The 57,671-nt window shown below is 53.3% G+C and carries 37 protein-coding genes (2 of these 37 only partly in view); 13 read left to right on the top strand and 24 right to left on the bottom strand.

The window, feature by feature from the left end:
* The 7 genes from G0Q06_RS04055 to G0Q06_RS04025 all read right to left on the bottom strand — a co-directional run.
* Positions 1–377: the 5' portion of an FMN-binding protein gene (locus G0Q06_RS04055; RefSeq protein ID WP_163962701.1), read on the bottom strand. Its footprint begins 148 nt before the window's first position; 377 of the gene's 525 nt are visible here — the first part of the coding sequence; the start codon lies at positions 375–377; the stop codon falls past the left edge of the window.
* 6 nt (positions 378–383) lie between these two features.
* Entirely contained in the window at positions 384–1,646 is a 1,263-nt protein-coding gene (locus G0Q06_RS04050) for a porin (RefSeq protein WP_238710250.1), read from the bottom strand.
* A gap of 206 nt (positions 1,647–1,852) precedes the next feature.
* Positions 1,853–5,026: a glycoside hydrolase family 2 TIM barrel-domain containing protein gene (locus G0Q06_RS04045; protein ID WP_163962697.1), complete on the bottom strand. Its 3,174-nt coding sequence runs from the start codon at positions 5,024–5,026 to the stop codon at positions 1,853–1,855.
* A 30-nt stretch (positions 5,027–5,056) separates the two neighbouring features.
* On the bottom strand, positions 5,057–6,445 hold the full coding sequence (locus G0Q06_RS04040; protein ID WP_163962695.1) for a sulfatase family protein: 1,389 nt from the start codon (positions 6,443–6,445) through the stop codon (positions 5,057–5,059).
* A gap of 179 nt (positions 6,446–6,624) precedes the next feature.
* Positions 6,625–7,419, bottom strand: coding sequence for a type 2 periplasmic-binding domain-containing protein (locus tag G0Q06_RS04035; protein ID WP_238710247.1), 795 nt, complete (start codon positions 7,417–7,419; stop codon positions 6,625–6,627).
* A 108-nt stretch (positions 7,420–7,527) separates the two neighbouring features.
* Positions 7,528–10,170, bottom strand: a complete 2,643-nt coding sequence (locus G0Q06_RS04030) for a GEVED domain-containing protein (RefSeq protein ID WP_163962693.1) — start codon at positions 10,168–10,170, stop codon at positions 7,528–7,530.
* Between the two features lie 261 nt (positions 10,171–10,431).
* Entirely contained in the window at positions 10,432–12,309 is a 1,878-nt protein-coding gene (locus G0Q06_RS04025; RefSeq protein ID WP_163962691.1) for a hypothetical protein, read from the bottom strand.
* Between the two features lie 200 nt (positions 12,310–12,509).
* Between G0Q06_RS04025 and G0Q06_RS04020 the strand changes: the two genes are divergently transcribed.
* From G0Q06_RS04020 to G0Q06_RS04010, 3 genes are read left to right on the top strand one after another with little or no spacing between them, the layout of a single operon-like run.
* Positions 12,510–14,801, top strand: a complete 2,292-nt coding sequence (locus tag G0Q06_RS04020) for a polyamine aminopropyltransferase (protein WP_163962689.1) — start codon at positions 12,510–12,512, stop codon at positions 14,799–14,801.
* 52 nt (positions 14,802–14,853) lie between these two features.
* Entirely contained in the window at positions 14,854–15,453 is a 600-nt protein-coding gene (locus tag G0Q06_RS04015) for a type VI secretion system tube protein Hcp (protein ID WP_163962687.1), read from the top strand.
* A gap of 22 nt (positions 15,454–15,475) precedes the next feature.
* Positions 15,476–17,191 (top strand): type VI secretion system tube protein Hcp, encoded by a 1,716-nt coding sequence (locus tag G0Q06_RS04010; protein WP_163962686.1) that lies wholly within the window; start codon positions 15,476–15,478, stop codon positions 17,189–17,191.
* A gap of 23 nt (positions 17,192–17,214) precedes the next feature.
* Here the strand turns inward: G0Q06_RS04010 and G0Q06_RS04005 are convergent, their stop codons facing one another.
* Positions 17,215–17,970: a glucose 1-dehydrogenase gene (locus G0Q06_RS04005; protein ID WP_163962684.1), complete on the bottom strand. Its 756-nt coding sequence runs from the start codon at positions 17,968–17,970 to the stop codon at positions 17,215–17,217.
* Between the two features lie 351 nt (positions 17,971–18,321).
* Between G0Q06_RS04005 and G0Q06_RS04000 the strand changes: the two genes are divergently transcribed.
* Positions 18,322–18,969: a metalloprotease gene (locus G0Q06_RS04000; RefSeq protein ID WP_163962682.1), complete on the top strand. Its 648-nt coding sequence runs from the start codon at positions 18,322–18,324 to the stop codon at positions 18,967–18,969.
* A 179-nt stretch (positions 18,970–19,148) separates the two neighbouring features.
* Positions 19,149–20,216: a dipeptidase gene (locus tag G0Q06_RS03995; protein WP_163962680.1), complete on the top strand. Its 1,068-nt coding sequence runs from the start codon at positions 19,149–19,151 to the stop codon at positions 20,214–20,216.
* On the opposite strand, the gene G0Q06_RS03990 is transcribed toward G0Q06_RS03995, so the two are convergent.
* From G0Q06_RS03990 to G0Q06_RS03980, 3 genes are all read right to left on the bottom strand, one after another.
* Positions 20,170–21,285: an alanine/ornithine racemase family PLP-dependent enzyme gene (locus G0Q06_RS03990; RefSeq protein ID WP_163963325.1), complete on the bottom strand. Its 1,116-nt coding sequence runs from the start codon at positions 21,283–21,285 to the stop codon at positions 20,170–20,172. The genes G0Q06_RS03995 and G0Q06_RS03990 overlap by 47 nt on opposite strands.
* Positions 21,282–22,442, bottom strand: coding sequence for an N-acetyltransferase DgcN family protein (locus G0Q06_RS03985; protein ID WP_163962678.1), 1,161 nt, complete (start codon positions 22,440–22,442; stop codon positions 21,282–21,284). The genes G0Q06_RS03990 and G0Q06_RS03985 overlap by 4 nt, the downstream gene beginning before the upstream one ends.
* A gap of 165 nt (positions 22,443–22,607) precedes the next feature.
* Entirely contained in the window at positions 22,608–22,907 is a 300-nt protein-coding gene (locus G0Q06_RS03980) for a DUF2071 domain-containing protein (RefSeq protein ID WP_163963323.1), read from the bottom strand.
* 168 nt (positions 22,908–23,075) lie between these two features.
* Between G0Q06_RS03980 and G0Q06_RS03975 the strand changes: the two genes are divergently transcribed.
* Positions 23,076–23,786 (top strand): hypothetical protein, encoded by a 711-nt coding sequence (locus tag G0Q06_RS03975; RefSeq protein ID WP_163962676.1) that lies wholly within the window; start codon positions 23,076–23,078, stop codon positions 23,784–23,786.
* Positions 23,787–23,825: 39 nt separating this feature from the next.
* Here the strand turns inward: G0Q06_RS03975 and G0Q06_RS03970 are convergent, their stop codons facing one another.
* Positions 23,826–24,158 carry a TonB family protein gene (locus G0Q06_RS03970; RefSeq protein ID WP_163962675.1) on the bottom strand — a complete coding sequence of 111 codons (333 nt, stop codon included), beginning with the start codon at positions 24,156–24,158 and terminating at the stop codon, positions 23,826–23,828.
* Positions 24,159–24,599: 441 nt separating this feature from the next.
* Here G0Q06_RS03970 and G0Q06_RS03965 point away from each other — a divergent pair, with 441 nt between their 5' ends.
* Complete coding sequence (locus tag G0Q06_RS03965) at positions 24,600–25,199, top strand: ankyrin repeat domain-containing protein (RefSeq protein ID WP_163962674.1); 600 nt, start codon at positions 24,600–24,602, stop codon at positions 25,197–25,199.
* 219 nt (positions 25,200–25,418) lie between these two features.
* On the opposite strand, the gene G0Q06_RS03960 is transcribed toward G0Q06_RS03965, so the two are convergent.
* Positions 25,419–28,469, bottom strand: coding sequence for a sulfatase-like hydrolase/transferase (locus G0Q06_RS03960; protein ID WP_163962672.1), 3,051 nt, complete (start codon positions 28,467–28,469; stop codon positions 25,419–25,421).
* Positions 28,470–28,521: 52 nt separating this feature from the next.
* Positions 28,522–30,681, bottom strand: coding sequence for a metallophosphoesterase family protein (locus tag G0Q06_RS03955; RefSeq protein ID WP_163962671.1), 2,160 nt, complete (start codon positions 30,679–30,681; stop codon positions 28,522–28,524).
* 109 nt (positions 30,682–30,790) lie between these two features.
* Here G0Q06_RS03955 and G0Q06_RS03950 point away from each other — a divergent pair, with 109 nt between their 5' ends.
* A complete protein-coding gene (locus G0Q06_RS03950) occupies positions 30,791–32,161 on the top strand; it encodes a hypothetical protein (RefSeq protein WP_163962669.1) in 1,371 nt (456 codons plus the stop codon).
* A 90-nt stretch (positions 32,162–32,251) separates the two neighbouring features.
* Positions 32,252–33,874, top strand: coding sequence for a sulfatase family protein (locus G0Q06_RS03945; protein ID WP_163962668.1), 1,623 nt, complete (start codon positions 32,252–32,254; stop codon positions 33,872–33,874).
* 37 nt (positions 33,875–33,911) lie between these two features.
* Here the strand turns inward: G0Q06_RS03945 and G0Q06_RS03940 are convergent, their stop codons facing one another.
* From G0Q06_RS03940 to G0Q06_RS03905, 8 genes are all read right to left on the bottom strand, one after another.
* Entirely contained in the window at positions 33,912–34,412 is a 501-nt protein-coding gene (locus G0Q06_RS03940) for a glycoside hydrolase family 71/99 protein (protein WP_163962666.1), read from the bottom strand.
* 51 nt (positions 34,413–34,463) lie between these two features.
* Entirely contained in the window at positions 34,464–36,143 is a 1,680-nt protein-coding gene (locus G0Q06_RS03935; protein WP_163962664.1) for a sulfatase-like hydrolase/transferase, read from the bottom strand.
* 26 nt (positions 36,144–36,169) lie between these two features.
* Positions 36,170–39,403 (bottom strand): sulfatase family protein, encoded by a 3,234-nt coding sequence (locus tag G0Q06_RS03930; protein ID WP_163962662.1) that lies wholly within the window; start codon positions 39,401–39,403, stop codon positions 36,170–36,172.
* Positions 39,404–39,469: 66 nt separating this feature from the next.
* On the bottom strand, positions 39,470–42,514 hold the full coding sequence (locus tag G0Q06_RS03925; RefSeq protein ID WP_163962660.1) for a porin family protein: 3,045 nt from the start codon (positions 42,512–42,514) through the stop codon (positions 39,470–39,472).
* Between the two features lie 246 nt (positions 42,515–42,760).
* Entirely contained in the window at positions 42,761–44,509 is a 1,749-nt protein-coding gene (locus G0Q06_RS03920) for a hypothetical protein (RefSeq protein WP_163962658.1), read from the bottom strand.
* Between the two features lie 150 nt (positions 44,510–44,659).
* Positions 44,660–47,086 carry a glycoside hydrolase family 99 protein gene (locus G0Q06_RS03915; RefSeq protein WP_163962656.1) on the bottom strand — a complete coding sequence of 809 codons (2,427 nt, stop codon included), beginning with the start codon at positions 47,084–47,086 and terminating at the stop codon, positions 44,660–44,662.
* 23 nt (positions 47,087–47,109) lie between these two features.
* Positions 47,110–47,790 carry a hypothetical protein gene (locus G0Q06_RS03910; protein WP_163962654.1) on the bottom strand — a complete coding sequence of 227 codons (681 nt, stop codon included), beginning with the start codon at positions 47,788–47,790 and terminating at the stop codon, positions 47,110–47,112.
* A gap of 49 nt (positions 47,791–47,839) precedes the next feature.
* Positions 47,840–48,943 carry a hypothetical protein gene (locus G0Q06_RS03905; protein ID WP_163962652.1) on the bottom strand — a complete coding sequence of 368 codons (1,104 nt, stop codon included), beginning with the start codon at positions 48,941–48,943 and terminating at the stop codon, positions 47,840–47,842.
* 205 nt (positions 48,944–49,148) lie between these two features.
* Between G0Q06_RS03905 and G0Q06_RS03900 the strand changes: the two genes are divergently transcribed.
* The 3 genes from G0Q06_RS03900 (at position 49,149) to G0Q06_RS03890 (ending at position 52,832) form a co-directional block, all read left to right on the top strand.
* Complete coding sequence (locus G0Q06_RS03900) at positions 49,149–50,186, top strand: LacI family DNA-binding transcriptional regulator (protein ID WP_163962651.1); 1,038 nt, start codon at positions 49,149–49,151, stop codon at positions 50,184–50,186.
* An 80-nt stretch (positions 50,187–50,266) separates the two neighbouring features.
* Positions 50,267–51,532 (top strand): hypothetical protein, encoded by a 1,266-nt coding sequence (locus tag G0Q06_RS03895; RefSeq protein ID WP_163962649.1) that lies wholly within the window; start codon positions 50,267–50,269, stop codon positions 51,530–51,532.
* A 10-nt stretch (positions 51,533–51,542) separates the two neighbouring features.
* The gene (locus G0Q06_RS03890) at positions 51,543–52,832 is read left to right on the top strand and encodes a glycoside hydrolase family 99 protein (RefSeq protein WP_163962647.1); all 1,290 of its coding nucleotides are present in this window, start codon (positions 51,543–51,545) and stop codon (positions 52,830–52,832) included.
* A gap of 31 nt (positions 52,833–52,863) precedes the next feature.
* Here G0Q06_RS03890 and G0Q06_RS03885 read toward each other — a convergent pair whose 3' ends face one another.
* A complete protein-coding gene (locus tag G0Q06_RS03885; RefSeq protein WP_238710244.1) occupies positions 52,864–54,360 on the bottom strand; it encodes a sulfatase in 1,497 nt (498 codons plus the stop codon).
* A 38-nt stretch (positions 54,361–54,398) separates the two neighbouring features.
* Positions 54,399–55,397 carry an HAD family hydrolase gene (locus tag G0Q06_RS03880; RefSeq protein ID WP_163962645.1) on the bottom strand — a complete coding sequence of 333 codons (999 nt, stop codon included), beginning with the start codon at positions 55,395–55,397 and terminating at the stop codon, positions 54,399–54,401.
* 65 nt (positions 55,398–55,462) lie between these two features.
* Here G0Q06_RS03880 and G0Q06_RS03875 point away from each other — a divergent pair, with 65 nt between their 5' ends.
* Positions 55,463–57,671 carry the 5' portion of an alpha-mannosidase gene (locus G0Q06_RS03875; protein ID WP_163962643.1) on the top strand. Its footprint extends 605 nt past the window's final position, so only the first 2,209 of its 2,814 coding nucleotides appear in the window; it begins with the start codon at positions 55,463–55,465; its stop codon lies beyond the right edge, outside the window.

Raw genomic sequence — 57,671 nt, 5'->3', positions numbered from 1 at the left:
AAGAAGGGATACTTCACTTCCCAGCCGTGGCTCTCCCGGTAAATCAGGACATCCATTCCCTGCAGGACATTGTTCTCCACAACAAAACCAGCCGTGATGAGCTCAACTTTTCCAATCTCCTCAAGGATCCAAGCGGTCCTGTCCCCTTCCGCCCAATAACGAATGCGCAGCCCTTTGTAACGGTGACCAAGGATGTCTTTCATGGAGGCCTTGGTCTCGCGGTCCAACCAGAGGACCTTGGCCTCCGGTTCGGCCTCAAAGCTCTGCTCGATGAAGGCCTCCGGCTCAAGGTAGACGTCTTCAGCAAAGAGCTGGCCCCCGCCCACAAGGACGGAGACCAGCGTTATCAGGAAATAAATTTTCCGCTTGGCCGCCATTCAAGTCTAGAACTGGTACCCCACTCCGAGGTTGTAGGCGATGTCGCCTTTCGAATTGTACTGGTCCGATTCGGAAATGTCCTGGATGTCCGCCTTGAAGACGACATACTCCACCGGCCAGTAGTTGATCCCGATTTCGTAGATCTCGTTCTCCTTCAGGCTGCCACTGAAATACTCGTAGTCACTGATCCGGAAATACACCCCAAGGTCGCCATAAAAGTCATCCACGGTCCACCGGTAGGAGGGCTCAATGTAATACCCGTGCTGCTCCTCCGCCTCGGAACTGGTCGTCCCGTTCAGATCCCAGCGGGCATAGAGCGCGCGCAAGCGGAACCCGCCCTTGCGGTAGTCAACATGCGCGGTGCTCAGGAGGCCTTCAATCTCCTCGACATAGCTCTGGGCAAGATCGTCCTGATAGAAGAGCGAGGCCCCCAGTTCCAGTCCAGGAACACCCGTGTACTTGACTCGAGCAACGTAGCCCGCGCTCTCGTTGATTGCCTCGGATACCTTTTGCCGGCCGCTGCGAATCACCCCGCTTGGATCCACATCCAGACCGGAGGTAATGCCGGCCTCGATCGAAAGGCCGTTCTCAAAACGCCAGTTCCCCTTCACGCCGGCTTCCCACCAGGTCGTGGGAATCAACCGCGCCTCAATGTTGTTGCGCTCAACCCCGTAAAAGGTGTTTGGCTCGTGGATCTCATTCAAAAGACCGACGGGCATCAAGAACAGCCCCGCATCCAGGCTGAAGGTGTCCGTGAAGTCCATCCGCACAAAGGCCTGCTCCAGCTCCACTTCGCCGTTCTTCCCCTCGCCCGCCACCGAGTGCTCCACTTCCAGCTCGGTGTACAGCGTGATCCAATCATTGAATTCGTGATTCACGAACAGCACGAAGCGATGGAAATCAATCTCGTTGGAGGCATCCTCGAAAAAGTTCGCATGCAGCTCACCATAGCCACCAATCGAGGTCCGCTCCCACCAGCCTCCGCCACTTCCGCCACTGCTCTCCTCCGACAGCTCCTCAATCGCCAGCGCTGTCGCCTCCACTTGCGCACGCGTCTCGCGCGTCTCCGCACGCACCACTTGCGTCTCCCCACGGCTCTCCTCAACCAGTCCACGCAGTCGCTCAATCTCCGCCTGCTGCTCCTGGATGATCCGCCACATCTCCTCCGCACTCGGCGTCTCGCCCAGTACCGGCAGATAGAATCCCGCCGACAGCACCAGCCCGGCAAGGATGCGTTTGACCTGAATCCCACTCAGTCTCATTTTCATATTGGGACTGAGTCTCAATACCAGAAAGCGGGTGTCAACGCGAAAAAACGGGGGAAGGCGTCAAAATTTCGGGATTTATCAGGGAGGTGGCAGGAATGAGGACGGAGAAACGCTTTGGGAGCGGGCATCCATATGGGAGGGCCCGGCAGGACCCGAGTCGCACAGAAATGGAGATCACCTCCACTCCAGACCGTCAAAGCCACACACTACTTACCGACAGGCTCCACGTAGTAGGAATATTGATACACACGATCCTTCAGCTGGTATGGCGGGTGGCAGATGTGTCCCCAACTGGTATCGCCCCCCACGCCCAGCTGGGCATGATCGACGTTCAGGTAAGTGAACTCCGGTGAAGGCAGTTGCCAGCTGTAGTCCTTGCCATGGACATCGGCTTTGTCGAACGGCCAAGCGTTGGCGCTCAGGGGCTTTGTTCCGGTTACACGAAGGCCCATTCCGTCATTGTTGGTAAGTTCCAGCCAACGGACACCGGTCTTGTTGCCGTTTTCCTGTGGCACGCCGTAATCCACCCAATTATCCATGACGGTGGTTCCATAGATACCAATCCTTTCAAAGGCACGGTCGCTGTATGTCGGATCCGGACCACGACCATACCATTTTATCCGGTCGAACTCCTTCGGCAAAACCCAATCCGTCCCGACACGTGGAATCAGGGGCAGGTCCGTCTTCGCACGGTAGTCGTAGTCGACTTTCAATTTTCCGCCCGGAAGGACCGTGTAGGACAAGGTCACCACTGCCTGTTTCCCAAGGATATCGCCCGAGAAAACCAAACTCACAGAACCGTCTTCCTTCCTTTTAATTTCCGGGTCGGACGGTTTCCATTGGTCAGAGGCTTTCGCCCATCTGGTGCTTTCGGAGAGAATGTGTCCTTTCCATCCGGCACCGCGACCGTGGAGCGACAATGCGGCACCCCGGTCATTGTCTGTCGGGGCGCGCCAGAAATCTGGAAGCGGACCGCGTTCAATCAGCTCCTTCCCATCAACAACCCAGCTGCTCAAGCCCCTGGCCTCCTTGTCAAAGGTGATGCTCCAGTCATTTCCAGACACAACGACCTGCGAACCCTCTGTCGTCAGTGATGGTGACTCCGCCGCGATTGCCTGAATGGAAGCCGTCCATTGACCGGCGAATTCAAGCTGGCTGTAGGCCACCTCGTGGCCCGCATCGGACCAGTTGGTCGATTCACGTGACTTGAAGGACAAGTTAAGGAAGCTTTCCTTGCCGTTGCCAGTCGCATGGACCTCTTCCGGCAAAGTCAGGACTCCACTTGCCCGGGCTTGAATGGAGGGCAATTCTAGGGTTCCGTTGTTGACCACGAATCCGTCCTCAGTGATTGACCAATGAAGGACGAGCTTGTCAGCGAGATTCGAAAAGTCATACCGGTTTGTGATAAGCAAAGCTATCCCCGGATCTTGCCATTCAACTTTAACGGGCTGCTGCACGAACTTGAGCGCCCTCAAACCGGGGTGCGGCGTTCCATCAGCGCCGACCATGCCGTTCATGCAGAAGCTCCGGTCATTGTATATCCCGAGTGGATCTTCAATGTAGCCACCATAGGCAAAGAAATCCTTGCGGCCCCATGGGTCGCTGTTCCCGTCTGGAACGGGCTGTCGCAAGCCTTGGTCCATCCAGTCCCAAATAAAGGCGCCGCCCAGGCGGGGATGGTCCCAGAACTTGTCCCAGTAAGCATCAAGGCTTCCGTTGCTGTTCCCCATTGCGTGACTGTATTCAATGATAATCATCGGCCGTTCGGGCCCCCACAATTCCAGGAATGCATCAATGTCCTTCGCCTCAATATACATACGCGAGAGGATATCCGTGCCGTGCCCCTTGCCTGTCGGATTGGTCGAATCCTCGTAGCTTACCGGGCGGGACGGATCACGCTCTTTCATCCAAGTACGGCAGGCATTTGTATTGGGACCGTCACCCGCCTCATTGCCGGTTGACCAAATGATGACCGAGGGATGATTGATGTCGCGCTCAACCATGCGACGAACCCGGTCGACATGCGCTTCCATGAAGTCCGGGTTGTCATTGAGGGCGTTCCCCTGCCCTTTTCCAAATCCGTGGGACTCAATGTTCCCCTCGTCCATCACGTAAATCCCGTAGCGGTCGCACAGGTGGTACCATTCCGGTACATTCGGGTAATGGGCTGTCCGCACGGCATTGATATTGTTCCGCTTGAACAGCAGGATGTCGCGCACCATGTCCTCACGGGTGACATAATGCCCGGTGTCGGGGCTGTGCTCATGGCGGTTCACGCCTTTCAACTTGATACCCACGCCGTTGACTAGAAAACGACTGTCCTTGATCTCCACCCGGCGGAAACCGACCGGCTGGGTAACAACTTCAGCAACGGTGCCGGCATCATTCATGACCGTGATCAACAGTGAATAAAGATCCGGGCTCTCAGCGCTCCATGGCTGGACTGATGCCAACTCGTGAACCATCTCGAGTGCTCCCTTGGAAGGCTCGAGTGTCTTTTCGAAAAGTGAAACACCTCCCGGATCGATCAACTCGATTAGGACCGTTGCCGAACCACCAATTTTGGCGGACAGGGAGAATGTTCCGCTGCCATCTGCTGATTCATAATCCGCATTGACCTGGAAATTCTCGACCCGGGCAGCTCCGGCCTTCCAGAGATAGACATCCCGGTAAATCCCGCTCAGACGCCAGAAGTCCTGATCCTCGAGATAAGATCCATCGGACCAGCGGTACACCTCGACGGCGATTGTGTTTACTCCCGGTATCAGGAATTTCGATACATTGAATTCAGCCGGGGTCCGGCTGCCTTGGCTGTAGCCAACAGGCTTCCCGTTGACCCAAAGATAGAAGGCAGATTCCACACCTTCAAAGTGCAGGAAAATGCTGTCGCCGGCTCCATCTGCATGCTTCCATGAATCCGGTAATTCAAATTCCCGCCGATAGGAACCCACTGGATTCCAATCACGGGGCGCGCGGAACTTCTCTATTTCAAAGGGGTATTTGGTATTCAGGTAAACGGGTGTGCCGTGCCCCTGCATCTGCCAGTTGCCGGGTACATCAATCCGGTCCCAATCAGCGTCCTTGAAGTCCGTCCGGTAAAACTCCTTTGGTCGGTCCGCCGGTTTGTAGCACCAGTTAAAAGCCCACCGACCGGACAAGGTCATGTAACGCTCTGATTCCTTTGGATTGTCAATGTGCTGGAGGGCGCTGGCCTTGTCGGCAAAGGGAATGAAGCTGGCCCGGGGTGGCTCGGCATTCACCTGGATGACGGCCGGATTGTCCCATTCAGGACGGGCTTCGCCTGAGGCGAAAACTGTGTTAGTCGAAATAATTCCGCTCAAAATCAACCCTTTCAGTAAATGACCCAATAAAGTTCTCACGCTGTAATTCCAAATTGGTTCAAAGATACATTAATTCTTCTCCCACCAGACATCGCCCAGCGTTGGGAAAGCAAGCGGCTTGAGTTGGGACTCCCATTCATCCCATGCAGCCTGCATGGAGTCCGCCTTGTTCGCGTATTTCCCGCGTAAGTCCCTTTTCTCGGAGATATCCTTCTCAAGATCGTAGAGCTTGGGTTCGTTCGTGCGGGGTTTTTCCCGGACAAGTTTTAGGTCACCCTGCCGAATGGCAAAACCTCCGCTCCTGAAGTCCCGCCATGTGAGTTGTGCATGCGGCGCACCGTCTTTTTCTCCCCTGAGATAAGGGATGAGGTTGACGCCGTCCAACGGTCGTTCTTCCGAAAGAGGGGCATTGGACAAGGCGGCAATCGTGGGAAGGATATCCAGCGAGATGACGGGCTCATCGTAATCGATACCTTCGGGAATCTGCCCCTTCCATTGCATGGCAAAGGGAACGCGCACGCCCCCTTCCCACATGGTTCCCTTATTGCCACGAAGGGGAAGATTACGCGAAGCATTGTTGGTCGCTCCCCCATTGTCGGAAAGAAAGAGGATAATGGTCTCCTCGGTCAGGCCTTTCTCTTCAATCGCCGACAGCAGGGCCCCAACTCCATCGTCCACTGAGCTCACCATGGCGGCGTAAGTCCGGCGCTTCTTGTCCTTTATATGCGTAAAGCGGCTCAGGTACTTCTCAGTCGCCTGAAGCGGGGTGTGCGGGGCGTTGTAGGCCAGGTACAGGAAGAAAGGCGAATCGGAGCAGGCTTGGCGCTCGACGAACGCCACCGCCCGGTCGCTCAATTCATCTGTCAGGTATTGCTCGATGTCCACGCGCTCCCGGTTGTGGATGAGCTTGGTCCGGTACCAGTCCCATTTCTTTTTAACTTCGGAAAGGTCGTTCAAGGTATAATTCTCAGGGAAGTAGTTGTGCCCGCCCGATAGAAACCCGAAAAACTCATCGAAGCCGCGGTTGAGCGGGTGGTTCTGCGGGTGTGATCCCATGTGCCACTTGCCGATAATCATGCTGCGGTAGCCGACCGGGGAAAGCACTTCGGCGATGTTCTTCTCCTCGAGGGGAATGCCGGCGTGGGGAACCGCCGGATCAATGGTCGGGTTGGTCGTAAATCCAAAGCGACCCTGATAACGCCCGGTCAAGAGCCCCGCCCGGCTTGGGCCACAAACCGGATAACTGACATACCCGTTCGTGAAACGAATCCCGTTGGAGGCGATGGAATCAATATTCGGCGTCGGAATATCCTCACACCCATTAAAACCGACATCCTGATAGCCTTGGTCGTCAGTCAGGATAACCACCAGGTTCGGGGCTTTCGCAATCAGTGGGTTGAAGCTCATTAAGCCGACACAGAGAAGGCCGATGCCGCGGATGTAAGGAGTCATGTTCATGGGTGCCTTTGTTATTGGGAGGGGGTTGAAATAGATATAAAATCAAACTGTTCCTTGGAGCTATATGCACTTTGAGGCAGTTTGTCTCCAATATAAATTGCATAGAAATACCAACTGACGCACAAGAAATACAGGATCGACAAACAAGGCCGCGCGCGCTGGTTCCATATGGAAAGCGCTTAATCCAACAGGGCCGAGCGAAAATCCATCATCTCTTCAGGCAGGACGGGGTTCTGCAGGGTAAAGGTGCGTCGGTTTTTCAAATTCAGCCGCTCGACAATATCCCCATGATATTTCGCGAACAGGTCATCGAATTCTCCCGAGTCAATGAGGGCCTGTAGCCCGCTTTCGACTCGTTCGGCCAGCTGGCGTTTGTCGGGATGAACATAGAAGACCAGCGGGAAGGAATAATATATCATCAGGGACGGCTCAATCTGCAGGCCGCCAAGGGGTTGAGCATGCTCGTTGAAGGCTGATTCAATTTCATTGGCCCCCAAGGCCGTGTAGTCAAATTCACGACCCTTCAGGCGATGGAACAACTCCTCAAAGCTCCCCTTCTCGACAACGGAGAATTGGTTGCTGCGAAACAGGTCTGCATCGGCCCATGTTTCCGGTATGCCAATGGAAAGTTCCTGCAGCTCGCGCATCTCCTTGATCCCTTTGAAACGATCCGCGTCCTCACTGCGCACGATGAGCAAACGGTAACCCAGCAGGCCCTTTGCCAGGGGACGGGATATGACAATCTTCTCGCGGTTTCTGAATTTCACGTTGCCAGCAACAGTCACCAGGATGTCCGCGCCGTTGCGGAAAATGTTCCCCTCGTCCTCGGCCAAGGGGTAATCCGTGTTGTCGATCCGGAGCTCATACGATCCGTTTACTTCCGACGCGCAAAGGCAGGCCTCAAGAAGCTCCAGCTCATAGCCCTGTCTCGACTCTGATTTGTTGCCGTTCCAAAAATCAATAATCTCCATCATCCGGAAATCAGTCTTCCCTACCAACCACACTCTGGCAAGAAAACCAGCCAGGACCGTTTCCAGTCCTGGCTGATGCCATTAAGAAAAAGAAGGGGGACCAGGTGGGATTTATGGCTCGGCAACCACGTAATAGAAGCTGAGTGGCATCCATCCGGGAGCGGTATGGGTCCACGGCGGCCCAGCGGCCGGCCCCATGTAGTTCCACAAGTAGAAGGAGCCAAGGTGGTTTGCTGAATAGATGGCGTAGGACGTGGCACCGGTCACTGGTGTCCAGTTCAAAACAACATCATTGCTCGCCGTGGTTGTAATGACGGTATCAGCCAACTCGCAGACCTCGACCCGGTAATCCTCCACTTCCCCGTCCGAGGCAAAGCCGTCAAAGGACAAGCCCGGAGCAGAACTGAAGCGGAACCGGAAGTATGTATTTCCGAATACCGCCGAGGCGGGAAGGGTCAGGGTCAGGTTGTTGGGACCAGCGACCAGCGGGGTATCGATGAAAACGTGCTCTCCCGGATCGGCCCATGAGGTGTTCTGATTGTAATCCATCCACGCATTCAGGAAACCTACAGCTGAGGCCCAAACCTGAATCTGGGAAGTTTTTCCTTTTACCAAGTGCATGAGGAAGGTGACCCCATCTTCATCCGGAAGCGCAGCGAGATCGTCCCCGTCTGCCGGAATGGTTGGCTGCCCATCGGGTTCAGGATCGACCACATTCCCCAGATAGACGCCCCCAAGAAAATGGTGGGCACCATTGTGGATCGACAAGGTTGGATAGCCCGGCACTTGCGGGAAGTCCGGAGCGTCGCCCCAGTCAAATCCCTGGGCGGCGGACTCTTCAATCAAGACCAGGTAATCCTCCACCTCACCGTCCGGTGCCGGTCCGCTCGGTGTCAACCCAGCTTGCGTGCTGAGGCGGAACCGCATGTAGGTGTTGCCCGGCAAGGCCACTGCCGGAACCAGGAAGCTCAGGCTGTTTGGACCCCCGACAACTGGCGCATCAACAATCACGTGTTCGAAGGCATCGAGCCAGGATGAATTCTGGTCGAAGTCCACCCATGCGTTGAGAAGGCCCGACCCAGAGGCGAACACGTTCACAGTGGCTGTAATGCCCTGCATCAGGGAGATCGGTAAAGCGACCCCATCCTCGTCGTCGGGGAAACCGCTTATGTCATCTCCGTCAGCTGGAATGGTTGGTTGGCCATCCGGTTCCGGATCGACGCCACCACCAAGCCAAAGTTGTGAAGAGAGTAAATGCCGCGCACCGTTGCTACTGGCCCAAGTCGGATAGGCCGGCCCTGCCGCAGCGTCCGGGGCATCTCCCCAGTCATAAACATCGTCATTACTGTCCAGGATATCAATCCGGTAGTCCTCCACTTCACCATCCACTGCCAAGCCGAACCATTGAAGTCCCGGTTGCGAGCTGACGCGGAAACGCATGTAGGTCGGACCAAAGCCGGTCGGCGGTGCAGGAGGAACAACGATCGCACCGACAAAAGTCCCCGTGGATACGGGAATATCGGGCGTCAGTACTTGTTCAGAGGGATCCCACATTCCATCGCGGTTCCAGTCAGCCCAGATGTTCAGGAAGCCCGTCCCATTCACTTGGACATTGAGGCCAACAGCGGAGCCGGGAACAAATGAACCGGTGAAAGTCACGCCATCTTCATCATCCGGACCACCGGCTGGATTATTGTCATCCCCGTCAGCCAGCGCGGTTGGTTGGCCATCCAACTCAGTATCGCGCACTTGTCCAAGGTAGACGCCTTGGGCAATGTGGCGGGCGCCGTCACTGGCGAGCAGGGTCTGGTAGCTCTGGTCCGGGGCATCCCCGAAATCAATACCATGCGATTCATGCAGTTCCCAGGTCCAGTTGAATTCCTCCACCCCGGATTCATTGATATATCTGACAAGTTCCGCGGCGACAAGGATGTTGCCCGCCTCCATGGCCAACGGAGGATCGGCAACAATATCGCCGGGCTCAGTATCAATTTCGATTTCGTAGAAAACGTCGAAGAAGCTCTCGGCGGGAAAATCCTTGGGTCCCATCGGAATCAACTGGCCGGTGGGGTCCATTTCCTTCCCCTCACTCCAGGGAACCGGTGATTGCGGGTTTTCCGGATCGAGTAATCCACCGGGCGCCAGCTCGGGAAACATGTCCTGCGCCGTCCCGAAGAGTCCCTCGACTTCCTCCGGGCTCAAACCGGTAAGGCGAAGGGCAACGATCTCTCCCGGTATCTGGGAATCGTTGCGCAGGCGCAAATGGGGCGTTGTGGGCCCGAATTCATCCTCAGCCTCAAATCCAGGCAAGAGGGTCATTCCAACCGGCTCGCCATCCTTGGTCCACCACCCCTTCAAATCAATCATCAGGTTATGGCACTCGAGGTCGAAAAACAGGCCGAGGTGTAGGTCCTGGCAAAATTCGTAATCAGCCCCTGTCCAGTCTGCCTGGAATATATAGGCGAATTGGTCTGGATCCGAGAGGTCCGGAACCATGGAATAACTGAAATTGGGAAAATTCCCGTCGATATGATCCACCAGCGTTGGCGGATAAGACCAGTTCTCTCCCGGAATCCCGGAATAGATGACTCCCTCAATATGATAATCATTGGCGACAACACCCTCGATATCCATGTGGATATCCCAGTTGCTGCCCGCGATGATGGCTTCCGCTCTTGGAACCATCACGACAATAGTAAACAAGCACGCGGCGGCCATCAGCGGCACCAGCGAGCGCTTTGTACGCGGTTTCATTTAAACTTCCCTCCAGCGGCCAACTTGAGGCCGCATTATACGTTTCAAGTTGACCCAAATGGATTTAAAAAACCCTCGAGATATACAGTATCCAAGCCGCCCCACTGCCCGTGAACGATCATGTCCACGACCCGCCGAGGCGGAAAAAGCATCGTTGTCCGGGGCACTGCCCCAATTCGTGCTGCGTTGTTCATGGCTTTACCCTAAGCCGATGGATCAGCCAATCAGCACTGCGTAGAAACGGCAAGGTTTTTCGGAAATCTACGGGCCTGTTTCCAGCTCAACACGAATCCTGCCAAAGCGGCTCGTCCCTGCGGAGAGCCCAGTCGGGTCTTGCACAAGGACGCGCTCAAATTCGGAGCTGATGGGAGTTGTGGTGATCAAGGAACCAGCACCCCAGGAATCCATTGCGGGGCTGAACTCGGAAGCCTCAATGAGGTCGGAGGAATTGGTGCGGCGAACAAATTCGAGGATCAGATGACTTTCCGATCCATCTGTCGTTAATTCCATGCGGGGCAGCCCCGAAGCTCCGTTAATCTCAAGAGCTGCTGCATCGGGAACAGTCGGGTTCAAATTAAAGGCGTACTCAAGCAGATTGACGATCCCGTCCTTTTCCGGATCCCCCGTAGCGAGGGCGTTGGAGCCCGTGAGAGAGGGAAAGCCGGCAATCCAGGTTGCGTAGGTGATGGGATCGGGGATTAGTGCGGCGGTTGGCGAAACAGCCATCGCGAGCTGGTTGTTTGTGAGGACGCCGCTCTGCCCTACGGTGAGAAAGATACTGCCCGCCTGATAGCCAAGGTCGCGGGAGATATCGATGATCCCTGAGCTCTCGTTGGCGAAATCCGCGTCGAGGATATCAAAGACCTGTGAGGCATCAGGAGTGAAGTCGCCGAGCGTGTAGGAGGCCTTCAGGGAATCAACGTCAATCTGCCAGATGTCCCCTTCCCCATCGTCCTCGTTGACATAGATCTTTCCGTTTGCCGACCAGACGAGATTATCCATTCCGGCAAAACCATTGCCGACCGAAACGTCTTGGGAATTCGACGCGAAAAGGACCAATACCGGAGAGTCGCGATTCACCCCAAGGTCACCGGCAACAAAGTCCACGCCCGACAAGTCAACGGTGAAAACTGCCTCTGCCTGTGAGGCTACGGCGACTTCAACCCCATATCCGGATGAGCCCGGAGAGAGGTTGGTGTGGACATCTTCAAGCTTGGAAAACAGGGCTGCGTTGGTTCCGTCAAGGACCCATGTCCCGTTGACGGAAGTACCGTTTCCTCCTGAAAAAATCCCGCTGAGGGTGCCGTTGGTACTGCTGCCTTCCGGATCCCAGTTGTAGACTTTCCCTCCAACCAATCCATTCCGTTCGAGGAAGCTGCCAGACGGATTCTTTAATCCGACATATAGCTGAAGCGGCGCGGTGCCGGTGCTGCTGCTTCCCACATCTGCCCCGAGAATCAAGGCAACCGTATCGGTTCTTCCTGTATCCACAATGGTCGCATTTTCCCAGCGGCTGGTGCCAAGATCCGGTGCTTCATAAAGCGTGCGCGTGGTCACATCCATGACCCAGAAATGTCCCCCGGTACTTTCCTCTCCCAGAAGGTAAAGGGTATCCGCAAAGCCACGGGCAAAGCCAAAGGTGTCCGCTGGCCAGACATTCGCCGAACAAGGATTATTGAGTGCTCCGGTACCCGCGCCGACACTGGTCCAGCCAAGGCTGACCGCCTTGACGATCTGGCCAGGGGCAGCGACCTGGTCGTTGTTCGTGTTGTTCGGGATACCCGCAACAATCCAGTTCTGCAGATTTGTGAGGTCGATATCCACCCGGCTGAAAGTGGATCCCGCGCCCGCCTCGTGGTTGATGAAAACGCGCAGCGTCGAGCTGTCCAACAGGTAGGCCCCCACTCCGTCCCAGTCATCGTGTGACAGCGTCCAAATGAAGCCTTCCTGGGCAAGGCTGCCGAGGGTGTCATCCCCGGTCAGGATTTCGAAAGTCTTCCACCCGGTGCTGGTTCCGGTCGGCACGGTAATGAAGACGTCATTGCCGCCGTCAAGGGCCAGCACGGGCGAGGCAAGCGCTGCCAGACAGGCAATGGAAATGATACGTAGAAAGGAGGAATGTGTGATGGGGTATTGCATGGGGGCTCACGCCAAATCTGCCGGAATCACCCGTTCGGGCAATCAAAAACAGCGGTCCCAAGAATCGCCATTCCTATTCAACCAGATCGTCGCACGGATTCCGCGCGTCACCAGCAAACCCTGCCTGAAGCTTGATTTACACCATGGCCGCCCCCGACATTCGCTTTGACAGGGGGCGTTAATTGCCGTTCGACAATCTCATGCGGTTTGCCTGTTCCATTTTCCTTTCAGCCTTCCTGCTTTTCCAGATCCAGCTGATTCTCGGCAAATTCCTCCTGCCGTGGTTTGGCGGGGCGCCCGCTGTCTGGACAACCTGCATCCTGTTTTTTCAATCTTTCCTTCTGGCAGGCTATGCCTACGCCTTCTTCATCGACCGGAAGTTGAGCCTGCCCGCCCAAGTCAAGCTGCACAGCCTGCTCCTCATACTGGCCATGGCCAGCCTCGGCCTGGCCTGGCTCAGATGGGGATCACCGGTCCTTCCCGGTGATGGATGGAAACCCGTATCGGGATCGGGTAATCCCATCCCGCAGCTACTCATGATCCTCATGGCGGCGATCGCCCTCAGCTACACCCTCCTAGCCGCAAACAGCCCCCTCATCCAGCGCTGGTACGGGATCGGTGCCGGGACCAACCGCCCTTACCGGCTCTACGCCCTTTCCAACGCCGGGTCGCTGCTGGCCCTCCTCTCCTATCCAATCTTTATCGAACCCTACCTGCCGCTTTCCCTGCAGGCGAAAATCTGGGCGGGCCTGTATTTTATCTTTATCGTGGCGACCATCGCCAGCGCCCTCGCGGCGCGCAAGGCCGGCCTTTCAGGGGAATCCATCAAGGTGACGGAAACCATTGCACCCGAGGCACCCACGGAGAGTGAAGGTCAGGGCCACTGGTCGTTCTGGCTGATCCTTTCGGCCTGCCCGGCGGCGATGATGCTGGCAATCACCAACGACCTCTCCCAGGAGGTCGCGGTAACGCCGTTCATCTGGGTCCTCCCACTGGCGATTTACCTCCTGAGTTTCATCATCTGCTTCGACCATCCACGCTGGTACTCGCGCCGTGCCTTTGTCCTCCTGACCTACCTTGCCTCGATGGTGGTCCTGATCACCAATTTGAAAGGATTTGATCTCGGAATGATCGGGCATGTACTCTCCTACGGATTCTTCCTCTTTGTCTTCTCGATGCTCTGCCATGGTGAGCTCTTCCGGATTCGGCCAAGGGTTGAGAAACTCACCTCTTTCTACCTCATGGTTGCCCTTGGTGGGGTCATTGGGGGGATCACGGTTGGTATCCTTGCCCCGACCCTCTTCACCGGCTACTGGGAATTCCATCTGACTGTCTTCACCAGCTGGATCCTCCTCACCTACCTGTTCTGGAAGGACAAGAAATCCTTCCTGAACACCGGCGACCGCTGGCATGCCATTGCCCTGCTCCTGCTCACTGCCTACATCATCACCCACTACACGCTTGCCCTGACCGGAGGCTATTCCCTTCCCGGGATCCAGGCCCACCGCGAGCTGGCCAACCTCGGGATTGCCCTTGCGATCGCCCTTGCCCTCTACCTTCCATTCCGGAAAGCCGCCTTCATCTCATGGCCCCTCTGGCCAAGGATTCTCATCGCCATGCTGATCTTTGTCTTCGAGTGCTTCACGGTCTTTAATGTCCGCAGCACCGGCGTGGCCGCCCAGGAGGTGGACCGGAATTTCTTCGGCGTCGTGAAGATCAATGAAGGAAAGATCTTCGATCCGTATCCCCTCACGATCCGCAACCTCGTCCACGGAAAGATCCTGCACGGGTTCCAGTACCTTCGGGGAGATCTGGAAATGGTCCCGAATTCCTATTACGTCAGGGATAGCGGGGTCGGCTTGGGAATCCTACAGCATCCTCGCCGGAAAATGGGCCAGCCCATCCGGATCGGGGTCACCGGCCTTGGCGCAGGAGCCATTGCCGCCTACACCGAACCGGGTGACCTGATCCGCTTCTACGAGATCAATCCCCTCGTGATCGATCATGCCTATGGGCCGGAGGCGGATTTCACATACCTTCAAAAGTGCATGGGCACGGTCGAACTGAGCCTCGGCGATGCCCGCCTCTCCCTTGAAAAGGAGCTTCAGGAAGGTCGGCCGGGGAAATTCGACATTCTTGTACTCGATGCCTTCTCCAGCGATTCCATACCGGTTCACCTGCTTACCCGCGAGGCTTTCCAGATGTACCTTATGCACCTCCGGGATGAGGATTCCGTCATCGCGGTGAATATTTCAAATCGCATCCTCGATATCAGCGTGCCGGTTGTCTCTATTGCCCGGGAACTGGGCATGGAGGCCGTCCGCATCAAGTGCAGCGGCCAGCCCCCAGTACCGATCCCTTCGGACTGGATCCTCATGGGCAGGGCCATTCTCGGAAAGGAGCCAATCCGTTCGGCCGCTGCCGATATTCGCCCGTACGAAGAAGTCATCTGGACTGACGATTTCAGTAACCTTTGGAAATTCCTACGCTAGGCTTGACGAGGGCATTAGCTCAATTCATAGCTTTTATAAGAAAGGTTTTTCCATGAAACTCAGCCGCACACAAAAAATCCTCGCCGGTATTGCCTGCCTTGCCCTGTATTCCATCCCCCTTGCAACCATCAACGGGGCCTTCGACATCTTCATGAAGACGGATGGCTCCGGCATTCCTGACGGGGAATCCGATGGGGGCTCCTTCCCGGAATACAAGGGCTGGATCGAGATCGATTCCTTCAGTGTGGGAGGCAGTGCACCTTTTGCCATCGGCTCCATCGGCGGCGGAGGGGGAGACGGCAAGGTCTCGCTTACTTCAATGAACGTGACAATGCCCGTCGGGCAGACCAGTCCGGGATTTTTCAACAACCTGACGACTGGCAAATTTGTGGCTGAAATCAAGCTCTTCATGAGGACCCCGAATTCATCGACTGAATTTATGCGGATTTACATGAAAAACGTCTTTGTGGAGTCCATGTCCTGGTCGGGAGTCGCGGGGGGGGATGATAAACCCTTTCAGAGTATGAGTCTGGCCTATCAAGCCGTCAAGGTGGAGTATGTGACCTTTGATATCAAAACGAACGCTGAAATTGACACTTTCTCGGCTGAATGGGATTTAGCGTCAAACACGGCTACCTATCCCACCAAATAAGCCAGGACCTCCCATGCGAGGAATGAATCAACTGACTGCTTTTGCCTGCAGGCGCGTTGAAGCGTGTTTCTTGCTCCTTGCATTGATTGGAACCTGGCAAACTGGACACGCCCAAGCCGACATCTATGCCCGGTTCACGGGAGGTGTGAATCCCCCACCCGGTGAGAGCACTGCTGCCGGGCGAAATGGTTGGACGGACATACAGAGTTTCTTCGCTGGTGCTTTCAACGTCGTCAGTTTCGGAAGCGGCGGAACAGCGAGCACCTCCAATCCTGACCTGTACTCGGTCAGTTTTACTAAACCTGTCGATTCGCTGTCACCTTCACTATTCAAGGCCCTCACACAGGGATCCGCATTCGATAAGTTGGAGATTGATTACGATGTCCTCTACGGTGGCGGCGTTATCACCCAGACCCGGCTTATCTATAACAATGTTTTTGTTGAGAGCCTGAGCTGGTCGGGAAGCAAAAACGGCGGTGCCCCGGATGAGTCTGTATCCTGTGCCTTCAAGTCGGCCTCTTTCCAGACCCGCCTTCAGAGCTCGAACGGAACATGGAATACCGAGAGCGGGTACCTGGCCTTTTACGATCTGCAAACCAACACGGGTAATTACGGATTGGAATCCTTCCCTTCAGATGGTTCCATTGCCCCCAGCATCAACAGCGTTCCTGCCCAGACGGTTGTCCGCAATTCCACGGGCCTCTCCTTCAGCTTCAGTTTCTCGGATGCGGATACCGATGTGAACAGCCTCACGGCGGATGCGGTCTCGCTTTCGGAAAGCCTGATCCCGGATGCTTCCATTGTCGTGACCGGTTCAGGAGGATCGCGGACCGTCCAGTTCACCACAGCCGATGCCACGGGCACGGCCGCCATTCAGTTGTCGGTCTCCGATGGCGTACAGACGACCATTCGCAACGTCACGATCTACGTGGTTGATCCCAATGCCCCGCCCACAATTGAGGGGCCCACCTCCCTCGCGGCGGCCAACGGATTCGCCGAACCCTTGAACGGGCTTGGTATCTCTGATCCGGACACGGAGAGCGGTTTTCAATTGATCCTTGGCGTCACCCACGGGCAGTTGTCCCTGTCCACGGACATACCCGGTGGCGTGCAGGTCGCCCAGGTCTCGGGTAATGGATCAACCTCCCTGACTATCAATGCCAGCAAGACGGAGATCAACACGACCCTGAGCGATCCCTACGGACTCCTTTACACAGCCGGAACCAATACGGACACAGATTTGACCATCGATCTGTCCGACAACGATCCGTCCCTTCCGGAAACGGACAACAAGGTCATCCCGATCACGGTCTTTACCGATCCCTTCAATTCCTGGCAGACCCGTTACTTTACCGAAGCGGAAATAATAGGTGGCCTCGCCACCGGGGAACTGGACGACTACGACCTGGACGGCACCCTCAACCTGGTTGAGTTTGCCACGGGTCTCGACCCAACCAATCCCGCTGAGTTAAGGGCGGTTAATTATTACCTGACTGAATCCGGGGGAGACACCTTTCTCAACCTGACCTACAACCGGCGCATCCAACCCGGCGGACTGTCCTACACGCTCGAAATCTACAACACCGTCACGGAAACGTGGGTGGACGGCAGCGCAGCCACTTCCCCCATTGGCATTCCCGCGGCCGTCAATGCGGAGATTGAGACGGTTTCTTTTGAAGTGACCAGTCCCCTCGCCGGTCCCGCCACCCTCGCGCGCCTTAAGGTGATCAAGCTTTAGGGATTCAGGGGATATCGTCGGATTCAAGTTGCCAGGAAGCCGCCATCAACTGGCAGGCTGTGTCCGGTCGTGTAGCTGGAGGCATCGCTGGCCAGCCAAAGGACTGCTTCCGCAACTTCCTTGGAGACGCCAAAGCGGCCGATGGGATGACGGGCGATCATGCCCGTGCGGGTCTCCTCGTCGCCACCAAACAGGCGCTCAGCCATGGCCGTTTCAATCACCGCCGGGGCCACCGCGTTGATACGGATGCCCTGCTGGGCGGTCTCGAGGGCGGCCACCTTGGTCAGACCCTCAACCGCGTGCTTGCTGGCGATGTAAATTGACAAGCCGGGTGCACCGATGTGTCCGGCGATGCTCGACATGTTGATGATCGATCCGCCCCCGTTCTTCAGCATCACCGGTATCTCATGCTTCATTGAGGCAAGGACGCCCCAGACGTTGACACCGAAGACCTTGTCGAAGCTTTCCTTGTCGATTTCAGGCACCATTCCCGCCACCTCGACGCCCGCGTTGTTCACCGCAATGTCCAGTTTGCCGAACTGCGACACGGTCTCCGAGACGGCCTTCTCGATATCCGCCTCGAGCGACATGTCGCCCTGGATGAAAACGCACTTGCCACCGGCTTCCTCAACCAGCCGGACCGTTTCCTTGCCCTCGGCCTCGCGGCGCCCGGTGATCACCACCGTCGCGCCGTTCTTCGTCAGCAGCTCGGCCGTCGCCCGGCCAATGCCGGATGTCCCGCCCGTTACCAAGGCGACTTTTCCTGTAAGTGTGCTCATTCCTGAATTCCTCTTTTTTGGTTATTAAACGCTCCCTCGGTATCGTTCCGAGGTCGTTGATCACAGTACGGCCTCCCTCTTGGGATACAAGATTCTAATGTATGCTATAAGAATACCCAGGCGTCGGGCTCCGCGTTGCGGAACCCTCAACCTGGGCTACATCTTCCGACCCTTCGGTATTTTCCAAAGCCGCGCCACAAGATGCCCAAACTTGTCATCAAAGCCCAAAGGGCTGACATACCTAGCCCAAGTTGACAGACCCGCAACGCGGGGACGGATGCCTGGGTGGGTTTGCCAGCAATTAACCGTTGCAGAGGGAGCCGGAGGTCTTTGCCTAACCCGAAGAAAACTATGATAACATTTAATTTTGCAGGCATACCCGTTCGAATTGCACCGTGGTTCTGGATCACGATGGTCTTTCTGGGAGGCGGAGTGCACATGGCCGACCGACAGGACATCATTAACGTAGCCCTGTTTGTCTTAGCCGGGTTCCTCTCGATCTTTGTGCATGAATTGGGACATGCCCTGACCATTCGCAAATTTGGCCTGCCGACGATCATAACGCTGACCGCCTTCGGGGGCACCGCCAGTTTTCCGGCCGGGGTCCTGAGCCGACGGCAATCCTTTCTCGTAACAGCCGCGGGTCCGGGCATCCAACTCCTGCTCGGACTGCTGGCGATTGCGGTAATCCGGAATTTCCCCATTCCGGAAAATTCGCTTTTACTAATCATGCTGTTCGATCTGGTTTGGATCAGCATTGTCTGGTCGATCTTCAATTGCCTCCCAATCTACCCGCTGGACGGTGGTCAGATGCTGGCCGCGGTTGTCGGCCACAAGCGCTCAAGATTGATTCATATCACTGGCATGGTCTGCGCCAGCGCCATCGGCATTCTCCTCTTCTGGAAACTGGGCACATGGGTCATGCCCGCCTTCATGGCCTACTTTGTCTACATCAATTACAAGGCGCTTCAGCAAACGCTCAATCAGAGCAACTTGTAGCGGGAACCAAGAAACAAATACCCGCGGTAAGTTTTAAAAATGACCCATTTGAGGCTGGCTCCAGCGCGGTCCCCTCACCCAGCACGTGCCAGTTTCACGCTCTGCCAAATACAGTCTTGCCAAGCTGAACCGATGGTAAAGTCTCGGCGCCCTGTCAGCCACCCTCCAGATCTTTAGCCATGTTAATCTTTGATGCCCACCTTGATTTGGGCATGAACGCCCTTGAGTGGAACCGTGACTACACGCGACCCTTGCATGAGATCCGTGAGCGGGAGCGAGAGATGACGGACCGGCCCGATCGCGGGAAGGGAACGGTCTGTTTTCCGGAAATGCGCAAAGGCCAGACGGGTATCTGCGTGGCCACGTTAATCGGTCGTTATATTAAGCCGTCCAATCGCCTTCGCGGGTGGCATTCTCCCGAGCAGGCTTGGGCACAGACACAGGGGCAGCTGGCCTGGTACCGTGCCATGGAGGAGAAGGGTGAGTTGTCGCAAATTACGACGGTTGCTCAGTTGGACGCCGCGGTGGAACTGTGGACACAGGACCCTCCGGTCAGCGCTCCCATTTCCTACCTACTGAGCCTTGAAGGCGCTGATTCCATGGTGACCATCGGGCACGTCGAACGCGCTTACGCGCAGGGTCTGCGCGCCATCGGACCCGCAAATTTCGGCCCGGGAATTTACGCACAGGGCACGAACGCAAGAGGCGGTATCGGAGCCAAGGGAGCGGAGCTGCTCAAGGAGATGGATCGCCTGGGGATCATTCTCGACGTTTCCCACCTGTGTGACGAATCCTTCCGCGAGGCCATGGATGTGTTCCAAGGTAAAGTCTGGGCGAGCCATTCCAATTGCCGGAAGCTTGTTCAACACGAGCGCCAATTCACCTCTGAGCAGTTGCAGGAACTGATCACCCGCGGGGCTGTCATCGGGGCGTCACTGGATGCATGGATGCTGGTTCCGGGCTGGATTCTTGGGAAGACCAAGCCGGCGGAGACGGGCGTGAAGCTGGAACATATTGTCGATCACATCGACCATGTCTGCCAGCTCGCGGGGAACTCGCTACACGCGGGCATCGGTTCGGATCTGGACGGCGGATTCGGACTTGAGGAATCACCGATGGATCTGGACTCGATTGCCGATGTGCAGCGGTTGCCTGCAATTCTCAAATCACGCGGCTACAGCGACGAGGACGTGGCAAATGTCATGCACAGGAACTTTGTGCGTTTTCTGCAAGATGCCTTGTCATAGGCGTTCGCATGATGTCCTTGGTGACGTAGGGTGAGGTCATGGCGCGGAGCAACGCGCTGTAATTGAGCTGAAACGGAATTTCAGCACCAACCGCCAGCTGATGGGAATAGTTGCCGGAATCAACGACAAGGTGATCGCTGCTCGCCCCGAGAATCACAATCCCGGATGGCGGAGTGAGGCCGCATGGATCAATGTCCTGCCGCCCAATCGCGAGAATGGATTGCTTGATGCTTCCGGTATCGTTGCTTTGAGGGACCGCCCCAAAGGCCGATTGCGCAATCTCGCCCCATGGCTTGGAAGGTTTTTCCTTCGATTCGATTACTTCTGCAAAAAGTGTAACGGCATCGGTATGCAGGCCTTTGATCGCTTGGCGATGAAGGGGCTCACATCCCAGAAGGAGCGCTTCGCCCAAGCGAAGGTTGTTGATCCGTCCGGTGTCCGCGCAGTTAAGAGCCCAATCGAGATTGGCCGAGTTGCCACCGGATACGGTGTTGATACTTATCCCAAAAGTGGCTTCAAGCGAATCCGCAAGGGATGATAATTCGGCCATGTTCCGGTCGTCGGGTGATACGCCGCATCGGCAGGCGAGATTTGTCCCGATGCCTTCCAACACAAGGCTGGGAAGACGAAGCACTTCCGCTACCGTGGCCTCCAGAAGCTCAGGCATGATGCCTTCGCGCAGGTCTCCCAGTTCGACCATAAGCACGATTCCGTGGATTCGGTTTATGGTATTTGCAGCGGCAGAAAGTTTCCGGATGACTTCGACTTCCGAATTTAAACTGACGTCGGTGAGCGCGACCACTTGATCCACTTGACTCAGCATCGGTGAGCGAACCAACACCATCGGTGCCACGATACTCGCGCGCCTTAGCGTATCTAAATTCTGGATACGGGAATCCCCCAGCCCGCTGACGCCTGCCTGAAGCCAAACGTTCGCGATCTCCGGCAATCCCATGCTGGCCTTGGTGACACCAGTGACCGAAATACCTCGTTTGCTCAGCCGGGCGACAAGTGTCTCTGCGTTGTGATATATCTTGTTGAGATCGATCTGCAATCGTGGCGCGGTTATGCTACGACGGTTGATAGCTTTTCTCCAATCTGCGGAAACGCGGCGAGGACCATTTCCACCAAACGCTCAGTGGGCCGGGTCAATGCATCGGTGACGGGGATACCCAACTCAAGTTCATAGAGGATGATTGCTGAGGAAATTTCCGCGTCCGTCATGTTCTCGTGGTTGAGCGTGAGGCCAATCACCTTGGTTTCCGCGAAGGTCTCAATAAGATTTATCTCGGAGGCTGGAGTCGGCATGGGCATCTGGGGGAAGTCGCACCGGTGCTCCCGTCCCGGGGCATGCTGCAACACAACGCCATCCGGGCAGCTGCCGCGCAGAATGAAGCTGGAGGTGGAATACGCGGGATGGCTGAGGGAGCCCTGCCCTTCGATGAAAATAACATCGGGATCCTCGCCTGCGAACGCTTCGAGAATCGTGGCCTCCAATTCTCCCGCGCAAAACTGTGAGGGCACCGCATCAAGAGCCATCCCGTAACGTGCTCCTTGAATTAAGCCGGTCTGACCCGTTCCGATCATCACGGCCTTGATGCCGAGATCCCTGAGGGCCTTTGTCAAAACGGTGGCGGTGGTCCGCTTACCAATGGCGCAGTCAGTCCCCAGAACAGCAATACGCGGGCAGGTGACCTCCGCGATGCGCCCACTGAAAACGCGTAAATCTTTTTTCTCGCGAGGCCGCCGGACGTCGCGAATCACCACGTTTGATCGTAAACACGCTGCTACAAATTCTGGATCTTCGTTCAGGAACTCATGGAGCCCGTTGACGATGTTCATCCCCAGATCGATGGCTTTCAGTACCAGTCTGCGCTCAGCCGGTGAGAGCATCCCGGTCGCTGGGGCAATTCCGAAGATGAAGTAGTCCGGGACCTTACCGGCGTGCGCCAAGGCATCGGTCAGGTCGCGAAAGATGGGAATCCCGTTGGGCTCGTCGTCGAGAACCGTACCGGCATCCTGACCAGCCTTCTCACTATCGATAATTGAGAGAATCTCGTATTTCTCGGAATGGCGGACCAGGCCGTTGGCCGTCTTTCCGTCAATACCGCCGAAATTGGCCTCACAATAGACGATCGCCGTTAAGGACCGGTTGAGTTCGTTGATAGGTGATGGCGTAGCAAGTGCTTGCCTCGCCTGCGCGGGGAATGGTGGATTTTTAAACATAAATACTCCTCAATTTTGAGCTAGGCTCAGAGGAGGCGACGGAATCGGACCGACCAGAAGTGGCCGACAGTCAGCGAGAGGTCCCCACCAAGATAAACTTACAATCCTCCACCCTACCGAAAAACGATCGCGAGGAAAGGCTTATCTTCAAAGTCCCCCAGATGCTCACGGGAAGCGATGCCGGGCTGCTTGGCCGATGGAAGCCCCCGGAGCGTAGGCAAAGCTTTGCCGGGGCTGACCTCTCCGGGTGGAGTGGAGCTCGATCGGTTTGCCGGGTCGCGTCTGCGCCGACATTTCCGCATACACATAGAGCAACGAAAACACCGTCTGGGCAATCTTGATCGCTATGGCCTGATTGGCATCCAGCGAATAGAACCAGACCCCTGGCCGACCGTACCGGTCATGCACATAGGTCCTTAAGTTGAGCTCGAGGAAGTTGGATAGCCCGGGGGCCGTCCACTCAATCCCCGAAGCGGAAAAATTTCACACCGGGGCAAAAAGTGCGATCAAGCAGCTGCAGGGAGCTGCCCAAGCTAATAGTCCGGGCTCCCGCCCATAAGGGTAGCTGTTTTGCGCTATAAGTTTCCACAATACTCTCGCTTAAATTTCGTTCGCCGTCTGACAGAGTTAGTTATGTTGAAAGCCTTGCAATTGAGTCTGTTTGGAATTTTGGCCTTAGCTGCTTCGAGTGCCGCGCAATTGGCCCCGAGCGAGGGAACGGTCGCGGCCAGCCTTCCGGGTCAGAGCATTGGAGGGACCCAATTCCTGAGTGCCACCCGCTTTGATTGGTTTGGTGAGCCTGGGAATTGGAGCTATACGCGACTATCCCAAAACGTGGGTCTGCTCACGCAAACCTACGATGATGGCGGCAATAACCCGGCGAGCTATCGGGAGGAAACTGAGCTGACCTTTCTGACTGAAATATCGGGGACTTATGCATATCGGGAATACGTTGGTGGTGGGCTCGATTTTTCCACCAGCGGTGAATTCGATTTCCCGTGGCTGACAGGGACAAAGGGTACCGAACGCTGGTGGCCGGTGGGTTGGGTCTATGTCAGTTGGCCCTATATCAGTGCCGGCAGTTGGCCCTATATCGAACCCGGCAGTTGGCCCTACAATATCGGCAGATGGTATCGCCTTGATACCTCAGGGGCCAGTGTCCAGTGGCGGGTCAATGTGGATACCGGACTCCGGCAAACCTTCGCCGCCAACAACGAATGGCACCGTTTCACATGGCCCTATTCCTTTTCGGCTGCTGAGTCGGCTTGGTATTGGTATGACCCCGCAAGCACTCAATGGGTCGTTGATTTGCAAAATGGTATCTGGTCCAGACTGGGCAAATGAGGTGATTGCCGTGGATAGGGAAAATACAGTCCAGATACCTTAAATGAAGTTGATCGGCAACCGGTAGGTGATCCCCTCGACCTCAGGCTTTTCAAAGCGCCATTGGCGGAGGGCCTTCGTCACAACCTTTGCGTAAACGCGATCGTCATAGTCAACAAGATGGATGTTTTCCGGCTGTCCTTCCTCATTGATCTGGAAGGTGACGACGACGTGCCCCTTGATACCCCAGCGCATGTAATTGACCGGTACTTCCGGCTCGATGATTTCAATGGCTTGAGGCGCCTTGAGCTCCATCGTTTGAGGAGCAGCGCTTAGAACACTCCCGCCGAGTGCTAAGACAGACAGGAGAATGGATTGGGTCAGGATTTTCATAATCGTTAGGTGTTTAGGTTAATGAGGCCATAGTGTGCTCTCATACCTTTATACGGAAACGAGCATGAATGGGTTACAGTTTCTTTTTTGAATCGAGACCGGGACAGGGACTCCCACAGTAGGTTTGTATGTCGGGCTCTCCCAGGAGATGTATGTCGAGGACGCAGTGAAGAAGAAGTTGGATTCGGTCATCGAGAAACACCGAGTCACGGAAGCCGTGGTCTCCGTCCATGAAAGCATGCAGGATGACGAGCAGTCGAAGGATAGTTAGCGACTCCCGGGCTTGGGTGAAGAAAACTTATCCCACCCCCCGGATTGGTCACCAAGCGGACCTCCGGATTCATATGGAGGAAGTTTCGCCCTTGTTAACGACAGGTGGAGGCGCTTTACTTATCCCGAATGCAAAGAGCTCACTCATTTAAAGCCATCGCGGGCTGTTTCATGCTTGCATGCGTCGCTTGCGTTTTAATCCCCACCCTCTCCCATGCCCAAGCGCTGGACGAAGCAACGGATCTGAAAGTTGTCTTTTCAGCCGCTCTCGAGGGCCAATGGCAACCGATTGCGGAAGCTTTGGAAAACGGTTTTGATATAAACGTCACCGATGAGGCTAACCGAACTGCCATCATGTATGCCGCTTATAATGGGCACTCAGAAGTGATGGCCAAACTCATCGAGGCAGGAGCCGATATCAACAAGAAGGACCAAATTGGTTCAACCGCTCTCATGTTTGCCTCGAGTGGACCCTTTGTTGAAGCGGTCTCCCTCCTCCTCGACAAGGGGGCAAAGATTGATGAGATCGATGACAATGAACATTTCACCGCCCTGATGTGGGCCGCCGCTGAAGGACAAGCGGAGGTCGTGAAACTTCTCTTGGAACGCAACGCCAACACCTCCTTGAAGGATATTGATGGCGACACTGCTGAGTCATTTGCCGCAAAGGCCAATCATTCAGAGGTCGTCAAGTTGCTTCAGGCAGCCAAGGCACCTGAGTCTGAGCCTGTCGAAAAAGAGCTGAAAGAGAAACCCCAAGGACTGGATTGATCAAGTGTCGGGTGCCGGCCTCTTCAGGATTTCCCATGTAGACGCCTCTTGCTTTAACCAGTGCAGCAAATCATAGCAATTGGGACACAAGGCAATGATGGGGGAGACGGTAGATGCTACACAAGAGTCAATTTCACGCTACCACTGGATGTGAAGTCCGTTCTGGCCGTATTCAACAGAATCTTGAGAGCACAACAGTCAATGTGGGGTATCGATAGATTACTGTGGGTCCTTGATTGAGTGGACAGGTGTCTTTGCTGATTGAATTCTCTCTTCAAGCCGCTTGCGGAGAAACCCTTCGATTTCTGAATAATCACGATTGCCCACGAGGTTGGTGAATTGTTCTGGATCCTCCTGCATGTCATAAAGCATGAATTCATTAATCCCATCACCTCGCGCGGAATAGCGCATGAAGGCCCACTTGCTCGTGCGTAGGCAAAAATCCAGCCCAACTTGAATCAGTGCATCCTTGTGGCCAAGGTCTGCGTCAGCATCCTTTAGAAGCGGAACAAAGCTTTGCCCCTGGATTTCCTCCGGCGCATCAAGGCCTGCAATTTCCGCAATAGTCGGATAAATGTCGATCAGTTCAACAATCGAGGCGCATTTGCCGTTTACCAATGTCTGGCCCGGAATGGAGACAATGAGGGGTGTCCTGATACTTTCTTCAAAGAGGCTCAGCTTCTGCCACATGGTGTGCTCACCCAGATGGTAGCCATGATCAGAAAGAAAAACGACAATTGTACTATCTCGCAATCCAACGGTATCCAGAGTGTCTATGAGTCGACCCACCTGCTCATCCATGTAGCTCACGGAGGCATAATAGCCCCGCATGCTTTTGCGTTGAGCCTCCTCGGAGAGTTGGAACTTGGCTGCGTTTGTTCGCTTCTTTGCTGACCCAGGAACGTCGTCGAGATCATCCATGGAAACTTCAGGAACCTGCATCTCATCAACAGGGTATCGATCGAAGGAGCGCCTCGGGGCAACAAATGGAACATGCGGACGGACAAATCCAACAGCGAGAAAGAACGGCTCCTTGTCACTGGCCCGCTCCTTCAATAACTCAATGGTCTTGTTCGCCGCAACTCCGTCTGCCAGTTGCTCATCACCCACATCCGCTTCGACAATGACAAAGTCATCCCCCTGGTGGTTTCCGTGATTAATGAACAGCTTGCCACCCTTGCCCGCAACAGCCTGCCACTTTTCCCGATATTCATTGTAATGCGGCGTGCTGTCTTCGAGCATCACATCCTCTGCTTTCCCCGGTGTCAAAGCTTCCATCACACTCACATTATAGCGTTCAGTCCAGGACTCCGGATGGTCCAAGCCATCATCCCCGGTATAGATATGCCCGGGTACGCCCATGTGAAAAATTTTGCTGACCCGCCCGGTCCAATAACCGGACTCCCTGAAGAGTTGTGGCAGCGTTGGTATATCCGCTTTGAGGACGCCGCTGTTATCCGTCACACCGTTGGATAAGGGATAACGGCCCGACATGAGTGATGCCCGCGACGGCCCGCATAGCGGATACTGACAGTATGCCCGTGTAAAACGTGTTCCCTCTGCAGCCAAGCGGTCCAAGTTCGGGGTCTTGCACTGAGGATGTCCGTAACCGCTCAATGCCGTGTTCAGGTCATCCGCGATAATGAGAAGGATGTTCGGCTTGCTGACCGGAAGGGATTCGCAGACTTCAACAAGGCCAGGGTCTGCCTTGTTTGCCACCTCCGCCACACGAGTCCGAAAAGGTGAGGCTGGCATTCCGTTTCCACCGTAGAGGTTACATAGCGGAAAATTGGCCCAACCGTAACGGACTGCCGTGACATCGAGAACATCTGGCGAATACACTTCAACCGTATCGGGCAAAACAATGGTTGCCTTGGCTGGATGAAAGACACGATCGGGTCCGCAAACCTCGAAACCAACAAGGGTGTCAGCCTCAGCAACCACTGCATCCGGGCCCTCGCCGGGAAAATGGCCACGTTCCACATTCATTGCGACACGCTGCGTCTGCAGACCTCCACTGACATGATCAAATCTCAATGAAGCCCGGTTGCCCCGGACTTTAAGGTGTTTGAATGATGGAAAGCCCGCATCAATTGTTTCAATATCGAGTGAAGCGGCAAGTCTGGCGAGCCGTTTCCCCGGAATGTCTTTTGCCTGCGGATGGATGTCCTCCGCTTCGCCTGCATCGGTGATAACAACCATTGCGGTTCCCGGAACATCTTCGAGTACTTGTTGCTGCGCCTCACGGATAAGGGCCCGGACGTCTCCGGCATTATCCCACTTCACATCGGCATGAGGAGCCAGTTGGACATAAAGGAATGGGAAATCGTAACCCCAGAGTTTTCGCCATGACCGGATCACATCCGAAAATAAATCTGCATACAACCAGGACCAGCGGGAATCCGATTCACCCTGGTACCAGATCACCCCCCGGATGGCGAACGGGGCAAGGGGATGTATCGTTCCATTGTAAAGCCGTGACGGAGCAAGAATGGCGTCTGGATTGAACTTTGAGGGCGTGTAATTCGGGTTCTGCGGACTTAGAAACCGGGAGTAGGCGGGATTCCCTTCAAGCACTTCATGCGGCAACCAGCAGCTGGCGGAAGTCGCCCCACGATTGGCGTAAAGCAGGCCAAGCGGAACACCGGTCAGGCACTCCAATTCCATTCCAAAGAAGCTGGCAGCAGCCGAGAACTTTGCCGCAAATTCAGGAACACATGGCTGCCAGCTGACCTTGAAAAATGGATCTGAAACAATCTCTGTTGATGGGCCGTCACGGGCAACCCCACCCTGCTTGATTTTAAACAGTCGTATGTTGGGGTTAGTGAAACCCTTCTTGACCTTGTCCCAGATCAAGTACCGGTCCATTGTTTGCGCCATGTTGGACTGGCCCGCGCATACCCAGACATCCCCCACAAGGACGTCCACTAACTCGATATCAGGTTCCCCTGAGGAGTCCGTGATCTTAAGGGTTCGGCCCTCCCCTGATGCCTTCATTGGCTCAAGGAAAAGAAGCCAGCGACCATCGCTCCCTGTCTGCGTCCGGACCAGTTGTCCGCCGAACTCGACCGTCATTTCAGTCCCGGGTGAAGCGTGCCCCCAGACCGGCACCGGTTGATTCCGCTGCAGGACCATTCGATTGGAAAACAAAGGATGGACCCGCGGTTCAATCGGATCAGGCTCGGACTCTGCGACAAGGGCCGCCGGGAGAAGGGAGCAAATTATCAGAAGGCAGCTAACTTGCCTTCGGAAACGATGGAAGATCTTCATCGTGATTCAAATAATAGGTTCAGGATGAACTGGTAATCATCATTCAAATCGGTCAAATAATCACTGTTGCCCGCTTTCCAGTCGATAGCGTAAAATAGATGGCGCCGTCCCGGTACTCCCACTGCGCGGGGCCATTGACCGCCTCTGGTTTTTGATCACTCCGGATCTCCACTGCACCTGAATCACCATCGGCAGCATGGATCTCCACGGAAAGTTCTTTGTTGCCTCTGTTCAGGGGCCAGACCCTCGCACGAGTGACATTTTTCAACCTGTGGACATAATGGGTATCTAGCGTATTTGCAGCTGGTACGATGACAATTTCCTTGCCGGTCGACCACGTATTGGTCGGTGCGTCTACTTCGAGCCAGGTACCATGATCCGCGACCGGCGCATTGCGGACCTGCCAGTCAATGTTGTCCTGCCGGCAGTACCAGAGCATCCGGCGCGATCCACCGCACTGTCCCTCAATCACCAAGCGAGAGCCTTTCGGCTTCTTCAACTTTTTCTCAAAGGGATCACCCAGAACAAGAGGTCCCTCTTTGCTGACTACTTTGCCCCCAATAATGAGCTTGGGATCCTCCGTTGTGCCGCTTGCACCTTTGCGCGTTAGAGTTGCCCTCGAAATGATCAACTCGCTATCGAGACAGGAAAAACGGGCCTCCATTGCCAATTGGATTTCTGTATCCACTTTTTCGCTATCGTAAATTGTTCCACCTTCGGAAAGATCCGGCAAATCAACCTGAAACGCCATCTTGCTTTCGCCCGGCTTGATATCACGGCTGGGAAATCGTTTCTCCCAGAGCAGCTTGCCCTTCTGACTGTAGGCTCTGGCCAGCATTTCTAGTTGCTGGCCGCCCTTCCCTGAGAGCAGGATCAGCCCGCAGGTATAGCTCTGGTTGGGAACCGTCCGAAAGTACATCTCCTTGCCATGCTTTTGCGCTGGCAGGTGGAGCGAGGTGGTATCTTTAGAGGCCTTCCGCTTGTAAAGAAGCACGCCGGGACTCAACCAGCGCCAAAATTCATTTTTCTCCTCAAAGTACTGTGGCCATGTGCCGGAGGAGATATCGTAGCCAAAAACATTCCATTGCCGCCTTGATGGATTATCATTGCGGTGGGTGTAATCCAAAAATTCGCTGTTCTCGTTAATGAGGAAATCAGTCGTTCCGGCCAGAACTACGGAAAAGGAATCATCCGTGGAAGTATGGTAATTATAGACCGCCGCTTTCTGGCCATCCAGAAATCCGCCATGCCCGAAGGCATAGCTCATGGGGGCCGTGTCGCTGAGCGTGGTCCCTATTCTCAAGGTCCGGGACCGACCCGGGCGCCCCATGTCCTCATCAAGAAAAGCATTATGCTCCGCACTGTACGATTGCACCTTGAGACCGGTTCGGGAAATCTCAAAATACATCCCCCCAAGCGGCTCCCCTTCTTCGGAATTCCTGCTGGGATTAAATCCCCCAATACGCCCGTTTGAAACAAAGAGCCGGCCATGTGACTTCTTTATCACATAATCATGATTGTGACCGTGCATCCATGCGAGAATGTTGGGATAGGCCTTGATCAGGTTGATAATGTCTTCGCTGTTCGCAAGACCGCGGTAGCCCAGCATGAAATTGTCATCGCCGGTGGTTCCCTTGAGGTTGTTGTGCGAAAGGAGGATAATGCTCTTCTCACGGTTCAGGCTCAGGTCAAGCCTGAGCCAGTCAAGGGTTTCCTTGTTCACATAGACCGGATGCTCGAGCTCGGGAATGGAAACAAAGTGGATTCCTTTAATGTCAAAGCTGTAGTATGGGCGGTAAGATATGCTCCCCAACTGACAGCAGCGCAGCTCCGCATCACCATCTACCGGATTGATGATATCGTGGTTGCCCGGGACGTAGTAAAAGGGGGCATGATTGCTCTGGTTCGCAATTGTGTCGGACCAGTCACGCCTCGCAGAATTGAGCATCGGACCGAGCGACCCATGATGTGCGTCGCCTGTATCGAGAAACAGGTCCAGATCCGGAAATCTCTCATGTATCCGGGCGATCATCTTGCCCTGCACTTCTAGTGACGGTTGCTGGTCATTTCTCCACCCAAAGTGCGCATCCGAGACAATAAATCCCTTCAGAACATTCGGCGACCCCAATCCCTTCCCATACACTTTTCCCTTCAGGAAAGGAGCAGCCGCTATCACCAAGGTGGAATTTTTAATAAATTTTCTGCGTTCCATTTATCTCACCAAAGGCGATTAAACGTTTTTTCTTGTATTGCCGTCAAGTTTTTCAAGAATAAGACAATCAGATCAACCCTCTAAGTACTAAATTCCGCTCACAGGCCATATGGAAGACCCATTTACAAGAACTATTTCCCCTTCCCGCACCTTACTGATGGTGCTTTTAGTCGTTGCGACGGCTGGACTCCAAGCGGCGAAGGACCCTGATTACGTCGACCCGAGCGTCTTCGAACTGGAGGCCTTCGTTGTCTATGCGGGCACCATTGACGTCATAGACGGTTTCACGGGGGAGCCCTTCAACGAGGACAATCCGGTGGTCACGGCCTTCCGGGAGGAATTCAACCAATTACTGGAGGGGTATCATTGGACCCTCCTTCGGTCGGAATCGGAATTCATGAAGATGCGGATCAAGCTCGACACTGAGTTTGCGACCGACCTGGAAGAGCTGGCAGAGTCATTTGGGATAGAAGGATTCGAAAGGGATAAAGCGAAGCACCTGAAGATCGAGAGGGCTATTTTTCAGAGGTTGATGCGAGACCCCTTCTTCCGCATCGAAGCGTTGATTGTCTGGGATCTGGACAAGTTGAAGCGAATGGATGGCCGGCATCCGACATCAGAATACGCGAAGGACATCCGCTTCAATCCCGACCGTGGGCGCTGGGAACGCCGGGTGACAACCCGATGGGAAGTTGGCTACCGGCAAGGGGAAACCGATTGGAGAACAGTGGTGAAGGAACAAGGCTTAAACTTGGACACCAATAAGGGATATCATTTCATCAACCAGCCCCTAAACCTCTGGGTGACACCACAGGCTTTCGATGAGGTCAAGCTGACCTACCCGATCTTTTTCAATTCCGAGGAGGCTACGGACCTCCAAGTTCAACGGCTGAAGTCGACTTTTCTCACCAACCTGACAAGCATCTACGATCCTTTCAGTTGGTTGATGCGGCGAAATGTCCGTTTTCGTGGAGGATTCCAAGGCCAATTGATTAAAGCTGTCCAAAGGAACCGAATACGCGTCAGCGACCGGGAATGGTTTGATCGGGTACTGGCCAACTTCCTCAATGACGTGATCACGATCAAATACCGCGGCGTAAATGAAATCTACGATTTGGCGATGCTGCAAAAGGTGCCCGTTAACAGGAATGTTCTTGGTCAGGGACTTGATCTTCTTAATTGGAATCCCGGCGAGGAGCGATCCCTGAATTACGATCCCACCAAACAGGGTCCAGTCAACGTCAACTTTAATCAGGCCGAAGGTGCCCGGTTCATCCTTCTGGATGCCTACCGGCGCCATCCTGATCGCTTGATTGAGGTCTTTCGTGAGAAGCTGAACAACCTCAAGAAGCGCGTTTCCGGAAAGGAACTGGTGAAGGAGGTTTTACAAGAAGCCACCGGCTACCCGGTGGAGCTATATATTGAAAAAGCCAGCGAGGTTCAGGAGCAGCTCCTCGAACAATTCCGTTATAAATTGTAATAGCGGGGGGCAGGCAAAAGCTCTGTCGTGAATGTCAGTATTCACCTGATAATTTTTGCCCTAATGATCTCCACACAGAAACATTCCCTTATGAAAATTGCTTCTTCCTTCAAAGGTTGGATTCTTCTGATAAGTCTATTCGCAGGAACGACCGGACAAGCCAGCGAGCGCCCCAACATCCTGTTCATTTTCTCGGATGATCATTCCCTGCAAGCCCTTTCCGCCTACGAGGGGCGCATGCAGAAATTTATACGCGAGCAGGGAGTGACCCCAAATCTGGAACGGCTGGCCGCGCAAGGAGCCGTCTTTGAAAACAGCTTTGTCACAAATTCCATCTGTGGACCAAGTCGTGCCGCCATCCTGACCGGAAAGCACAGCCAGCACAATGGCTTTATCCGGAACAGCCAGCAGTTCAATCCTGACCAGTGGACCTTCCCGCAGGCTTTGCAGGAAGCGGGCTACAACACAGCCATATTCGGAAAGTGGCACCTTGGTACGGCTCCTCGCGGATTCGATGAGTCGTGGGTCCTTCAAGGGCAGGGGTATTACTACAACCCGGACTTTTTCGTGAATGGCTCAAGCAAGCTGACACGGCAGGAAGGATATGTCAGTGATGTGATAACGGAGAAAACATTGGAATGGCTGGAGGCCAACAAGGACAGCGACCAACCGTTTTTCCTCTGCAGCTGGCACAAGGCACCGCATCGGACATGGATGCCTGCTGAGCGACATCTCTATTTCCTCGAAAATGTGGATATTCCAGAGCCTCCAACACTCTTCGACGACTATTCCGGGCGAAGTTCTGTCTTGAAGGAGCAGACCATGTCGATCGCGAACGAGCTGAACATTGCCCATGATACCAAGGTCACGGCCCCAGCGACCAGTGAGAATCTGGATGCATTCTGGAGCGGTGTGGAAAACACGAAGTCGAAAGATCCATCGACTCGATGGGAATTTGCCCGCATGAGTGATCGGCAAAAACAAGCATGGGATTACCACTACGTGGCTCGCAACGAGAAGTTCCTAGAACAAAACCTGAAAGGTCAGGCACTGACGAAGTGGAAGTACCAGGCCTACATGAAAGATTATCTTCGCTGCATCAAAGCCATGGATGAAAATATCGGGCGGCTGATGAGGTATCTTGAAGAATCTGGCCTGGCGGGAAACACCATCGTCGTGTACAGCTCCGATCAGGGATTCTATAATGGTGAGCACGGATGGTACGACAAGCGATGGATGTATGAGGAATCATTTCGTAATCCGTTCCTGATCCGTTGGCCTGGCAAGATAAAGCCCGGTTCCCGTTTCGATGAGTTGATTCAAAACATCGACTATGCACCCACACTGCTCGATATCGCTGGCCTTAACGCTCCCGCAGAGATCCAGGGCGAATCCTTCAAGCCCATTCTGCTGGGTAAAGATATCCCATGGCGCGACAGCCTTCTCTACACCTACTACGAACAGGGTATCCACGATGTTGCCCTTCACTATGGCGTACGGGATCATCGCTACAAATTGATCCACTTTCCCGAGACAGGCGAAAAGGAATTCTACGACCTCAAACAGGATCCACAGGAGATCAACAACCGCTGGGGGGATTCCGGATTGACCGAGGAAATCAACCGTATGGAAAAGGAATTGTCGCGCCTTATGACACGATACGGGATTGAAAGTCCGCTCGAATACGTGCGCAAACTGGACCAGATGGACTGATCTCAATCAAGGTCGCAACTGAACCGCCATTCGATATTTATTTCTTCTCCGGACGGGAATCATCCTGCCGTTTCGGGAATTCCTCACTGAGGTGAATTTCCCGGCGCAGGAGCTTCTGGGCTAATCCTGTTATCCAGAGATAATGATCTTCAGGATGTGGATAATAACTCAAGAATGTATCCTTTCCACTGACTGGAGGTTCGTTATCCACCTTCAGGATCTGTGTCCCTTCATCAATTTCGTCAAACATCCCGACATAAACCTGCTGGACCCCAATCCCAACCAGATTGGTGAACTGTTTCCAAAGAAAGCGGCCCCCATGGCGGGAAATCTGATCTGACAGGCCCGAATCCCTTTTCATATTCGCCCAACTGAAGCCTGGAAATACACAGGGAAGGTAGTCGATTCCCCGCTCTCTACACCAAGCCAAGTCAGGTTTCCACTTCTCCTCGGTATATCTGTCGACCGTCTCCATCTCATAGCGACCAGCAGCCCATGGACTGGCGACATCAGCCGCCTCAATCAGGCGAATCAGCAATGGATAAATGCGCGAGGGCTACAAATGCCAGAATGTACGCGAATGCGCGGCTCATTCAGTAAACTCACCAAATGGATGGTCCGGGAATGTCTTCAGGTAACGCGACAATAACTTCTTCATTTCCGCGAGCTTCTCTGGATTCTGTTCCGCCAAATTGTTCTTTTCCCGCGGATCCTCATTGATATTGTACAGTTGATCCATTTGGAAGTAATTCGGATTATGCTTCGAGGAATTAAAACCAAGGTGACCGTTACGGACGAGATACGGCTGAGGCATCTGCCCAGTCTTGACCTGCTTCCATTGTTCCCCGGGCATCGGCATACCCCTGAAAGTCGGGAATGTTTTTCCATTGTCGATCTTGCGCTGCACATCTTTTGGGTAGCGGATCGCAATGTACTTCCATCCGTCTTCTGTCAGGACACCGCGGCTGTAACCGATTTCACCAAAAACAGAATCATGCACTGGGCCTTCTTCCTTGCCCTCGGCAACCGGGGTCAAATCGACTCCGTCCATTTGATAATCCGTGGGAATCTCTGCACCAGCAAAACCAAGAATTGTAGGAGCATGGTCGATATTAGACACCAGATGACTATACTTAGAGCCCGCTTTCACCTTCTCGGGCCAATGAACCACGAGGGGAACACGTATTCCACCCTCGTACAAAGTGGTCTTTCCATAGCGCCAGGCACCGTGGTCAGAGGTAAGGATAATAACCGTGTTATCGAGCATGTCCAAGGCCTCCAGTTTCTCGACAAGAGCGCCCACAGCAGCATCAATCAAAGTCACATAGGCTGTTTTTTCCGGAAATCCCTTCTCATGGACAATCTTCAAGATTTCTTCACGAGTGGGCATGAATGGATAATCAGCCGGAAGATAACCCTCTCCGGTCATGTTCTCGTCGGCGTGGAGAGAGAATTTAAAACGGCCCTGTCCATCCCGAACCCATGGATCCGGCCCATGAGGTAAAGTCGGTGCGTAATAGAGGAAGAATGGCCCGTCTTCACTTTGCTCGATAAAGTCCAGAGCGGCCTTGGTGGTCCACTCGATGTTGTGGACATTGAGCTTTTGGTTGAAAAGCTCCCGCAGGTTTCCTGAGTAGACACTATTTACATAATCAAATCCATAAGGGGCAATGCGTTCACGCCACCACTTGTGGTTGTGTTGCATTTTTGCGTTTGTTTCAGGATCCAATGGATCCGCATCCTTGTCATATTCCTCCAAGCCGTAATTTGACCAGCGCTCCGGATGATTGAGAATCTCGTGGTCGACAATGTGCGACTTGCCAACAAATCCAGTCTTATAGCCGTTCTGTTGCAGAATCTTCGGCATGTTGAGTTCATCCGGAGGATCCAGCTCAACAATGTTTTCCACCCGAGTGAGCGATCCAGACGGATGAAGTTGTTGGAACCTCTTACCCTTTGTCCGGCTAGCGTAGCGACCGGTCAGGGTTGTGTAACGGGAAGGCGTGCAGACACTTGTTGAGGCGTAGGCCCTGTCAAAAACCATTCCGCCGGCTGCCAGTCGATCAACAGTCGGGCTGTAAACATTCGCTCCTGTGTAACCCCATGCGGCGGGGGAAGTCAGGTCAAACTTGCTGTACTCCCAATCCATTGGACTTTGATCGTCCGTCATAAAAATGATGATGTTCGGCGGGGAGTCAGCGGCAAAAGTTCCTGTAGCAGGACTGATAAGACAGGCAAGGGCCAGAATTGTGGGGATAGTCGTTTTCATACTAATGGAATTTTGATTTAACAGAACTAAGGCAAAGCCACCCTGTACATGATGAATTGTTTATTCTCTGTTTCCAAAGGTGTGTTGCTTCTCAGGAAGTACTGATCAAACTCGTCGATCTCGAGAGAGACAAAAGGCTCACCTTCATCCCAGGAGGACAGGTCAGTGGAAAGCCTTCCGATAATAACTACCTTGGACCGACCATCCCATGGAATGTCGGTCCGCAGATAAGTTCCGCCAGGATCACTCACAAGTTTGGGCTGAATTGGTTGGGCAAAATCGGGATTCCTGGGATCCATGGAAAATGCATACTCCAACAGAGTGGATGATCCATCCTCATCAGGATCTCCTTCCCAGTCACTGACCGGATCTGTCAGTGTTGGATCAATGTCATAGAAATTTCGATACCGCCAGATATCCGGCTCGATCAGATCCACCGGGGCAGGACTCGATGTATCTCCGATGGCATTGTAGGCGAAAATCTGAAAACTTTCATCTTCTCCATAGTCCGTGAGCGTTAGGGACAAACTGAATGAACCGACAGGCAACTCCGCAATAATCTCGTCAGGTGAGCCTTCGACGGATTTTGACACGTAAAAACCCAGCTCATTGCTTGCCGTATCCGCCCATGAGAGGCTGAGCGTCTGGGTTGACGGAATCGTCCAATCGAAGCTTGCCGGAGCAGATGGTGCCGCGGAGGCAATCGGGGCAAATTCGCCAAAGGGTCTTCCCGTAATGACTCCAGTATACAAGGAGAGGCGCTTTTTCAAATCCACCTGAATGGCCGGTTCATCTCCGAATAAATTGATCCGTTCAGTTGGATCGGCATTCAAATCATATAACTGGTCATCATCGAAGTACCCCGGATAATCAGTGGCCGGACCGTTCGAGAGGCCCGTATTCTGGATATAATACGGGCGTGGATGAGTGGGCAGACCGGTGCTATAATCATTCCAAAGGAATCCTGCGTCTACCTGCTGTTGAACTGAAACCGGATAACGCAAGGAAACAAGTTTCCAATCCAACGTCCGGATGGATCTGGCATAGCCTATTTCTGAGTAAGCTTCGGAGCGGATGGGAGCACTGCTGCCAGCGAGGACAGATGCAATGCTGACCCCATTAATTGATTCAGCGGGCAAATTGGAGCCACCAGCCAGATCAAGAAGCGTTGCGGCAATATCCACATTCTGCACAAGATCATTATATAGTCTTCCCGGGGAGGAGATGCCATCAGGCCAATGCATGACCAGTGGGACTTTGAGGCCGGATTCAAAAAGGGAGGACTTCCCATCCAAAACAGGCGAATCCTCCAAGGTCAAATAGCCATGATCCGAAGTGAAAATGATAAGCGTATTATTGAGCAATCCATGCTCAATGAGTTTGTTGATGATCGCTTCCATTGAATAGTCGATCCATGTTTCGCGAGCTGATACAAGAGCCTTGCCGGCCGAGGTCACTTCCTGAATGATGGAGTTTCTGGACGGCATGAAAGAGTAGTCGAGGTTAGGTACGTACCCCTCACCTGTATAGTCCGGATTCGCACCAAGGGACTTGCTCAGGTTGCTGCGGATGGGCCCGTGATTGATTGTCGGGGCCATGTAGAGGAAAAAGGGTTGGGAGTGGTTCTCCTCAATAAACTGGCGTGCGTAGTAGGTGAGCCACTCCTGATTGTGAAAATTCAAGAAATCATTGAATTGCTCCTTCAGATTGCCAAGGTAGACCCCACCTGCGAAATCAAAGCCCCTTCGAACGTGGCGCTCCGCAATGACCCGGTGGTTGAAGGCCATCTTGGCATTTGGCAGGGCGTTCTGCGCCGGATCGATTGTCTGGGAATATGTCATCAGCCCACCGGCAACCCAACCGCTTGTGGCCAGCATATCATGCTCCACAACGTGGGACTTGCCAACAAAGCCTGTGCGGTATCCAAGCTCCTGCAACCAGCCACCAATATTATCCGTGTTCTCCGGAAGCTCCACACCCAGATTGGCGAAGCGGGCAAGCGTTCCAATAGGATATCTTTGGAGGAACTCCGCACCAGTGTTGCGGGTTGGCCAACGGCTGGTGAGCAAAGAATAACGAGAAGGGGAACAAACTGTTGAGGCTGTAATGGCATTGGTGAAATTCACCCCGTTGGAGGCAAGTGAATCAATCGTCGGGGTCAGGGCATCCCGGCCCTCGAATCCGAAATGATTCCCTCCGGACATGTCGTCCATGTAGACAACAATGATATTCGGGCCGGTCACCGGCGTCTGCGATACGACCTCATAGTAAATGGAGGATCCGGTCTGGAAAAGTTTTAAGTTCCGATTGGCGGGAAGCGAAAAGTTACGGTGACGGAAACCGGTAAGTGGGCCTGAAAATGAGCCAAAGGTGGATAGGATAAACTGCTGACCCAAGTTAAAGGTTCCCGTGTATTGTGATCCGTCCAGAATCCATCTCGCACCCTCTTCAATAATCAGCTGCGCCTGTCCAATCGCAATGGGACTGGCGCCGCTGGCAGAGGGAGTGGTCACAACTTTCCCGGCCTTGCCCAAAGTGAGCGATCCCGTATCAGACCCTGTAAAAGCAAAGGTGTCGCTGCTCCCGTCCATGAAGACTTCCTCCGGCAACAAAATATCCGTTCCAATTTCCATTGAATCCGTACTCTGGGGAACCAGATTAAAGCTGATGCCGGTTAGCACAAAGCCCTCTCCATCGGTATCCGAAGTGGAATCGATGACAACCGAAACGGCAGCATTGGCAGAACTCGTATCAACTTGGCCAGAGCTGCCTGAAATAGGGAACGAAACCCCGTTAAAATCGAGAATGGAGCCATTGCTATTCCCGTAATTCAAGGAACTCACCGAAAGGAGTAGATTGCTGGATTGCAGGGAAAATGTAATTGCTTCATCGGCTTTATCGAGCCTCTGTGCATTTTGCCCCTGTATACCCAGACCCAAGCCACTATTATCAATCCGCAGATTGCCTGTTCCTGAAACAATGACCTGGAAACTAGTGCTCCAATATGCCGGATCAGGCAGGGAACCGACTGGCCCATCAAATTCGTTCACATATGCCGCAGGATCGGGATCGGCACAACTGGCGTCCAGAGTCACGTTTCCCACGCTATCGACCACAAAATCCAGAGTGATCTGCCCAGTGTTTTGCGTGACCGCAGCAACCCCCGTGTAGGAATGGGAAAAGTCCACTGTCACCATGGCGTCCGCTAACGAACCCATGGTGACAAGGACAAAACCCAAGGTGGAAAGTCTGAAATTCATTATGTTAATCTGAAAGGCAACATAACCTTGCCCAGTTAATGGATCGATGCAACTTGGCCGGCCCGTTTAGAAGCGCATCCCAATTTCCAGTTGGAAACTGCGTGGCCTTTTGAAGGTTTCTGCAAGAATAACCACGTTGCCTGCCCCATCATCTGTCCCGCTTCTGCTGAAAAGAGGACCATCATCGAATACGTTTTTCACCCGCAGGGTTACATTGAGGACCTTGGAATTGGGTCCCTTACTCAAGCGGAATGGTTTCGCAAACCATACGTCCACGGTCAAATCATCATCTCCCTTGAAAGGATTGGATGTATCAAAAACACCCGGTTCCGGTTCCGGATACCCGAGGGCCGGGCCTTCCCTCCAGCGCACGGCTGTGCCAACGCGGAGATTCTTCGCGAAAAAGTCCTGATCAAACTTGTATGTGGAGATTAAGTTCCATGCCAATCTGCTGCTCCGTTCCAATTGACCACCAACCTGTGATTCATGAAACGCATACTTTACATCAATATCATTGACCAGCCGGGCCACATCGAACCCGCCCCCGCTTGGATCTGGGGCAGACTGGATATCAGCCGTATTTTTGATGGGCACAAAGTAACGATCGTACCATTCATCGAAAATCAGGTAGGTATCGTCCAGGAACGAATCCTGTATAGATATGTTGAAAAGAATATTCCATCTATCCGTTATGTTAGCGGTGACCTCGAGCTCATATCCCTCGGAACGGATGTTTTGAATATCTGTCCAGAGCTGGTTTCCGGGAAAGTCACCATAACGGATTGCGCCCTCAACAAGATCGGATCTCCCAGCCGCGGAAACCGAATTTAACAAGCGTTCAACGCGACCTAACTCCCTTGCCAGACCGATTCCTATTCCAGCACCATCGCGCAACGGATTACTGAGAACATTGAATTGGGTGTTCTCATAATAATTCACTTTAACGATCACCCGGTCCTCAAGGAGAAAAGCCCGGATACCATAATCCATACCCTCTCCTTCCTCAGGAGGCAGGAAATTTCCGAAAATGTCGAAACGGGACGTTGAAGCGTTGACATTATTCGTCGCCTTGTTGATGAAAAAGTCAAAATCCCGAAAGGGCCGGAAAACAGCCCCCAAATTATAATTGGAAACTTTGCTCTTTGAGGACCGATCCAATTCCCCAGTATCAAGATCACCGTACAAACGGGTGACGGGGTCTATGGGAATCGTAATGGCAGATCCCTGGTACTCGTCTTCCCGGTAACCGGCTGTGAGAGATAGCCGCTCATTAAACGGCTTCCATTGAATCACACCGTAGATGGATTCTGTTGTTGATTCATTCAGAATCGGCGGAAGTCGATTCACAAAAGCAGACTCAATCGCTGGAACAATTCTCCCACCTATAGAAGAATCTCCCGGCTGGCTTAAAGGACTCCACGGAATATTGGGATAATTGGGTGTGCTACTGGAAATATAGAATCGACGATAAATCTGGTTTTGTAGATTGCTCACCACGCCATTAGGAAGAACCGACTGAAGAGTCATCTCTTCCTTTTGCGTGAGATTATCCCCCGATTTCAGATGGTACCAGGAACCAACCAGTTGGATTTCACCTAAATCCCATCCGTCGGCAATCTCTATACCCGTGAGATCAATCCTGTGAGTCAGGCTGGCACGAAGCTGTTCCAGCTCTGTTTCTGCCGTTATCAGGTAGGGATTGGATTCAATGTAGGGAACCCCAAAGTACGGATTTAAAGGTTGGGTGGGATCCGGGTTGTCGCTAGCGCGCTGGGTCGGAAGATAATAATTGTTGTCGATTTGTATGGACCAGTTCTGACGACGAACGGGACGATAATCGTAGCGGTCTTGATTCTCCTTTCCGGCAACAACCTGCAGAAAGGTGTCACTTCCAATCTGCTGCTCCAAAGTGATAGAATATTTCTCATAATCCCACGAAACCAAATCCGAAGGACCTGCAATGACGGTAGTGAGAGGAAAATTAACATCATCCGTAAGCTGGGACTCCTTAAGACTCACGTTGCCTCTCAGCGTGCCGTTGATATCAAAATCGCTCCCACGTCCTTTGAAACGCCAATTCAGCACTCCCAAGGAAGGATCATTGGCTATCCACACCAGGTAGTTGTTGGTTCGAAATCTTTGCGTAACGCCCCGGATAATATTCGTTGCCTCCGTGCGAAGATTTCCTGGTCCATTAACGATTAAATCGAGATCCGTCGTGTTCGCTTTATCGAGGAGAGAAAGCGGAGAGGACGTCCAAGGAGTAATTCGATCCTTGGTGACAAACAACCGCGGAAGGTTTTCGTCAATGGAGCCAAACTCAGCATTCACACGGATGGTTGTTTTGTTGAAAGGCTTGAAGGTAATATCACCGTAAACTGATTTACGTTCGGAATACTCTATATCCCGAAATGTTCGGTTGTCATCATAGAGAGCCGCAAGACGGACGGCGATTTTATCATCAACCAGGGTTTTATTGAAATCGAATTTACCTCGGACCCTTTCATTATCATCAAGCAATAGGTTTACTTGTGCGAAATCCTTGCCGAACATTGCCCGCTTGGGCTGAATCTCAATGGCACCGCCCACAGATCCCAGTCCGAAGAGAAGGGAATTGGGGCCACGTGATTGTGTCAGTCGTTCCGTGTTGTAGTTATCCTGCCGGACATTCGTCGCTAGAAAGTTTTGTGTCAGCTGGGTCACCCGAAAACCCCTCGAGACAAAAGGAGTCCCCGCCCGAACCTGCTCGCCAAGCGGATCGGCAATATCGCCATCGTAGGTGCTGGAACTGGGCATGAATTGAACCACATCCTTATAGGAAGTTGCCCCGATATCTTCCATTACTTCTCCAGTAAACACAGTTATCGGATTCGCCAAAGTGCGAATATTCGTGCGCAGGCTTGTCCCTGATAAAGTCTCACTGGCATAATAACCGCTGTCAGCACCAGAAACAACGAAGGGACTTAATTCAAAAACCTCTTTTCCCTCTCCTTCCGCGTCCTGCGAAAAAACCGGGGAAAGTACACATAAATAGCTTGTCCCAAAGGCGATTAAGTTTCGTAGAATTTTACGATCCTTTGTATTCACGGGATATGTCTTACAGTTGTTCATGATATCTGGTTTTATTGAGTAGTTTAAGTGGCAAACAAAAGGGAAATTAAAATCTGATGCAAAACGGGGTTTATTTTAAAAGGGCCGCGCCTCAATGGTGAGACGCAGCCCAAACCCCTGTGCAAGTCTGGTTAAAGTGCCCAAAGACACTTTACAAGACCTACTAACCTAAATTGAGATGTCATGGGAAAACAAAAGGAATTCGGCACGCCCTTACTTGATTCTCGATAGGTTCGGATCCATTTTTTAAGGGATCACCTGATAGAAGATCTTATCGCCTGAGGCTGGGGCCGGCACTGTGAAGGGGGATGCAGGCTGTGGATCAATGGTCGTCCAACCAGAGAGGCTGGTGCTCTCCTGGATGGTCCCTGTGTAAGTAACCTCAAGGCTTCCACCCGTATTGGCAATTGAGATTGTTGGCTCCGCCAGTCCGCTGGATACAACATCGACTGTCATGCCAGTCAGTGTAAAGCCCACTTCACCGGCAACCGCGCCAGCAACAGCCTGTGAAAGAAAAAACGAAGCGGTATTGCCCCCGACGATTTCAATGGGATTTGTAAATACCCAGGAGACGGTTCCAATACTAGCCCCGTTCCCAAAGACACCCGATGTCTCGTCGGCGTGCGTTATACCCGTAAAGCCAGAGATTTTCCCTTCGGCAATTCCCCTGCCTTTTCCTAGATCCAAGCCGGATATAATCAGTTTGTGAGTCAAAGGCACGGATGTGGCGTCAACTTCGAAGAGGATACCCTCGCTTTGCGTGCCTGCTCCGGTGACATATTCAATACGGCGGGCGTCCCCAATACTTGTGACACCAAACCCAAATCCGTCATCGGCTCTCAGCCGGGCAGCTGCCCCCGTGGAGGAAACTCCATTAATGGTGACCTTGAAAAGGGAGTTGCTACCCGTTCCTGTTGGCGGGTTTGTCAAACCTGTGTCACCCGTAAAGTCAAGCGCATCCCCCCAGTCCCTTACCAACTGCTGGTTGGTGTTCGGATTGGCTCCACCATTGTTTCCGATGAGATGGTCGAGCGCAAGATTGCCCGAAGTATCGTTGATCGTATAGTTTAAAAATGATCTGTTTCCGAGGGTTAAATTCACTCCCCCATCAGCAGGAGACTGCGGGTCATCTGTGACCCCACTTTCGCCAACATCTGCCTTGTTGATGACGAGATTTGTGAAAACACCGACCGGTACTACATCAAGGATGATCCCTTGCAGGCTGAAGCCGACGTTGCCGGTCAGCGGAATAGTTGCCTGTGAAAGAGTAAATGATCCCGTCCCTCCGCCAAGCAGCACGATCCCATCCCCAAGAGGCAATACGTTTTTGTCCGTGAGTGGGGTAATGGAACCCAAAGCACCGGTAAAGCCAGTTGCATCGCCAGTGAGATCAGAAATAAGTCCTTCGGGCTGGACCGCATCAATGCCATTACCATTGCCCAATTCCAGCGCGGTGATCACCAGCTTATGTGTAGAAGGAATACTCGTGGCATCCAGTTCGATCCGGATGGCCTCGCTGTTCGTATTTGCTGAATTCCAATCAAGTCGGACGTTGTTCGATCCGGAAACGCCAAACCCTATTCCGTCGTCCGCACGAAGACGGGTAATAACTCCATCCGGGTCTAACCCGACCAGCGTGATCTTGAACGGGGTATTGCTGCCTGTACCCGTTGGTGGGCTGGTTAGGTCAGTTGCTCCCGTGTAGTCGAGTGCATCGCCCCAATCACGGACAAGCAGTTGTTCAGGAGTCGGACTCGTCCCACCATTGTTCCCAACCACATTGTTCAAAGCAAGATTACCATTTCCATCGTTAATCGAAAAATTCAGAAAGGACTTGTTTCCATATTCCTCGCTAACGCCCCCATCCGCAGGCGATTGCGGATCATCTGTGACGCCGACTTCCGCTTTTGTGATGATAAGATCGGATGTTACTTGTGCTTCTAGAGCAGCAATTGTCAGGAGGCCCGAAATGAGGAGTACAACATACTTTTTCATGATTCTGAGATAAGGGTAATTATTATTTAAGGGTTAGGTGAGTAAACGTTTCATCAGTTTCTAAAACCTGTCAAGAAAATAGTGAAAAAGGCAAGAACGAGGACAAGGGCCTCCCCTTGACAGTTATGGGCTGAAAGCGGCTATGGGAAATCAGTCTGTCGATTCCAGCCTGAAGAATTCTGACCCGCTGGGCAGATCGAAATCATAGAAAATATCCCCATCGAGAAAAGAGATATCGATGTCAGGAACTGAAAGCCAGCTCCCGGGGCTTAAATCAGGGGACTTGGAAAGGCGCCAACCGACCGCATCAATCCGATCAGACCAAACTACCTGACCATTCTGGATGTTCAAGCGAATGGAGGGATCGATAGACCCTGTTGAGTTATTGGGAAGGAAGACGCTGGCCCTCCTGACCGCAGCGAGTTTGCCCTTTGTAATATTGAGGCGAAAATCAGCTGGTCCATTTTGGCTGTTCTCAAAAGCCGCATCGTCGATGAACCACCGAACGGTGGTCCAGACATTTGGTTTGGGAAAGGCTATCGGGTCGGGAGCCAACTTGTAATTGGGGTTGAGGGCATAATCCGGGTCGTTGCTGTCATATTGTAACCGGACAGAGGTATTGGCCTCGGTTACGTAGACCTCAACCTCGATCATGACCGTCTGTTCGCCAGGGATTCCCGGGACGAAAGCATCATCGACATCAAAATAGATATAGGTCGTTGCATTGGGGTCGAGCTCATTGTGCCGGCATTCCTGTCCGCCGTAGGTGGCGCTGAAAGTCAGGCCATCGAAAGGCTCCGCGAGAAAGAGGTTCGTCTCGTCATTAACCGCGCCAAGAAAAGCGGTGGCATCAGCGCCCATATAACCAGCTGGAGAAATCGCGGATTCGAGAGGGAGGGAATTGCTCAAGGGCCTGACCCCCGTCAGCATCTCCTTGGCAGCGCCGCTCAGGCGGAGATACCAAAAGGGATCCCTACCCTCGTTGTCAATGTAGCTACCCCACGCGGTATGTGGATCAGGGTGATTATCCGACATAGGCATGATGGCCGTGCCCTCGTCATACTCGTCGAACATACCGAGGAATATCTGGTCCGCTCCGGTGTTAATGGCGTTCTTGATCCGGTCCCAATAGAACTGCCCGCCGTTGCGCGGAGTAAACTGTTGCCCCGGCAAAAGCTTCTTGAGGTTTGTCCATGAGAAGCCGGGCCAGGCATGCGGGAGAATCTTCATTCCCCAACTGTCAAGTTGCGCCTTTTCCGAAATCAATTCGGAACCTGAGGACTCCTGCCATGCAAGCAATTGGTCATACTTTTGATAGTGGCCAAACCAGTCCGTTTTGCTCTCCCAGCTATTGGGAACACCACCGATCAAATAAAGATTCTGGGCTGCAAACCAATCAACAATCTCGTTAGCCTGCGCGACCGTAAAGTCACGCCCGTTGGTTGAAAAGCCCCAGATAAACAACACCGGTTTTCCATCTTCATGAAGATAGCGGGGATCATCAAGAATTCCCGCTTCGTTGACCAGCCAGTTCCAGTCATTCTGCATGACCAGAAGCGGGTCCGGATCCGTGTCCAGTGAGCTGATATCGTATTCAAGAGCCCATACCCGGCCTTCCAGCCTGGCGGCCTCCCGCACGTTATGAAGAACGAATTCCTCCGCCCCATAAAATCCGCTATTTGTCCGTGAGACAAAACGCTGCAAATAAACCCCGTCTATATTATACTCTCGCATCCAGCGGAAGTGTGTCTGGACCGTATCGAGGTCCGCCGAAGAAAACAGATAGGCAGGCCGCCCGTCCCCAAGGTCCATCTGCCCAACGGGATAGATCGAATCCGGGTCGTAGTCATTCATCCATGGCCACATGTCGATTGTAATCTCAGTTGGAGACGGATCCACGTCACGTGTGCGACCCCAATGATTCCAGCCTTTGTCTCTCAGGTCATTTGGCGCATTGAACCAGCCCTGGTAACCGGCGAGCACCTTCCCTTTAAGGCTGAGGTTATCCACGTGATCAACAACTGGGCTGTTGTAAGGCTGTAACCAAGGCTTTGAGTTAGCATACAGAAGTTGCTCATCAGGGAAAATCTCGGTGCTGATTTTGACCGAAGCGATCCGGAGAGGCGTCCCGCTCCAGTTCAGCAGCCGCATACGGAAGTCATTCCCCCCGCCTTGCCGGTTCGCGAACAACGGATTTTCAAAGACTTGATAGGACTTCACAAATTCAAGGGTCCCCAGCCGGCTTGAACGGGTGTGGATCTCCGCATCGTAATTTTTGTCGCTGGGATCTGAGCCGTATCCCGAATCATATTCCACAAACAACCTGCCGGTAGCATCATCGATGTACTCAATCTCGACGTAAACCGGCTCGCCGGGAACGAAGGAGAAACTTGAGGGAACATCAAAATAAAGGTAGGAATTGGCGTTGGTAGCCACCCAAACATCCTGACCGTTAACAGTTTCAACAGTGAAGGACCCAAATGAGTAATCATCAGGAACGAGGGAAACTGTCGCTCCGTATGAGGCAACTGGAAGAAGCGCCGGAAGGAGAAAAAGGGGAAGCTTGAATTTATTCACAAAACGGGGGGGTTGATATTTGCTCACTCGGGGCTTTTGATTTCGAAGTCAAATCCAACCAAACCAGCCCCCTGCATCAGGTCAGGATCAGCTTTAAACACCAATTTCTCACCATCGACAAGGGAAAGCGTTCCTTGCAGAATGTCCTGTTTGGCCGGTGTGCCTATTTTCAAAGGTCCGGTTCGCATGTCACTATCGGCATCTTCAACAATGATACCGCTGTTGTTTGTGACCAAGCCGCAGGAAAAGCCCATAAGGACCAGTTCCACGTCCCCAGAAAAAACCCATGACATCTTTTCCTTGTTCGGGCCAGTCTTGATGCCTGTCCCGTCAATGCGTCCAGGATTGTGACCACCGACACCAAGCACACCACCTTCCTCCGGGCGCAGTATCAAGGGAGGAGAGCCGCCTTTTTCATTTTCACCAAAAGATTGCAAGGAGAACGATTTACCGAACAAAGATTTGTCCTCAACCGTGCCAATGTTCTCATTATCCCACTTGTCCACCGCTACATTGGCATGCGTGTCCGGGCTCTGTGTGGAGGCGTCAAGCGAAACAACACCTTCATCGTTGATCGAGAAATCGAGCTTGATTGAGCGGTTCCTTACAGCCTCTGTTCCATCATACGAAAAAAGGACTGGGATCGCAGCCTGACTCGAACTCAAAAACACGCTCAAAGACAAAAATACGACCAGGGATTTCATAAGCGTTAGAGGTTAAATGGGGCAAAACAGGGAAAGCAGGTTGCTTGACCTACAGGCCCAGAACGTAGACCCAACTGCCAGTCTCACCGACAAGTGATGCCGGCTGATAGAGCCACTGGGACAGTTCCTGCAGGTAAAGCCAGTCGTTTTCAACAACCGATGTCTCACCAAGGGCCGCCTCTGACTCCGCGGGCAAATAAGCCCAGGAACCATTGTTCGTGACCGAGCTTTCATTGATGTAGATCCAGAGGGAAAGATCATTGCTCCAGACCCACTCTCCAAGGCTTGTATTGATGGATCCCAGCACTGTTTTCGTTTCCGTGTCACCCGCCTCGTTTGAGAGAAAGTAGTTGGCCCATTCCCCGTAATAGGGAAGTACATCCAGCGAGATGCCCTGAAGACAAAAGCCTAAATCCCCTGCCTCGGGCTGTACCGCCTGCCGCACCCAAATCTGGCCAAAGCGACCGCCCAACAGCTCATGGGCACTGCTCAGCTCAAGCACACTCTGGTCTTCCAAGGTCACAATTTCCGTTCCCGTGACTGCCCCACCGGCGAAATTTGTCACAGTGGGAATGACAACTCCATTTGGAGTTCCGTTGCCAACTGTTATTGAAGATATGACCACCCGATGGGTCTCAGGCAGGGCTGTCGCATCCACATCAAGCCGTATCCCCTCGCTGGCGGCCTGGTCAAACCTCCAGTCAAGCCGGTTGGGGTTTCCGCCAATAACGCCGAATCCCGTCCCGTTGTTCGCTCTGAATCCGGCAGAACCGCCATTTGAATTTTCACCATTGAGGGTGATAATGATTACTTCATCCGCTTCTGGAACATAACTTAGCGGGGACCCGGGAAGACTGTTTCCATCTCCGAGCACATCAAGAAGGTCACCCCAGGCCTTGATTTCCGGTGCACCACTGTTGCCAGCCTCATTATTCAATTTCACGTTGCCATTTCCCGCCTTCACAATAAAACGCAGAAAGGACTTTCCTCCGTAGGCCAGGGCCAACCCGCCCTCGACACCATCAACCGCCGTCGGGGCTTGTGGATCGTCCGTTCCCTCCGGAACAGATATGACAAGGTTGGCCGACACGGCCGCGGATAAACTTGCTGCACAAGACAGAAGACTCAAAGCCAGAATTAAGGAATATTTCATATGTTTAAGGGTGTTGGGTGTTAATCGGATAAATAGAGTTAAACGTTTATTCAGGAGCCGGGGCGTATGTCAATATAATTTCCAAAGGGTAATTTTCAAACCTGCAGATACTGACTCGGACAAATAAAGAGGATTGAAGTTCAATCAATTTTCCGCATATCCACTGATGAAGGCGAGAGACCTGTGAAGATAAGCGAATGATAAGATGAGTAAACAGCCCATAAAACGGATCACCTCGATAAAAGAAATAGCGCAATTAGCGGGATGTTCAATTGCGACAGTATCAAACACCCTCAATAACAAGGGCCGTATCAGCCAGGAAGTCCGTGAGAAAGTGCTGGAAATCTGCGAGAAGCACGGATACGTGCCAAACTCAGCTGGCCGGAACCTGCGGCGCCAGACGATGGAGACCGTGGGACTCCTCTTCTATCCGTCCACCTCGGCGATTTTCCGAAATATTTTCTACGCGGAAATCATGGAAGCGCTGGAAGCGACGATGGAAAGCCGCGGATATGACCTGTTGCTCTCCGGGTTTGATTCATCGGTGGCAGATCAGCATACGCCCCGGTTCATCCGACAGGGAAAAGTCGACGGGATCATCCTCCTTGGCGGCTTCCCCCGGTCTGAAGTGAGGAAATTACTTGGTTTTTCACTTCCCCTTTTACACTTGGACAGCTATCGGGAACGCATCAAAATTGATTACATCACGACTGATGGATACGCCGCCTGCGGGCAGATCGTGGACCACCTCGTCAATCTGGGGCACCGCCGAATTGTCTTCATGGCGCACGCCCATGAGGATACCAACGCCGATCAGCGTGAGGCCGGCTTTCTGGCAGCCGTCAATCGGCATGATCTTCCCAAGACACTCAATCCCAGTATGCGGGATTTCTATCGGACGGATGATGGGTACGAGCGGTTGAAACCGTTGCTCCTTGGAAAGCGTCCTCCGACAGCAGTCATTTGCGTTAATGATACTCTTGCTGTCGAATTGCTTGAAAAATTGAAGGACGACGGATTCAGCATTCCCCGAGACCTGACCATTTTTGGCTACAATGACGACCGGCACAGTCGAAGCTCCAGCCCGCCTATTTCCACCGTGAAAGTAGACAAGGCAGGCCTCGGTCGGATTGGTGCAGAAACGATTATCAACCGTATTCAAAATCCGGAAACGTCCGTCTCATCGGTGCTGCTCCCGGTCGAGCTGGTTCACCGCGGTTCTGAAGCTCCGCCAAAAGCCTGAACGGCGCCGGCACAGGCCCACGCAAGGCAGGGAATTTTTTCTTGCTAAAGTGGTGAAACGTTTCACTTTGAAATTTCACCATGCACATTCACCCGTATAAAACTGGCCATTGCCTCCGTGACGGAAGGCTCTATGTAAATGATGAGCATCAGTTCCTGAAAACAGGAAAGCCATTGAGAAACTACGGGGATCCGACGGAAGTCCGCAAGCTGATGGCGGACCTACCGGTAATTGCCTCGAAAGGGTACAAGAATCTGGCGATCAATTGCTACTGGCACCATTTCAACCCTTCGGGTGACGGACGGATTGAAGTCTCCCTTGAGCCTTTGTACGATTTGCTGAAAGCAGTGGATGCTCACGGCATGTATGCATCGCTGTCAGTGGAAACCTATGGTGTTGGCGGCGGGCAGATCCCTCAAGGATTCTGGGATAACAACCCCGAAACAGAAGCGATCACTCATGAAGGCAACCCTGTCCGGGATACTGAGTATGGCTACAACACGGCTGTTCCTTCCCTGTTTTCACCGGAGTACTTGCACGCATCCCGGGCTTACATGAAGAATCTGGTCGAGAAACTGGGGGCGGAAAATTTCCTTTATTTTGAGACAACTGTTGAGCCGCAATATATGGGCTCGCAAAATCTGGACTACAGCAGAGCAGCCAGGGAAAGCTATGAGAAGTGGTTGGCCCGCAATCCCGAGCTGAATCCCCTGCCCTTTCCGGATAAATTGCCGGCCAGCCAGGCCTTCATTGATTCAAAAGCCTGGAACATCTTTCGTGCGCAAAACCTTGCCAGCTGGATCAACGGGGATGCGCGTGCCTACAAGGAGGCCGCCAACGGAGCCCCGCTCTGGATCGCCACTGACTATTTGGACGCAGAAAATGGGACTATGAACCGGCGTCTTGGCGACCCGGTCGAATTGCTCCGCAACCTGACTGAAATCAACATCATACAGGTGAATTGGAGTTGGTGTAATATCCGCAGAAAGCCTAACCAGAAAGCCTATGACCGGGTCCACCAAGTGATGCGCGAACATAAGAAAGACTGGGCAATTACTGAGCACATGACACTGAATGGGGCCGACTATTTTCCAGAGGATGTCGATGGTCTCTTGAGCAATACTTTGAAAAACGGAACCCGGTTTGGATGGGAGTTTGTGGATATTGCCCCCGATTTCGATGATCCATCAACGAAGCCAAATGATGTCCTTCCCGGAGATTTCAAGCCACAGCATTTCTCCTTGTATGATAGTGACTGGCAGGCCAAGCCAGTGATGTCGATTGTCGACAATAATTGGAGCGATTGGGTCGCCCTCGCTCTTGAAGCGCAATCTGTCAGAGCTTGAGATGATGACGATGAATAGTTACAAATTCCGCCTGATAGTACTAGCGGTCACCTTTTTGACGCTTTCCTCCGGAGCCGCCTGCAAGAGCCAAGTCGACCTCCTCCCGGCGGCGGATGGACTCGAGGGCAAGGTCTTTGCCGGTTATCAGGGATGGTACCGGACACCGACTGACGGATCCGGACTGGGATGGGAACATTACGAAACCTATGATGAACAGTTCAAGCCGGGACATGTCGGTATCGATTACTGGCCCGACGAAAGCGAGCTGACGCCCTCGGAAAAATATGCCACGGATTTTCGCCATGCTGACGGCCGTGTGGCCCACGTGTTTTCAACGCAGCATCCGGCAACCATCGACCGCCATTTCAAGTGGATGCGGCAATATAACATCGACGGAATTTTCCTGCAGCGATTTGCCTTGGACGTGGTTGGATTTCATCATCAGGCGGAGTTATTACTCCCCTCAAACAACAGAAAACTCGAATTTATTCAGCAAAGTGCTAATCATCACAGTAGGGCTTACTCTATTATGTATGACCTCTCCGGCATGCCGCATGGGGAGATGGACCGCGTCAAGCAGGACTGGAAGGACCTGCAGAAACAATTTCGCCTGAGTGAAGATCGCGCATACTTGCACATGGAAGGCAAGCCGCTGGTGGCCATCTGGGGCGTCGGATTCGTGGGCAGGGATTACACCCTCGAGGAAGTTGCAGACCTGATTGATTTCCTCAAGAATGATCCGGAATTTGGCGGGTGCAGTATTCTTCTGGGTATCCCGACCTTTTGGAGGACATTGGAAAAAGATGCCACCACCGATTCCAAATTGCATGAGGTCATCGCCAGTGCTGATGTTATCCTTCCCTGGTCGGTCGGTCGTTTTGGCGGGTCAGAAACCGCCCTTAAGCGGACGGATGAAATTGTCCGACCCGACATGGATTGGTGCGAGGCCCAAGGAGTGAAATATATGCCTCTGGCCTTTCCTGGATTCAGTTGGGCTAATCGCTACGTTCATAAGAATGCGGCTTTTGACAGTATCCCGCGCGAAGGGGGCAAGTTCTTGTGGGCCCAGGCCGTTGCCGCCAAACGCAGTGGAGCGGACACCCTATACATCGCCATGTTTGATGAAATGGATGAAGGGACCCAGATATTCAAGGTATCAAACGACGTACCGGTCGGGGAATCCCGATTTCTGGATTACAGCCCGCATGCTCCCGACTACTATTTAAGGCTGACCGGGGCAATCCGTAGAATGCTCCGTGGAACCATCCCGGCAACGGACGGGCTGCCCGAAAATTTCTGACCGCAGGCAGATCGATGTATCCTTTAAGGAACTACTTTTTAGTGATCCAGTGAAATTCCCGGCCTTCGGTAATCAACCTTAACCGGTTTCTCTCCGGGCCGGGTTCAGCCCACGTTACTGGCGCGGATTTCCGCAGCTCTTCCATGACCACCGACAAGCCCTCAAGGCCAGCCATGTTGAACCACTCATTGGGGTCACGATCAAGGTTGTAGAGTTCCTCTGTGCCATCGGCATAGTGGATATAGCGCCAGTCGTTGCTTACAATGGCATATTCACCGGGTTGCATGCCAGGCACGACGACATTGCGCTCAACCGCCTTGCCTGGATCATCCAGAACTTCACGCAAGGAGATTCCGTCAGCTCCGGCATCAGCAGTAGCGCCGGAATAGTCGAGAAGAGTCGGCATGATATCGATCAAGCTCACTGTGGTTTCTATGCTTTCTCCGCGGGCAATTCCGGGCCCCATCCACATGAAAGGTACATTTGTCGTGCGCTCCCATAAAGTGTGTTTTCCCCAGTCAAATTTTTCCCCGTGGTGGTAGCCATGATCACTCCATAGAACAACGATGGTGTTGTCTGCATTGGGCCCGGATGCAATCGCATCAAGCAAGCGTCCAAGCATGGCGTCCGCATAGGAAATACTGGCAAGATAGCCGTGAATCGCGTCTTCAACGGCGTCCAGTTGTTCCAAGCGCTTGTGAATGGCGCTTCGCGCAGTCTTGGCCCGCTTTATGGCAGGCGGTAGATCCTCCAGATCCCATTCGAAGTAAGGGGGGTGTTCGATCGTCTCGGGATCATATAGGTCGAAATATTTTTCCGGCACATAATTCGGGAAATGCGGCGTGTATAATCCCACCGCGACAAAGAACGGCTTCCCGTGTTCTTTTGAGACGAGATCACAGGCCCAGTTGGTCCGGAGGGTGTCGGCCATCAGCTCCTCATTTTCATCAAGGATCTTCCCCCATTCCATGAAAAACTTGTTCGCCGGCTTTCGATCATGGTTGAAAATGCTGCTTGGGTAAGGGTCTGGAAGGATGGGACTATCCACAGTCCAGGTTTGCAAGTCCCAGCCTTTCTCCTTCAGCTTTTCATCCCGTAGAAAAAAGCTGTCCCAGCCCCGCAAATCAACATATCCGGCCGGATGATGGAAGAGCTTCCCGGCACCGAAGGTCGCGTACCCACACGCCTGCAACTGTACTTGAAGGGGCCTGAGCTCGGGCCGGGTTTGAAAATAAACCTGAGTACGGTAGCAGCCTGTCCTGGATGCCAGGCGTCCCGTAAATATCGCAGACCTCGCTGGAGCACAGAAAATCCCCGGTGTATGAGCGTCCTGAAAAGTGATTCCCTGATCTGCCAGCCGATCCATATTCGGCGTAATGGCCTGCGCATGACCCATCGGCCCGATCCAGTCACACATGTCGTCCACAACAAACATGACAATGTTCGGCTGCTGGTCGTCTGCCGAAAGAATACCTGTCTGGAGAAGAAGAACAATCAGCATGAAGCTGTAGTTAAATTTCAACTTCATTTAAATTTTCCCTTTCCCTTGTTCCAGTGCTTATCCAATCAGGCCTCTGCCCGCAGGCGTATCCGTTTGAGAAGCCCTTCAAAATCATTCGAGAACTCACTGCAAAGCCCCTTGGTTCCTGATTGCTCGATATTGCCGCCACCAATCCCCCAGGCCTGCATTCCGGCCAGGCGTATGGAGACCACCCCAGCCCCGCTGTCTTCAATACCGATAACTGCATTCCGTTCATGGTAATCCATTCCAAGGCCCACACGGAAGGTTTCCGCATACAACCATGGATGTGGCTTTGGAGACAATTCCCCAAGCGTTCCTGACTGCCCCTTGCGGAGGGCATGGCCCGCCGTGATGATGGCATCATAAAAATCTGCGGGATCCCCCATTCCAAGGGTCCGGAAAGCATCGAGTATCTCCGGATAGGCCTTTTCGTATAGCCCGGAAGTAACCAGCCCGATTTTCAAGCCCATGGCTTTCAATTCCTCAAGAAACGGCTTGATCCCCGGTGATGGTTCAAAAGCTCCCTCCCTGCCCTTGCCTTCGAGGATCAACTGCATTTCCCGATGCGTGTGTTTGAAGTAATGGGCTCGCGCCGTTTCGAGCAGCTTATCCGGACAGTACTTTTCAATGCAATACTGCAAGTGCTCGGAAACCGAGTGGCCTGAAACGTACGGAATATCCTCTTCTTCCAACTGAAAGCTTTTCTTGCCAAGCAAACTCCCGATACTCCTCTCAATGATCCAGATCCAGAACGATTCACTGTGCACGGTCGTCCCGTCGAGATCCATCAATACCGCCTTTAAAGGTCTCTCTTCTCCCAGAGCATCAACAGGATAATAGGCTGGATATCCCATTGCCGATTTGACCAGGGCAAGGGTATGTTCCTCGAACCCGACAAATTCAACTTTGCCATCCCCAGTCGCCCCAATGGCGCCCACGCCTCCTTCACCCACAAAGAATCGATTGTCCGATGTTCGTTCAAGGCTCTGCAGCCCAAGCGCTGGATTTGTCTCGCCTAAATTCGGATATTGCACTTTGTTCATGTAGTTAGTTAAACGTTTTACTCTTTGTGGTTGACAGAACCGGTCAAGTTAAAAAGGAGAACCCTATGCAGAAGGAAAGCAAGCAAACAGCGATCGTCGTCGGGCATACCCACTGGGACCGCGAATGGCGGTATCCGATCTATAAAAACCGCTCATTGCTTCTGGAGTTCATGGACTGGCTGTTGGAGATTCTTGAGACCGATGAAGGGTATGCTGGATTTTTATTGGACGGGCAAACTGTTTGCCTGCAGGACTACCTGGAAATCCGGCCGGAAAACCGTGGCCGGATCGAAGCGCAGGTGAAGGCAGGCAGGCTTTGGATCGGGCCCTGGTATACGCTGCCGGACCTCTTTCCAGTTTCGGGGGAATGCCTCCTGAGGAGCCTTTTGAAAGGTATCCGCTACGCGGATGAGTTTGGTGGATATAACCCGATTGCTTATCATACATTCGGATGGGGACAGACCGCTCAGTTTCCCCAGATATACGAAAGTCTGGGAATCAAGTACGCGGTGGCGGCCAAAAAGGTATCGGAAGAGCGGGCACCACATTGCGAATTCCTCTGGACTGCCCCGGACGGATCAACGGTTCTGGCCTCACGGCTGGGGCACTTTGGTCGACAAAACGGATACTTTTACCTACATTTTCCGGTCCGTCTCAATAATCAATACGACGACAATGTGTATGCGTGGAAGTGGGGCGAGACAGGCCTTGCCTATCATCGTGCAGATGCAGACCAGGCACGCACGGATTACTTCCGGATTGATCACGAGCAAGGCTACTTCAAGGAAAACGTGAAGGCCGCGGCGCAGCGCACCTGGGATAACATGGACAAGACCATGGCCCAGGACTGGCGTCTCCTGATGTGTGGTTGCGATTTTTCAACCCCCAACCCCCATCTGCCCCGGATGGTGCGGGACTGTAATGAAGCCCACCCAGATATTGAGTTCAGGATGGGGTCCCTTGAGGAGTACTTCAAGGGCCTTGAGGAACGCATTGACAGGAGCAAGGTTCCCGTTGTCGACGGGGAGCTCCGCGATGGGGAGCCGTGCGGGGCATCCGCAAATGCCTTGGCCACGCGTATTCATATCAAGCAGCTGAACAAAAAGGCCGAGAACGTCATGATCCGCCGGACAGAGCCGCTTGCGGCCTGCTTGTTCATGAATGGCCATTCATACCCGGAAAAATTCCTTGAAAAAGGGTGGGAGTATCTTCTCAAGGCCCACGCCCACGACTCCATCAACGGTGTCACTCAGGACAAGACTGTTGAGGACAATATCTACAGATTGAATCAAGCGTTGGAAATCGGGGAAACAATTTATGACGATACCGTTGCAGCCCTTATAAAACGCCTGGACCTCTCGGAATTTGGGGAGAAAGACCAATTGCTTCTGATACACAACCCCCAGCCAAGGCCTGTCCGGGAAGTCATCCGCCTGGCAGTCGATACCCCACAGGAAGAAAACGTCTGGGCGATCGGCGCGGAAGAAGCCGATGGCACACCATTGGAAGTCCAGATGATCTCCAGGGACGAACACAAGCAGCCGGTGCACGATATTGAGGCAAGACCATGGCCATTCCTTGTGGACCGCCATGAAGTATACCTTGATTCAGGAAACATTCCTGCAGGTGGTTACAAGGTTGTCCGGGTAGTCCACGAAAAAACTTTCTGGCGGGAGGAAGAATGGTGGCCGGCAATGCGGAAATCCAAAGGAGGACTTATCGGGACCGGGACCCACATCCTCGAGAACGAGAATCTTAAAGTTGAGGTCAATCCGGACGGCACATTTGACCTGACCGACAAGTCAAACGAGCGAAGCATCACCGGGATGCATGCCTTTGAGGACGAGGGTGACACAGGGGACTATTGGGCATACTACCCCCCCTGTCAAAACCAGGCCATCAGCAGTCGCGGGTTTGAGTCGAGGATCTGGATGGAGGACAACGGGCCGCTTTCGGGAACAATTTGTATCGAAAAAATCATGCGCATTCCTTCCAGGGCAGAATACGGGAAGATAAATATCCAGGGTTACGGCAAACGGAGTGAGGATCTTGTCGATATGAAGATCGTATCCAAGCTCTCACTGACCAAGGGAGCGCGGCAGTTACGCATCAAGACCAAGGTTGAAAACAAGGCAAAAGATCATCGCTTGCGTGTCATGATTCCCTCAGACATCAAAGCGGACTTTTCCGATGCGGCGGGTCACTTCACAGTCGACAGGCGCCACATGGTCCACGAAGTGGATCAGGCTGGCAAACACTACCCGGAAATGGCGC

The organism is Oceanipulchritudo coccoides (assembly GCF_010500615.1).
GTDB classification, from domain to species: domain Bacteria; phylum Verrucomicrobiota; class Verrucomicrobiia; order Opitutales; family Oceanipulchritudinaceae; genus Oceanipulchritudo; species Oceanipulchritudo coccoides.
The sequence above is the reverse complement of the archived record's forward strand: the minus strand, read 5'-3'. Positions and strand labels throughout refer to the sequence as shown.

Coding starts and splice junctions, on each gene's coding strand:
- G0Q06_RS04050 (WP_238710250.1), bottom strand. CDS start 1,646: ATGAAAATGAGACTGAGTGGGATTCAGGTCAAACGCATCCTTGCCGGG.
- G0Q06_RS04040 (WP_163962695.1), bottom strand. CDS start 6,445: ATGAACATGACTCCTTACATCCGCGGCATCGGCCTTCTCTGTGTCGGC.
- G0Q06_RS04035 (WP_238710247.1), bottom strand. CDS start 7,419: ATGATGGAGATTATTGATTTTTGGAACGGCAACAAATCAGAGTCGAGA.
- G0Q06_RS04030 (WP_163962693.1), bottom strand. CDS start 10,170: ATGAAACCGCGTACAAAGCGCTCGCTGGTGCCGCTGATGGCCGCCGCG.
- G0Q06_RS04025 (WP_163962691.1), bottom strand. CDS start 12,309: ATGCAATACCCCATCACACATTCCTCCTTTCTACGTATCATTTCCATT.
- G0Q06_RS04020 (WP_163962689.1), top strand. CDS start 12,510: ATGCGGTTTGCCTGTTCCATTTTCCTTTCAGCCTTCCTGCTTTTCCAG.
- G0Q06_RS04015 (WP_163962687.1), top strand. CDS start 14,854: ATGAAACTCAGCCGCACACAAAAAATCCTCGCCGGTATTGCCTGCCTT.
- G0Q06_RS04010 (WP_163962686.1), top strand. CDS start 15,476: ATGAATCAACTGACTGCTTTTGCCTGCAGGCGCGTTGAAGCGTGTTTC.
- G0Q06_RS04005 (WP_163962684.1), bottom strand. CDS start 17,970: ATGAGCACACTTACAGGAAAAGTCGCCTTGGTAACGGGCGGGACATCC.
- G0Q06_RS04000 (WP_163962682.1), top strand. CDS start 18,322: ATGATAACATTTAATTTTGCAGGCATACCCGTTCGAATTGCACCGTGG.
- G0Q06_RS03995 (WP_163962680.1), top strand. CDS start 19,149: ATGTTAATCTTTGATGCCCACCTTGATTTGGGCATGAACGCCCTTGAG.
- G0Q06_RS03985 (WP_163962678.1), bottom strand. CDS start 22,442: ATGTTTAAAAATCCACCATTCCCCGCGCAGGCGAGGCAAGCACTTGCT.
- G0Q06_RS03975 (WP_163962676.1), top strand. CDS start 23,076: ATGTTGAAAGCCTTGCAATTGAGTCTGTTTGGAATTTTGGCCTTAGCT.
- G0Q06_RS03970 (WP_163962675.1), bottom strand. CDS start 24,158: ATGAAAATCCTGACCCAATCCATTCTCCTGTCTGTCTTAGCACTCGGC.
- G0Q06_RS03965 (WP_163962674.1), top strand. CDS start 24,600: ATGCTTGCATGCGTCGCTTGCGTTTTAATCCCCACCCTCTCCCATGCC.
- G0Q06_RS03960 (WP_163962672.1), bottom strand. CDS start 28,469: ATGAAGATCTTCCATCGTTTCCGAAGGCAAGTTAGCTGCCTTCTGATA.
- G0Q06_RS03955 (WP_163962671.1), bottom strand. CDS start 30,681: ATGGAACGCAGAAAATTTATTAAAAATTCCACCTTGGTGATAGCGGCT.
- G0Q06_RS03950 (WP_163962669.1), top strand. CDS start 30,791: ATGGAAGACCCATTTACAAGAACTATTTCCCCTTCCCGCACCTTACTG.
- G0Q06_RS03945 (WP_163962668.1), top strand. CDS start 32,252: ATGAAAATTGCTTCTTCCTTCAAAGGTTGGATTCTTCTGATAAGTCTA.
- G0Q06_RS03935 (WP_163962664.1), bottom strand. CDS start 36,143: ATGAAAACGACTATCCCCACAATTCTGGCCCTTGCCTGTCTTATCAGT.
- G0Q06_RS03930 (WP_163962662.1), bottom strand. CDS start 39,403: ATGAATTTCAGACTTTCCACCTTGGGTTTTGTCCTTGTCACCATGGGT.
- G0Q06_RS03925 (WP_163962660.1), bottom strand. CDS start 42,514: ATGAACAACTGTAAGACATATCCCGTGAATACAAAGGATCGTAAAATT.
- G0Q06_RS03920 (WP_163962658.1), bottom strand. CDS start 44,509: ATGAAAAAGTATGTTGTACTCCTCATTTCGGGCCTCCTGACAATTGCT.
- G0Q06_RS03910 (WP_163962654.1), bottom strand. CDS start 47,790: ATGAAATCCCTGGTCGTATTTTTGTCTTTGAGCGTGTTTTTGAGTTCG.
- G0Q06_RS03905 (WP_163962652.1), bottom strand. CDS start 48,943: ATGAAATATTCCTTAATTCTGGCTTTGAGTCTTCTGTCTTGTGCAGCA.
- G0Q06_RS03900 (WP_163962651.1), top strand. CDS start 49,149: ATGAGTAAACAGCCCATAAAACGGATCACCTCGATAAAAGAAATAGCG.
- G0Q06_RS03895 (WP_163962649.1), top strand. CDS start 50,267: ATGCACATTCACCCGTATAAAACTGGCCATTGCCTCCGTGACGGAAGG.
- G0Q06_RS03890 (WP_163962647.1), top strand. CDS start 51,543: ATGAATAGTTACAAATTCCGCCTGATAGTACTAGCGGTCACCTTTTTG.
- G0Q06_RS03885 (WP_238710244.1), bottom strand. CDS start 54,360: ATGAAGTTGAAATTTAACTACAGCTTCATGCTGATTGTTCTTCTTCTC.
- G0Q06_RS03880 (WP_163962645.1), bottom strand. CDS start 55,397: ATGAACAAAGTGCAATATCCGAATTTAGGCGAGACAAATCCAGCGCTT.